Consider the following 57228-nt stretch of genomic DNA (forward strand, 5'->3'; position numbering starts at 1 on the left):
GATGTTGGATATGTTTCCGCACACGGGGCATCTTGAATCAATGGCGCTGTTTATCAACGAGCGTGCGCCAGAGGTCGCTGCAAAGTAGGGAGAAGTTATGGTTGCGGTAAGAAGTGCACATCTGAATACGGCGGGTGAGTTCGCTCTCGATGAGTGGATCGCCGGCTTGGGGCTACCTAACCCGCAGTCATGTGAGCGATTGGCCGCAACCTGGCGTTATTGTGAGCAGCAGACCCAAAACCATCCTGACGCCTCGCTGCTGCTGTGGCGCGGCCTGGAGATGGTGGAAATTCTCTCGACGCTGAGCATGGACAATGACAGCATGCGCGCCGCGCTGCTGTTCCCGCTGGTGGACGCCGGCATCGTGCAGGAAGAGACCCTGACCGAAGCGTTCGGCAAGGGCATCGTCGCGCTGGTGCACGGCGTGCGTGACATGGATGCCATTCGCCAACTGAAAGCCACCCAAAACGATTCGATGGCCTCCGAACAGGTCGACAACGTGCGCCGCATGCTGTTGGCGATGGTGGAGGATTTCCGCTGCGTGGTCATCAAGCTGGCGGAGCGCATCGCCCACCTGCGTGAGGTGAAAGACGCGCCGGAAGACGAACGCGTGCTGGCGGCGAAAGAGTGTTCCAACATCTACGCCCCGCTGGCCAACCGGCTCGGCATCGGCCAACTGAAGTGGGAGCTGGAGGATTTCTGCTTCCGCTACCTGCATCCGGAAGAATATAAGCGCATCGCCAAGCTGTTGCATGAGCGCCGCATCGATCGCGAACAGTTCATCGACGATTTTGTCGCCGGGCTGCGCGCCGAGATGGCCAACGAAGGCATTCGGGTGGAGATCTACGGCCGGCCGAAACACATCTACAGCATCTGGCGCAAGATGCAGAAAAAACACCTGGCGTTCGACGAACTGTTCGACGTGCGTGCGGTGCGCATCGTGGCGGAGCGCCTGCAGGATTGCTACGCGGCGTTGGGCATCGTGCATACCCACTTCCGCCATTTGCCGGATGAGTTCGACGACTACGTCGCTAACCCGAAACCGAACGGCTACCAGTCGATCCACACCGTGGTGCTGGGGCCGCGCGGCAAAACCGTAGAGATTCAGATCCGCACGCGCCAAATGCATGAAGACGCCGAACTGGGCGTGGCCGCGCACTGGAAGTACAAAGAGGGCGCAGGCGTGACCGTGCGCTCCGGCTACGAAGAACGCATTGCCTGGCTGCGCAAGCTGATCGCCTGGCAGGAAGAAATGGCGGACTCCGGCGAGATGCTCGACGAAGTGCGCAGCCAGGTGTTCGACGATCGGGTCTATGTATTTACCCCGAAAGGCGACGTGGTGGATCTGCCGGCCGGCTCCACGCCGCTCGATTTCGCCTACCACATTCACAGCGACGTCGGTCACCGCTGTATCGGCGCCAAGATCGGCGGCCGCATCGTGCCGTTTACCTATCAGCTGAAGATGGGCGATCAGATTGAGATCATCACCCAGAAACAGCCGAACCCGAGCCGCGACTGGCTGAACCCAAACCTGGGGTATGTCACCACCAGCCGCGGGCGCTCGAAGATCCACAACTGGTTCCGCAAGCAGGATCGCGACAAGAACATTCTCGCCGGCCGCCAGATGCTGGACAACGAACTGGAACACCTCGGCATCAGCCTGAAAGAGGCCGAAAAGCTGCTGATCCCGCGCTACAACATGAACTCGCTGGACGAGGTATTGGCGGCGATCGGCGGCGGGGACATTCGCCTGAACCAGATGGTGAATTACCTGCAGGGTAAGTTCAACAAGCCGAGCGCCGAAGAGCAGGATCGCGAGGCGCTGCGCCAGCTGGTGCAGCAGAAAGCGCCGCCGCCGGCTCGCAACAAGGATAACGGCCGAGTGGTGGTGGAGGGCGTGGGCAACCTGATGCACCACATTGCCCGCTGCTGCCAGCCGATCCCGGGCGACGACATCGTCGGTTTTATCACCCAGGGGCGCGGTATCTCGATCCACCGTGCGGACTGCGATCAGCTGGTCGATTTGCAATCGCACGCGCCGGAGCGCATCGTCGATGCGGTATGGGGTGAAAGCTACTCCAGCGGTTATTCGCTGGTGGTGCGCGTGATGGCCAACGATCGCAGCGGGTTGCTGCGCGACATTACCACCATTTTGGCCAACGAAAAGGTCAACGTGCTGGGGGTTGCCAGTCGCAGCGACACCAAGAAGCAGTTGGCCACCATCGACATGGATATCGAAATCTACAACCAGCAGGTGCTGAGCCGGGTGCTGGCGAAGCTGAACCAGCTGCCGGACGTGATAGACGCCAAGCGTCTGCACGGCAACTAAGCCCACATCGCCTTTCGGGCCGTATCGATCGCGGATGCGGCCCGAAATCCATGAATTCGGCGGGCGCTCCCCTGCGCCCCCATGCTTTCTCAGAGATTTTTTTATGACCCAATCCACTCCGCTGCAGCGCCTGCTGAACATCATGAAAACGCTGCGCGATCCGCAGGTCGGTTGCTCGTGGGACCGCAAGCAAACTTTCGCCACCATCGCGCCCTACACGCTGGAAGAGACTTACGAAGTGCTGGACGCCATCGAGCGGCAGGACTACGCCGATCTGCGCGACGAACTGGGCGATTTGCTGTTCCAGGTGGTGTTCTACGCCCAGATGGGGCAGGAACAGGGGCTGTTCGATTTCGATGAGGTGTGCACCGCCATCAGCGATAAGCTGGAGCGCCGTCACCCGCACATCTTCGGCGACGCCGAGGGCGGAGACAGCGAAGCCGTGGCGGCGCGCTGGGAGCAACTGAAGGCCGGCGAGCGCGCCGAAAAAGCGCTGCACTCGGTGCTGGACGATATTCCGCAGGCGCTGCCGGCGTTGATGAAAGCGCACAAGATCCAGAAACGCTGTGCCTCGGTCGGCTTCGACTGGAATACCCTGGGCCCGGTGCTGGACAAAGTGTACGAAGAGATCGACGAAGTGATGCACGAAGCCCGCCAGGCGGTGGTCGACGAGAACAAGCTGGAAGAGGAGATCGGCGATCTGCTGTTCGCCACGGTGAACCTGTCGCGCCATCTGGGGCACAAGGCGGAGAACGCGCTGCAGGCGGCGAACCGCAAGTTCGAGCGCCGCTTCCGCCAGGTGGAAGCGATCGTCCAGCAACGCGGGCTGCGGCTTGAAGACGCCACGCTGGAGCAGATGGAAGACGCCTGGCAGCAGGTGAAACGCCGGGAAAGTTGAATCGCTGCGACGACAATGTTGATCGACGACAAGGTTCACGAAAGCTGAAACGGTTAAGCTTTCGGTCAGATCACAGGCGCATGGCTGCCGTCGGCAGCAAAAGGCCAACAAACTGAAATCTAAGGCGTTTTATCGCTCCTGAGGGGCGGTAAAAAGAAATTTTCTCCGCTAACTCTTTGTATTTCCTGGAGGGTTTGCGGGGCGCCGGCGGAGTAAACCCTGATGAACACGGGAGGGCGGCCGAGATGATGGACAGCAAAACGATCGTTTGTAGGTCAGGAGAGGTTCGGGTATACTACTTTCCCGTCCTGGTTCTTCCATCGTCTTTAAACCTAAACTCTCAGGTTCAGCATGACAACTAATTATATTTTTGTGACCGGCGGGGTCGTATCCTCTCTGGGTAAAGGCATTGCCGCAGCCTCTCTGGCGGCTATTCTTGAAGCCCGTGGCCTCAACGTTACCATCATGAAACTGGACCCGTACATCAACGTGGATCCGGGCACCATGAGCCCGATTCAGCATGGGGAAGTTTTCGTCACCGAAGACGGCGCAGAAACCGATCTGGATTTGGGTCACTACGAGCGCTTCATCCGCACCAAAATGTCGCGTCGCAACAACTTCACCACCGGCCGCATCTACTCCGACGTGCTGCGTAAAGAACGCCGCGGCGACTATCTGGGCGCGACCGTGCAGGTCATTCCGCACATCACCAACGCGATCAAAGAGCGCATCATCGAAGGCGGCGAAGGTCACGATGTGGTGCTGGTGGAGATCGGCGGCACCGTCGGCGATATCGAATCGCTGCCGTTCCTCGAAGCCATCCGTCAGATGGCGGTGGAAGTGGGCCGCGAGCACACGCTGTACATGCACCTGACGCTGGTGCCATACATGGCAGCGGCCGGCGAAGTGAAAACCAAGCCGACCCAGCATTCCGTAAAAGAGCTGCTTTCCATCGGTATCCAGCCTGATGTGCTGATTTGCCGTTCCGATCGCGCGGTTCCTGCTAACGAACGCGCTAAAATCGCGCTTTTCTGCAACGTGCCGGAAAAAGCGGTTATCTCTCTGAAAGACGTTGATTCTATTTATAAAATCCCAGGCCTATTGAAATCTCAGGGGCTGGACGATTATATTTGTAAACGATTCAGCCTGAACGCGCCGGAAGCCAACCTGGCCGAATGGGAACAGGTGATCTACGAAGAAGCCAATCCGGGCGGCGAAGTGACCATCGGTATGGTCGGCAAATACGTTGAGCTGCCGGACGCCTACAAGTCGGTGATTGAAGCGCTGAAGCACGGCGGGCTGAAAAACCGTCTGACCGTGAACATCAAGCTGATCGACTCGCAGGATGTGGAAACCCGCGGCGTGGAAGTGCTGAAAGGGCTGGACGCGATCCTGATCCCGGGCGGCTTTGGCTATCGCGGCGTGGAAGGCAAAGTGATGACCGCACGCTATGCGCGCGAGAACAACATTCCTTACCTGGGCATTTGCCTGGGCATGCAGGTGGCGTTGATGGAGTTCGCTCGCAACGTGGCCGGCATGGAAAACGCCAACTCCACCGAGTTTATGCCAGACTGTAAGTACCCGGTGGTGGCGTTGATTACCGAATGGCGCGATGAAGACGGCAACGTCGAAGTGCGCAGCGAAGAAAGCGATTTGGGCGGCACGATGCGCGTAGGTGGCCAACAGTGCAACCTGAGCGACAACAGCCTGGTGCGTCAGCTGTACGGCGAACCGACCATTGTCGAGCGTCACCGTCACCGTTACGAAGTTAACAACATGCTGTTGAAGCAGATCGAAGCCGCAGGGCTGCGTGTCGCCGGTCGTTCCGCCGACAACAAGCTGGTTGAGATCATTGAACTGCCGAATCACCCGTGGTTTGTAGCCTGCCAGTTCCACCCGGAATTTACGTCTACGCCGCGTGATGGGCATCCGTTGTTCGCCGGCTTCGTGAAAGCCGCAGGCGAGCATCAGAAGCGCCAGGTGAAATAACATATTTGGTAGGCGGCGCGCGGTGAGAACCGCGCGCTGTTTGTCTGGAGTTTTAGTTTAACTTGTACTGAGGAAAACCTAATGTCCAAAATCGTTAAAGTCATCGGTCGTGAAATCATCGACTCCCGCGGTAACCCGACTGTTGAAGCCGAAGTTCATCTGGAAGGCGGTTTCGTCGGCCTGGCTGCTGCGCCGTCAGGTGCTTCTACCGGTTCCCGCGAAGCGCTGGAACTGCGTGACGGTGACAAGTCTCGTTTCCTGGGTAAAGGCGTACTGAAAGCCGTTGCTGCAGTAAACGGTCCGATTGCTCAGGCAGTACTGGGTAAAGATGCCAAAGACCAGGCGAACATCGACAAGATCATGATCGAGCTGGACGGCACCGAGAACAAATCCAACTTCGGCGCCAACGCCATTCTGGCGGTTTCCCTGGCAGCAGCGAAAGCAGCCGCAGCCTCTAAAGGCATGCCGCTGTACGAGCACATCGCTGAACTGAACGGCACCCCAGGCAAATTCTCCATGCCACTGCCGATGATGAACATCATCAACGGCGGCGAGCACGCTGACAACAACGTCGACATTCAGGAATTCATGATTCAGCCGGTTGGCGCGAAAACCCTGAAAGAAGCGGTGCGTATCGGTTCCGAAGTGTTCCACCACCTGGCGAAAGTTCTGAAAGCCAAAGGCATGAACACCGCCGTGGGCGACGAAGGCGGCTACGCGCCAAACCTGGGTTCCAACGCCGAAGCGCTGGCGGTTATCGCTGAAGCGGTAAAAGCGGCGGGCTACGAGCTGGGCAAAGACGTCACTCTGGCGATGGACTGCGCGGCTTCCGAATTCTACAAAGACGGTAAATACGTGCTGGCCGGTGAAGGTAACAAAGCCTTCACTTCCGAAGAGTTCACTCACTTCCTGGAAGAGCTGACCAAACAGTACCCAATCGTGTCTATCGAAGACGGCCTGGATGAATCCGACTGGGCAGGCTTCGCTTACCAGACCAAAGTGCTGGGCGACAAAATCCAGCTGGTGGGCGACGATCTGTTCGTAACCAACACCAAGATCCTGAAAGAAGGCATCGAGAAAGGCATCGCTAACTCCATCCTGATCAAGTTCAACCAGATCGGTTCTCTGACCGAAACCCTGGCGGCTATCAAGATGGCGAAAGACGCCGGTTACACCGCGGTGATCTCTCACCGTTCCGGTGAAACCGAAGACGCGACCATCGCTGACCTGGCGGTAGGGACTGCGGCTGGCCAGATCAAAACCGGTTCCATGAGCCGTTCTGACCGCGTTGCCAAGTACAACCAACTGATCCGTATCGAAGAAGCGCTGGGTGACCGTGCGCCGTTCAACGGCCTGAAAGAAGTTAAAGGCCAATAAGTTCGACCGATTCGGTTGCTAAATAAAAACCCGCTGCGGCGGGTTTTTTTATGTTTTAAATTCGTGATGATTGTCAGTTTAATAATAAGTTTTTTATTGAAAGCGTGGTTTTGTTTAACCCGATAATTTCATTAAAGATAGTAAATACGTTTATTTTATATTCCCATTTTATTTGCTTTATAACTATTCGTTACTAGACTGCCAATAAGGCAGTATATTTTTCGCCGTTCTGCCGTGGACCTTCATCATCACCATACCTTAATACTGCCGGCTTGCTGGCCGGTTGAGCGAGGGCTTGATGCGACAGCGAATCATCATTGTCGGCGGCGGAACCGGCGGCACCATTCTGGCCAACTTATTGGCCGCAAAATTGCACCGGGAAATTATTAATAATAAAGTCGAGTTATTAATGATATCGGATTCACCGCTGCATTATTACAAACCGGCGTTTATGTATGTGGCGTTCAATGCTTTTTTCAAGCAAGATCTCACGCGCTCACAGCGGAGTTTATTGCGGCCCGAAATACAGTTTATTATTGATAAAGCGGAATCTTTCGATTTAAAACAGCGAAGTATAGCGACGCAAGGCGGTAAATTTTATTCCTATGATTTTCTGGTTTTCGCCACCGGCTGCGTCCCCTGGCCAGAGCGCATCGAAGGATTGGCGCAGGCGGGCGATCATTTTTACCAGTATCAGGCCGCCAGGCGGTTAGCGCATAAATTGGCGACGATCGAGAAAGGCCGCATTTTCATCACCGTGTCCTTCCCTGAAACGCCCAACGTGCCCCACCAGTGCGGCATCGCCCCGATCGAAACCACCCTGATGCTGGATGACTACCTGCGGCGGCGCGGCGTGCGCAAGGCGGTGGAGATTGTGTACACCTATCCGACCATTTCTCAACTCTTGCGTAACTGCCTGTTTTTACAGCGCCCGACCGGCGAAGCGCTGCCCGCCATTTTTACCGCACGTGACATTCTCCACCAGCGTGGGTTTACCCTCAGCCGGGTAGACCCCCAACGTAATATCGCCTATTCCGCTGAGGGGGAAGAGCAACCGTTCGACATTCTGATGGCAACGCCGCCGATTCGCGCAGTCGAGGCGGTGCGCAATACCGGGTTGAGCGAGAGTCAAAACGGTGAAGGCTGGCTGCCGACCGATCATCAAACGCTGCAGGTCTACGGCCAGCAGGGCGTGTATGTCATAGGTGATACCGTGGATTTGCCGGTCAGCAAGGCCGGCGGCTCTTGCCATAATCAGGCGCCGGTCATTGCCGACAACATCGTGGCGGAAATGCGGCTGGGCCAAACCGTGAGCCATTATGACGGCAAGGTGCAGGCGGTCGCGCAAATGGGGCTGAATGCCGGCATGCCGCTGGTGTACGACTACCGTCACGACGTGCTGCCGACGCCCGCCACCAAGGTGGGTGGCATGCTGCGCAATGGATTTAACCGTGGCCTTTACTGGGCCACGGTAAGGGGGCTGATATGATGGAAAGCACGGTGCATGCGGCTGACCTGCAATCATTGGCGGCATTGCTCGAGAAACTGCAGCCGCTACTGGCGGGCGGCCGGTTGGATAACGTGGTCGATCTGTTGTCGCTGTTGTCGGACGTGGTGGATATTGCCGACAACGCGCTGGTGGAGAAATTAGCCGGCGTCTTTGAAGGTTTGGTGACCCTCGGCTGGGAAGGCGGAACGGCGCTGCAGATGGCGCACAGCGAGCTGCAGTTGAATCCACCACCGGCCAGTTTTCGCGCGCTGTACGCCTTGCTGAAGCAGCCGGATACCCTGCTGGGGTTAACGTTGCTGCTGCGTACTTTACAAATCATCGGCCGGCGCACGCGAGACAGCGCGTTGCCGCCAGCCCTGCCAGATGAATCGTCGAATTAAGCTTCACCCACTCAGGTAAGGAGTTGTGTTATGTCCGCTACAGCAGTTGGCCACGACTTTGCCACCCGGGCTATTCATTACGGCTATGATCCTCAGCGGTATCAGGGGGCACTGTCTCCGCCGGTGTTTATGAGCTCTACGTTTGCTTTTCCCACGGCGGAATACGGCGGCGCCTGCTTTGCCGGCACCGAGCCGGGGTACTTTTATTCGCGCATCGCCAACCCGACGTTAAACCTGCTCGAGCAACGCATCGCCAACCTGGAGGAGGGGGAAGCTGCGGTGGCGTTCGCTTCCGGTATGGGAGCGATCACCGCGTGTTGTTGGACGCTGCTCAGACCGGGTGATGAGCTGATTGTCGACGAAACCGTCTATGGTTGCACCTTCAGCTACTTTCATCATGGTCTGGCGCGCTTTGGCGTCAAGATAACCCACGTTGATCTGACCCGGCCGGAGCGGCTGGCGGCAGCCATGGGGCCGCGTACCCGCCTGGTGTATTGCGAAACGCCGGCCAATCCCAATATGCGCTTGATCGATATCGCCGCCGTGGCGGAGATCGCCCATCGGCATCAGGCGCTGTTGCTGGTGGACAACACCTACTGTACGCCCTATCTGCAGCGGCCTTTGGCGTTAGGCGCCGATATCGTGGTGCACTCGGCGACCAAGTACCTCGGCGGGCACGGCGATCTCCTGGCCGGGATAGCGGTGACGCGTCAGGCGTTGGCCGAGGCGATCCGTCTGGAAGGGCTAAAGGACATGAATGGGGCGGTACTGTCGGCGCAGGATGCCGCGCTGGTGCTGCGCGGGATGAAAACCTTGCCGCTGCGCATGGATCGTCATTGCGATAACGCGCAGCGCCTGGCGGAGATGTTGGCGGAGCATCCGGCGGTCGAGCGGGTATATTACCCCGGCCTGGCGAACTTCCCGCAGCATGCGTTGGCGCAGCGGCAAATGGCGCGCCCCGGCGGCATGCTGGCGTTTGAGCTGCGGGGCGGCCTGCGTGCGGGCATTCGCTTCCTCAACGCGCTGCAGCTCATCTTGCGCGCGGTCAGCCTGGGCGATTGCGAAAGCCTGGCGCAACACCCGGCCAGCATGACGCACTCGGCCTACACGCCGGAAGAGCGGAAACGGCACCACATCAGCGAGGGGCTGGTGCGGCTGTCCGCCGGGCTGGAGGCGTTTGACGATCTGCAGGCGGATATCCTGCAGGCGCTGGCGCAGGCGCAATAAAAAACCCGCCGCAGCGGGTTTTAGCCGAAGCGAGCGTTACATCTGTTGCGTCGCTGTGGTCACCGGCGAACCGCCGCCTTTTTTGCGCACCCACAGCCAGTAAGCTGCGGTGAGGAACGCGATCCACACCAGCCCGACATACAGGGCGATGCGGCTCTCTTCGAAGTAGCCGAGCAGGCCGATGACGAACGCCATAAAGGCGGTCGCCAATGCCGGCGCCACCGGCCACCACGGCACCGGGAAGCTCAACTGACGGGTTTCTTCCGGCGACAGCGTGCGGCGCATGACGATCTGCGAAAGCAGGATCATCAGCCACACCCAGACGGTGGCGAAGGTAGCGATTGAGGCGATGATCATGAAAACCTTCTCCGGGATCAGGTAGTTGAGCACCACCGCCAGCAGCAGGGCGACCGACATCACCAGCACCGTCATCCACGGCACGCCGCTGGCGGTCAGTTTGGTGAAGCTGCGCGGCGCCTGGCCGTCCTGCGCCATGCCGTACATCATGCGGCCGGCGCCGAAGATGTCGCTGTTGATGGCCGAAATGGCGGCGGTGATCACCACCACGTTCAGCACGTTGGCGGCGGAGCTGATGCCGAGGTTGCTGAAGATCTCAACGAACGGGCTGCCGTTCTGGCCGATGCTGTTCCACGGATAGATCGCCATCAGCACCGTCAGCGTCAGCACGTAAAACAGCAGGATGCGCACCGGTACGGCGTTGATCGCCTTCGGCAGCACTTTGGCGGGGTCTTTCGCCTCGCTGGCGGTGATGCCGATGATCTCGATGCCGCCGAAGGCGAACATCACCACCGCCAGCGAAGCGACCACGCCGCCGATGCCGTTAGGCATAAAGCCGCCGTGCTGCCACAGGTTGCTGATGCCGGTGGCGTGCTGGGCTTGCCCGAAACCGAACAGCATGACCGCCGCACCGCCGACGATCATCGCCACGATGGCGGCGACCTTGACCAGCGACAGCCAAAACTCCAGCTCGCCGAAAACCTTGACGCTGCACAGGTTGAGCGCGCCGATAAACAGGATGATGCTGAGCACCCAGACCCACTGGGCGACGTCCGGGAACCACAGCCCCATATAGATGCCGAAGGCAGTGACGTCCGCCAGGGCGACGATCACCATTTCAAAGGTGTAGGTCCAGCCGGTAAGGAACCCGGCCAGCGGGCCGAGATAGTGGCTGGCGTAGTGGCCGAACGAGCCGGAAACCGGCTGGTGCACCGCCATTTCGCCCAGCGCGCGCATCACCATGAATACCGCCGCGCCGCCCACCAGGTAGGCCAGTAGCACCGCCGGGCCGGCCAGCTGGATGGCGCCGGCGGAGCCGTAGAACAGGCCGGTGCCGATCGCCGAGCCGAGAGCCATGAAACGGATATGCCGCGCGTTTAGTCCGCGTCTGAGTTGTGTCGTTTCGTTACGCATGTTGCTTCCCGTTAAGTGTTTGCCGAACAGGCACGCGCTGCCCGCGCCGGGTGGAACGCACCCGGCGGGGCAGAACAAACTGCGTGATTCAGTATGTGATGATTATGCCTGGCTAGGCAGCAGCGCCGCAGGCAGCAGCGATGTCAGGTGACCGGCCGCCAAGAGTTGGCTGGCGGCTTCAATGTCGGGGGCGAAGAAACGATCCTTGTCGTAGAAACTGACATGCTCGCGCAGCAGACGGCGCGCCTGCTCCAGACCTTCCGAGGTCTTCAGGCCGTTGCGGAAATCCAGGCCCTGGCAGGCGGCCAGCCACTCGACCGCCAGAATGCCGCGCACGTTGTCCGCCATGTTCCACAGGCGGCGGCCGGCGGCCGGCGCCATGGAAACGTGGTCCTCCTGGTTGGCGGAGGTCGGAATGCTGTCGACGCTTGATGGATGCGCCAGCGCTTTGTTTTCGCTGGCCAGCGCCGCGGCGGTGACCTGAGCGATCATGAAGCCGGAGTTCACGCCGCCGTTCTCCACCAGGAACGGTGGCAGCTGCGACATGTGTTTGTCCATCATCAGCGAGATGCGGCGCTCGGACAGCGAACCGATTTCGGCGAATGCCAGCGCCAGGTTATCGGCGGCCATCGCCACCGGTTCGGCGTGGAAGTTGCCGCCGGACAGCACGTCGCCCTGTTCGGCGAACACCAACGGGTTATCGGAGACGGCGTTGGCTTCGATCTCCAGCACCTCGGCGGCCTGACGGATCTGCGTCAGGCAGGCGCCCATCACCTGCGGCTGGCAGCGCAGGGAGTAAGGATCCTGCACTTTTTCACAGTTGCGGTGCGAGTCGGAGACTTCGCTGCGCGCGCCGAGCAGGTGGCGGTAGGCGAGGGCGGCGTCGATCTGGCCGCGCTGGCCGCGCACCTCGTGGATACGCGCATCGAACGGGCTGCGAGAGCCCAGCGCCGCTTCCACCGTCAGGCTGCCCGCCACGGTGGCGGCCGCGAACAGATCTTCGGCATCGAACAGGCCGCGCAGCGCGAAGGCGGCGGAGACCTGGGTGCCGTTCAGCAATGCCAGGCCCTCTTTCGCCGCCAGCGTCAGCGGTTTCAGGCCGGCTTTGGCCAGCGCTTCGGCCGCCGGCAGCCATTGGCCCTGATGGCGTGCCTTACCTTCGCCCAGCAGCACCAGGCTCATGTGTGCCAGCGGCGCCAGGTCGCCGGAGGCGCCGACGGAGCCTTTCAGCGGAATATGCGGATAGACTTCGGCGTTGACCAGCGCGATCAGCGCCTGGATAACTTCCAGGCGAATGCCGGAGAAGCCGCGCGACAGGCTGTTGATCTTCAGCACCATGATCAGGCGCACCAGGTTGTCGTCGGTCGGCTCGCCCACGCCGGCGGCGTGTGACAGCACGATCGAGCGCTGCAGATTTTCCAAATCGTCGCGGGCGATGCGCGTCGAAGCCAGCAGGCCAAATCCGGTGTTGATGCCGTATGTGGTGCGGTTTTCTTCAACGATGCGCTCTACGCAGGCCACGCTCTGCTGGATAGGGCCGTAGGCGTTGTCGTCCAGCGTCAGCGTCACCGGATGTTGATAGACGTCGCGTAGCTGAGCCAGCGTCAGTTTGCCCGGGCGAATAGTCAGCGCTTTCATGCTTTTTCTCCTTGGGTGGCGGCAACCATCGGCAGGTTCAGGCCTTGCTCGCGGGCGCAGTCGATAGCGATATCGTAACCGGCGTCGGCGTGACGCATGACCCCGGTAGCCGGGTCATTGTGCAGCACGCGGGCGATGCGCTCGGCGGCCTCATCGGTGCCGTCGCAGACGATCACCATGCCGGAGTGTTGGGAGAAGCCCATGCCGACGCCGCCGCCGTGGTGCAGGGAAACCCAGGTGGCGCCGCTGGCGGTGTTCAGCAGGGCGTTCAGCAGCGGCCAGTCGGAAACCGCATCGGAGCCGTCTTTCATCGCTTCGGTTTCACGGTTCGGGCTGGAAACGGAGCCGGAATCCAGGTGGTCGCGGCCGATGACGATCGGGGCGGACAGTTCACCGCGGCGCACCATCTCGTTGAACGCCAGGCCCAACTTGGCGCGCTGGCCGAGGCCAACCCAGCAGATGCGCGCCGGCAGGCCCTGGAAGCTGATGCGCTCGCGCGCCATGTCCAGCCAGCGGTGCAGGTGTTCGTCATCCGGGATCAGCTCTTTCACCATGGCGTCGGTTTTGTAGATGTCCTGCGGATCGCCGGACAGGGCCGCCCAGCGGAACGGCCCGATGCCGCGGCAGAACAGCGGACGGATGTAGGCCGGCACGAAGCCCGGGAAGTCGAAGGCGTTGTCGACGCCGGTTTCTTTCGCCATCTGGCGAATGTTGTTGCCGTAGTCGAAGGTCGGCACGCCCATCTGCTGGAACGCCAGCATGGCTTTAACGTGATCGGCCATCGACTGCTTGGCGGCGGCGACCACCTTGGCTGGCTCGGTCTGGGCGCGCTGGCGATACTCTTCCCAGCTCCAGCCCTTCGGCAGATAGCCGTTCAGCGGATCGTGGGCGCTGGTCTGATCGGTGACCATGTCCGGGCGCACGCCGCGGCGCACCAGCTCAGGCAGGATTTCCGCCGCGTTGCCGCACAGGGCGATGGAGATGGCTTTGCCTTCGGCGGTGTATTTTTTAATGCGGGCCAGCGCGTCGTCCAGATCTTTGGCCTGCTCATCGACGTAGCGGGTTTTCAGACGGAAATCGATGCGGCTCTGCTGACATTCGATGTTCAGCGAGCAGGCGCCCGCCAGCGTGGCGGCCAGTGGCTGCGCGCCGCCCATGCCGCCCAGACCGGCGGTCAGCACCCAGCGCCCCTGCAGGCTGCTGTCGTAGTGCTGGCGGCCCGCTTCGACGAAGGTCTCATAGGTGCCCTGAACGATGCCCTGGCTGCCGATGTAGATCCAGCTGCCGGCGGTCATCTGGCCGTACATGGCCAGGCCTTTGGCGTCCAGTTCGTTGAAGTGTTCCCAGGTCGCCCAGTGCGGCACCAGGTTGGAGTTGGCGATCAGCACGCGCGGCGCGTTGCTGTGGGTTTTGAATACGCCGACCGGCTTGCCGGACTGCACCAGCAGGGTTTCGTCTTCTTCCAGCGTTTTCAGGGTTTCGACGATCTTGTCGTAACAATCCCAGTCGCGCGCGGCGCGGCCGATGCCGCCGTACACCACCAGCTCATGTGGGTTCTCCGCAACTTCAGGATCGAGGTTGTTCATCAGCATGCGTAACGGCGCTTCGGTCAGCCAGCTTTTTGCGTTTAATTGTGTGCCGCGTGGCGCGCGTACATCGACATTGCGAACTTTGTTATTTGTAGTCACAGCAGTTTCCTCAAACAGTATCGGTGCAGATTCCATGCCGCGGTGGGGATGAGTACCACGGCATAACAATGCGTAGGGCTTATTAACATATACTTGTATGTACAAGCATATGCAACACTGACCAGTTGCCGCTGAAAAGTGGCATAAGAAAAAGTTATTTTCTTTTTATATCAGGTTGATATGCGATTTTTTTTCACCGGCTTCATGTGCGAAAAGCCGGAGAAAAGTGAGCTGTTCGGCAAAAATGAATTAAAATTGACTCATTTTTGGGCGGCTAGTCACAATATTTTTACAGACTGATTACAGTTGGCGGCGGAGGATAAACAAGCCCTATCACCGCGGTAAGAAAGCCCGCCGTGGGCGGGCTTGCCAGGCTCAGGCAGCCGGTTGCAGCATCGGCTTGCGGCTCATTTTGCACACCGTGGCGATGGCGGCGATCAGCGCCGGTACGCACAGGAACATCAGGATGCTCTGCACTTCCCACTGCATCGCCAGCAGTTGGGCACCCATCATGGTGCCGGCGACGCCGCCGAAGCGGCCGATGCCCTGCATCCAGGCAATGCCGGTGGCGCGGCTGTGGGTCGGGTAGAAGGTGGCCGCCAGCGTTTGCAGCCCGGACTGCGCGCCGTTCATGGTGACGCCCATCAGGAAGATGAAGGCGCCCAGCAGCACGATCTGCTTGTCTTCGGTGGCCATCGCCACGATCAGCAGGGCGGTGACGACAAAGCCGCTCGAGACCACCTTATGCGCATTCCAGCGATCCATCAGCCAGCCGGCCACCAGGATGCCCAGCGTGCCGCCGAAGGTGAACAGCGAGGTGAGCATCGCCGACTGTTCCAGCTGATAGCCCAGCCCCTGCATCAGGATTGGCATCCAGCTCAGCAACACGTAGTAGATCACCAGCCCCATGAAGTAGGTCACCCACAGCATCAGCGTGCCGAGCAGGTAAGGGCGGCTGAACAGCAGCCCGACGCTGGTCTTGGCCTGCGTCAGCTTCTCTTCATACAGGTAAAAACGCGTCACGCCGTCGAGGCTCTGGCTGACGAAGCGTTGCGCGATGCGTTTGATCTTCGCCGCATCCTGCCCGCGGTTGACCATATATTTGACCGATTCCGGCAGCAGCAGGATCAGCAACACCGTCAACGCCAGCGGCGCAATGGCGCCGAGCAACAGCACGCTGTGCCAGCCGTAGCTCGGGATCAGCCACGATGAAATGGCGCCGCCGCCGGCCGCGCCCAGCGGAAAGCCGCAATACATGGTATTGATCGCCAGCGAACGGCAGCGCTGCGGCGCGTATTCGGAGATCAGCGTGATAGCGTTGGGCATCGCCGCTCCCAGCCCGAGGCCGGTGAGGAAACGCCACAGCGTCAGGCTATTGAGCGAGCCGGCGTAGGCGGTGGCCAGGCTCGACAGGCCGAAGAACAGGCAGGAAAACACCAGCACGCGCTTGCGGCCGATGCGGTCGGAGATTGGCCCGGCGATCAGCGCGCCGAGCGACAGCCCCAGCAGCGCGGCGCTCAGCACCGGCCCCAGATCCTGCTTCACGATGCCCCAGTCTTTGGCGACCGAGGGGGCGATATAGCCCATGGCGGCGGTATCGAAACCGTCGATGGCGAGGATCAGGAATCCGAGAATGATCAGTGTCCAGTGAAACAGCGAAAACTTGCTGTCGTCGATGGCCTGTTGAATGTTTAACTCGCTGGTGGAATGAGTCATGGCACCCTCTAAACGCAGATGTAGTCGTGATGAATAGTACGTGGCCGAAACTGATGCTCGGCTTGTGTTTGCTTGTATATACATCTGCGCGTCAGCGCTTTATGTCAAATATAATTATCTTATTTGTTAACTTCGTGTTGTTTTCTGTGGAGCAGGTTGCACCGCGGATGAAAGGCCTAAGACCGGTTAACAAATTAAATGAACGCCCTTGGCGGTGAGATATGCTGGCGGCGGCGCGGAGGAAAAAATTTAATACAATTTTGGCCGTTTGGTCACCGGGCCGGAATCTGCGATAATCGTTTTTTACTTTTCCAGATTGAGAAACCGATGCAGTACCCGATCAACGAGATGTTCCAAACCTTGCAGGGCGAAGGCTTTTTCACCGGCGTGCCGGCCATTTTCATCCGCCTGCAGGGCTGCCCGGTAGGGTGCAGCTGGTGCGACACCAAACATACCTGGGAAAAGGAAGCCCATCGGGAAGTCGACCTGCAACGGATCTTGGTCAAAACAGAAGAGAGCGACGCCTGGGGCAATGCCAGCGCCGAGCAGCTGCTGGCGGTGATGCGTCAGCAAGGCTACACCGCGCGTCATGTGGTGATCACCGGCGGTGAACCCTGCATCTACGATCTGGCGCCGCTGACCGAGCTGTTCGAACAGCATGGCTACCGTTGCCAGATTGAAACCAGCGGCACCCACGAAATTCGCTGCTCCGCCAACACCTGGGTGACGGTTTCGCCGAAGGTGAATATGCGCGGCGGTATGAAGGTGCTGGATCAGGCGCTGCGGCGCGCCGACGAAGTGAAACATCCGGTGGCGCGCGAGCGCGATATCGAGGCGCTGGATGCGCTGCTGGCGACGTTGCAGGATGACAAGGCGCGCATTATCGCACTGCAGCCGATCAGCCAGAAAGAAGAGGCGACCCGTCTGTGTATTGAAACCTGTATCGCGCGCAATTGGCGGCTGTCGATGCAGACCCACAAGTATCTGAACATCGCCTAAAATCAGGGCGCCATTGCGGCGCCCTTTCTTTTAACCTTTATATACGCATCCCGCCGTACAGGTCTCTTTCACCATCACCGCCGTCAATTCCGGCAGTTGGGGCTTGAGCTGCTGCCAAATCCAGGCGGCGAGCACTTCGCTGGTGGGATTTTCCAATCCTGGAATATCGTTCAGATAATGGTGATCCAGCCGCTCCCAGATCGGGGAAAACACAGCCTTGAGCTCGGCGAAATCCATCACCCAACCGGTGTGGGGATCCACTTCACCGGTCACTTCCAGACGCACCATAAACGAATGTCCATGCAGACGGCCGCATTTGTGGCCCTCCGGCACATGCGGCAAACGGTGTGCGGCTTCAAACTGAAAATCTTTAAACAGCGTGGTTGCCATTATTACGGCCTCATTGACTCAAAAACCGCCGCATAGTACCGGAAAGCGCGTCTGCTTGCCATTTATACCGTTATGGTCTACCGCCACGGCCAACGCGCCCGTTTAACACTTTTTTTGTTTGGTGTTTGCGGCACCTATCGGCTGGGGTTATGAGCCGAAATGTTGAACGGTGAAAAAATGATGAAAAAAAGTGCTTTATTTTCATCTGGATAAAAAACTTTGTTTAACGGTTTAAGCGTTATCCCTTACCAGAAAAACAGCTTAGTCATTTTGGTTATGATTTATTGCTATCCCTTATTTAATCGTTGCTATTCTGCTCGGTAACCTTACAAACTCTCCTGATCTTTTCCGCACACCCGACGCAGCGAAGAGACAGCGACTGGCACTGGCGCGCGCCTGGCAGGAAAGGCGCTAAGTATAGGAAATAAGTACAGCAATGACGACTCAGGCTCCTCCAACATCTTTGCTCCCGCTGACGCCCGAACAGATGGCACGCCTGCAGGCGACGATCGGCGACTATTCGCCGACGCAGCTGGCGTGGCTGTCCGGCTATTTTTGGGGCATGGTCAATCAACAGCCAGGAGCCGTGGCCATTGCGCCCGCCGCCCCTGCCGCCGCCGGCATCACCATCATTTCCGCTTCGCAGACCGGCAATGCGCGCCGCCTGGCGGAGCAGCTGCGCGACGATTTGCTGGCCGCCAATCTGAGCGCCACGCTGATCAGCGCCGGCGATTACAAGTTCAAGCAAATAGCGCAAGAGCGCCTGCTGGTGATCGTCGCCTCCACGCAAGGGGAAGGTGAGCCGGCGGAAGAAGCGGTGGCGCTGCATAAATACCTGTTCTCGAAAAAGGCGCCGAAGCTGAGTGACACCGCGTTTGCGGTGTTCGGGCTGGGCGACACCTCTTATGAGAATTTCTGTCAGTCCGGTAAAGATTTCGACGCCAAGCTGGCCGAACTGGGCGCCGAGCGCCTGGTGGAGCGCGTGGATGCCGACGTGGAGTATCAGGAACTGGCCGCCGCCTGGCGCAAACAGGTGGTGTCGGTGCTGAAGGCGCGCGCGCCGGCGGAAAACGCCGCGCCGGGCGCGTTGGCCAGCGGCGCGGTCGACCTGATCGACAGCAGCCCGTACAGCAAGGAACAACCGCTCACCGCCCAACTGGCGGTCAAGCAGAAAATTACCGGCCGCGCGTCCGATAAAGACGTGCGCCATATCGAGATCGATCTGGGCGACTCCGGCCTGCGCTACCAGCCGGGCGATGCGCTCGGCGTATGGTTCGACAACGATCCGGCGCTGGTGGACGAACTGGTGCAGCTGTTGTGGCTGAAAGGCGACGAGCCGGTCGAGGTGGAAGGGCAGACCCTGCCGCTGGCGCAGGCGCTGCGCAGCCATTTCGAGCTGACGCAGAACACCACGCCGATCGTCGATAAATACGCCGCGCTGTCGCGCGACGAAACGCTGATCGGCCTGCTGGCGGATAAAGCCGCGCTGCAGCATTACGCGCACAACACGCCGATCGTCGACATGGTGCGCCAGGCGCCGGCGGATCTGAGCGCCGAACAGCTGGTCGGCCTGCTGCGCCCGCTGACGCCGCGCCTGTACTCCATCGCCTCTTCGCAGGCGGAGAACGAAAGCGAAGTCCACATCACCGTGGGCGTGGTGCGTTACGACATCGACGGGCGCGCCCGCAGCGGCGGCGCCTCCGGCTTCCTGGCGGATCGCCTGGAGGAAGACGGCGACGTGCGGGTGTTTATCGAACACAACGATAACTTCCGCCTGCCGGCCAACCCGGAAACGCCGGTGATCATGATCGGCCCGGGCACCGGCATTGCGCCGTTCCGCGCCTTTATGCAGCAGCGCGACGCCGACGGCGCCGGCGGCAAAAACTGGCTGTTCTTCGGCAACCCGCACTTTACCGAAGATTTCCTGTATCAGGTCGAATGGCAGCGCTATGTGAAAGACGGCCTGCTGACCCGCATCGATCTGGCCTGGTCCCGTGACCAGCAACATAAAATATACGTACAAGACAAACTGCGCGAACAGGGCGCGGAAGTGTGGCGCTGGATTCAGGAAGGCGCGCACATTTACGTCTGCGGCGATGCCAATCGCATGGCGAAAGACGTGGAAAACACATTACTGGAACTGGTGGCCGAGCACGGTGGCATGGATACCGAGCAGGCGGATGAATTTTTAAGTGAGCTGCGCCTTGAGCGCCGTTATCAGCGAGATGTTTACTGATGAGTGATAAACACCCCGGGCCTTTGGTAGTCGAAGGCAAACTGGCCGATGCGGAGCGCATGAAGAAGGAGAGTAACTTCCTGCGCGGCACCATCGCCGAAGATTTGAACGACGGCCTGACCGGCGGCTTCAACGGCGACAACTTCCTGCTGATCCGTTTTCACGGCATGTACCAGCAAGATGACCGCGATATTCGCGCCGAACGCGCCGAGCAGAAGCTGGAGCCGCGTCACGCCATGATGCTGCGCTGCCGCCTGCCGGGCGGCGTCATCAGCCCGCAGCAGTGGCTGGGCATCGACAAGTTCGCGCAGGAGAGCACGCTGTACGGCAGCATTCGTATCACCAACCGCCAGACGTTCCAGTTTCACGGCATTCTGAAAGGCAACGTCAAACCGGTGCACCAACTGCTGAACCGTCTGGGGCTGGACGCGCTGGCGACGGCCAACGACGTGAACCGCAACGTGCTGTGCACCTCCAACCCGGTGGAGTCCGAGCTGCATCAGGAAGCCTACGAGTGGGCGAAGAAGATCTCCGAACACCTGCTGCCGCGCACCCGCGCCTACGCAGAGGTGTGGCTGGATCAGGAGAAGGTGGCCACCACCGACGAAGAGCCTATTTTGGGATCGACCTACCTGCCGCGCAAATTCAAAACCACGGTGGTGATCCCGCCGCAAAATGACGTCGATCTGCACGCCAACGACATGAACTTCGTGGCGATCGCCGAAAACGGCAAGTTGGTGGGCTTTAACCTGCTGGTGGGCGGCGGGCTGTCCATTGAGCACGGCAACAAGAAAACCTACGCGCGCCAGGCCAGCGAGTTCGGCTACATTCCGCTCGAGCATACGCTGGCGGTGGCGGAAGCGGTGGTCACCACGCAGCGCGACTGGGGCAACCGCACCGATCGCAAGAACGCCAAAACCAAATACACGCTGGAGCGCGTCGGCGTGGACGTTTTCCGCGCCGAAGTGGAAAAGCGCGCCGGCATCACCTTCGCGCCGATCCGGCCGTATGAATTCACCGGCCGCGGCGATCGCATCGGTTGGGTGAAGGGCATCGACGATCAGTGGCATCTGACGCTGTTTATCGAGAACGGCCGCCTGCTGGACTATCCGGGGCGCCCGCTGAAGACCGGCATGGCGGAGATCGCCAAAATCCATAAAGGCGACTTCCGTCTGACGGCGAACCAAAACGTGATCATCGCCGGCGTGCCGGAAAGCGAGAAGGCGAAGATCGAAGCCCTGGCGCGCGATCATGGCCTGATCGACGACCAGATCAGCGAGCAACGCAAAAACTCGATGGCCTGCGTGTCGTTCCCGACCTGCCCGCTGGCGATGGCGGAGGCCGAGCGTTTCCTGCCGCAGTTCGTCACCAAGGTGGAAGGGATTATGCATCGGCATGGGGTGGGCGACGAGCATATCGTGCTGCGCATCACCGGCTGCCCGAACGGCTGTGGCCGCGCGCTACTGGCGGAGCTGGGGCTGGTGGGCAAGGCGGTCGGCCGCTATAACCTGCATTTGGGCGGCAACCGCGAAGGCACGCGCATTCCGCGCATGTACCGCGAGAACATCAACGAAGATGAGATCCTGAGCGAGATCGACCTGCTGGTGGGGCGCTGGGCGAAGGAGCGCAACGCTGGCGAAGGTTTCGGCGACTTCACCGTTCGCGCGGGCGTCGTCAAACCGGTGCTGGATCCGGCGCGAGATTTCTGGGAGTGAGGCCGGGCGGCCCCTGGGCAGAGGGGCCGCACAGATAATTTCAAGTATCAGGAGAGACAACATGGCTGAATTCGATCTGGCGGCGCTGAACGCGTTGCCCAAATCCGGGCAGGCGCTGGCATTGGCGGTGGTCAACGGCCAACTGGAGACCCTCAGCGCCGAACAGCGCGTTGAATGGGCGCTGGAGCATCTGCCCGGCGAGTTCGTACTCTCGTCCAGTTTCGGCATTCAGGCGGCGGTATGCCTGCACCTGGTGACGCGCATCCGGCCGGATATCCCGGTGATCCTGACCGACACCGGTTATCTGTTCCCGGAAACCTATCGCTTTATCGATCAACTGGCCGACCAGCTGAAGCTGAATCTGCAGGTGTTCCGCGCGGAGCAGTCTCCCGCCTGGCAAGAGGCGCGCTATGGCAAGCTGTGGGAGCAGGGCGTAGAAGGGATTGAAAAATACAACCAGATCAACAAGGTCGAGCCGATGAACCGCGCGCTGGAGACGCTGGGCGCGCAGAGCTGGTTCGCCGGCCTGCGGCGCGAGCAGTCCGGCAGCCGCGCCAATCTGCCGGTCCTGGCGGTGCAGCGTGGGGTGTTCAAGATCCTGCCGATCATCGACTGGGACAACCGCAAGATTTACCAGTATCTGACTGAACACGGGCTGAGCTATCACCCGCTGTGGGAGCAGGGCTACCTGTCGGTAGGTGATACACACACCACCCAGAAGTGGGAGCCGGGCATGAGCGAGGAAGAGACGCGTTTCTTCGGCCTGAAGCGCGAGTGTGGCCTGCACGAAGGCTAAACGGCGTGATTGACATGACAGGGCTCAGCAATGCTGGGCCCTGTTTTTTTTGCGGGCTACTTTTTCTTCTGTGCTTTCGGCGGGTGCGCCTGCGCCAGCTCTTTGATCAGCGGCAGCAGGATCTGCACGCTGTCGCGGCTGCGTTTGTCGATCCGCCCCGGCAGGTAGCGATCCAGATACTGCAGATTGTCATACTGCGGACGGTGCCAGGTGATGCCCTGCGGGAAGTGCGGGCTGACGGCGCGCTGCTGGTAGCCATCTTTGTCGCCCAGCGACCAGTTGGTGGCCTCCACCGACAGCACCGGGATGCCCGCGGCGTCGAACACCTCTTGATCGGAGCAGCAGCCGGTGCCCTTCGGGTGCTGTGCGCTGCCCGGATTGGTGGCGGCGGCGATGCCGTAGCGGTGGGCGATATCCAGCGCGCGATCGCGGGAGCGCTTCGCCATCTGCGGCGGCGTGTTGCGCCCGGCGTTGAAATACAGACGATCGCCGGTGATCAGGCTGTCGAGGTTGATCACCAGCACGGTGTTGCTTTTCTCTTCCGCGCTCATGCGTTGCAGGTAGTTCTGCGCCCCCAGTGAACCGATCTCTTCGGCGCTGGTGGCGACGAAGCGCAGGCCGTAGGCGGTGGGGATGTTCTTCAGGCGTTCCGCCAGTTCCAGCATCACACCGATGCCGGAGGCGTTGTCGTCGACGCCCTGCAGCGTCAAGCCGCCGAGGTTGTTATCCAGATCCTCGTCGCTCTGCGGCGTATAGGTGTCGAAGTGGGCGACGACCACGATCTGTTTTGGGCTGTCGCCGTTGCGGGCGGCGATCACCGAGCTGGCGGTGACGTTGTTCCAGTTCTTCTTGCCGTCTTTGCTGGTGTAGAGATAGCGCGTATTGACGCTGCGAATGTCGCTTTGGTAGCCCATCTTGCTGAATTGCTGCTTCAGATAGTCGGCGGTGAGCAATTCGGCCGGGCTGCCCGCCATGCGGCCGGGGAAGTAAGTGGCGATGTGGCGGGTCTGTTCGGCGGCGAAACGGCCCATTGGCGCGTCTTTTACGGGCTGTGCGGCACAAACGCTGAAGACGCCGCCGAGTGCGAGGGCCAGCAGGCTGGTCTTCAGGTAAAAACGGGAAAACATACCGAAAAATCCTTCTTTGCTATCGGCGCTGCCGATCATTTTTCTTCGGCACCCAGTATGAGACGCCGGGCGGCATTACACAATTTCCCTGTCTCTTAATTTCGCGCGAATGCGCAAACCGCCGCCGTGAGTATTACCGTTTGCCTCCTGCGTTGCGGCCTATATTCCATAAAGGAACTAATCATTCCTTTTCGTCATTTCAGAGGCTAAATCTCAGCCCGTATAGTCACACTATCTTTCTGTTATATGAAAAGGCTGTTGTGGACTATCTACCAATATTCGCCGACCTGAAACAACGCCCGGTGCTGGTCGTTGGCGGTGGTGACGTGGCGGCGCGCAAAGTCGATCTGCTTCAGCGCGCCGGGGCTGAAATACGGATAGTTGCGCAGTCGCTCTCACCGGAACTGGAACAACAACGTCAGCAAGGGCGGGTGCTCTGGCTGGGGAAAACCTTTGATCCGCAGCAGTTGGACGACGTGTTTCTGGCGATCGCCGCCACGGACGACAACGCGCTGAACGCAGCGGTGTTCGCCGAGGCGGATAAACGCCGGGTGTTGGCCAACGTGGTGGACGATCAGCCGCGCTGCTCGTTCATTTTCCCGTCGATCATCGATCGCTCGCCGCTGGTGGTGGCGGTGTCGTCCAGCGGCCAGGCGCCGGTGCTGGCGCGACTGCTGCGCGAAAAGCTGGAGGCGTTATTGCCCACCAGTTTGGGGCAGATGGCGCAGGTAGCGGGCCGCTGGCGCGGCCAGGTCAAACAGCGGTTGGCTTCGATCGGCGAACGTCGCCGTTTCTGGGAGAAAACCTTCGGCGGCCGTTTCGCCACGCTGGTGGCCAGCGGCCAGACGGCGCAGGCGGAACGGCAGCTGGAGCAGGATTTACACCGCTTCGTCGCAGGCGATGAGGGCGCACAGGGCGAGATCGCCCTGGTGGGCGCCGGGCCGGGCGACGTGGGGTTGTTGACCCTGCGCGGGTTGCAGGTGATGCAGCAGGCGGACGTGGTGCTGTATGACCATCTGGTCAGCGGCGAGATCCTCGATCTGGTGCGGCGCGACGCCGAGCGCATCTGCGTGGGCAAGCGCGCCGGCGCGCACTCGGTGATCCAGGAAGAGACCAACCGGCTGCTGGTGGAGCTGGCGCAGCAGGGCAAACGGGTGGTGCGCCTCAAGGGGGGCGATCCGTTCATCTTCGGCCGCGGCGGCGAAGAGCTGCAGGTGGCCGCCGCCGCCGGCATTCCGTTCCAGGTGGTGCCGGGCGTCACGGCCGCCGCGGGGGCGACCGCCTACGCCGGCATTCCGCTGACGCATCGCGACCATGCGCAGAGCGTGACTTTTATCACCGGCCACTGCCGCCCGGACGGCGATGGCCTGGACTGGGCCGATCTGGCCCGGGCGCGGCAAACGCTGGCTATCTACATGGGCACCATGAAGGCGGCGGACATCAGCCAACGCCTGATCGCCCACGGCCGCGACGCTGCGACGCCGGTGGCGGTGATCAGCCGCGGCACGCGCGCCGATCAGCAGGTGCAGATCGGCACGCTGGAACAACTGGAATATCTGGCCCAACGGGCGCCGTTGCCGGCGCTGCTGGTGATCGGCGAGGTGGTGGAACTGCACCACCAAATCGCCTGGTTCGGGCATCAATCGCAGACGGAAGGGGCCGTGCGCCCGGCCGTCGTGAATTTGGCATAGGCAAGGCTTTTAAGGACCTGTTATGGACGAAAAACGACTCACTCATTTGCGGCAATTGGAGGCGGAGAGTATCCATATCATCCGTGAAGTCGCCGCTGAATTCGCCAACCCGGTGATGCTGTATTCCATTGGCAAAGACTCTTCCGTGATGCTGCACCTGGCGCGCAAGGCGTTCTTCCCCGGCACGCTGCCGTTCCCGCTGCTGCACGTCGATACCGGCTGGAAATTCCGCGAAATGTACGAATTCCGCGATCGCACCGCGAAGGAGTACGGCTTTGAGCTGCTGGTGCATAAAAACCCGGAAGGGGTGGCGATGGGCATCAACCCGTTCGTGCACGGCAGCGCCAAGCATACCGACATCATGAAGACCGAGGGCCTGAAACAGGCGTTGAACAAGTACGGTTTTGACGCCGCCTTCGGCGGTGCGCGGCGCGATGAGGAGAAATCGCGCGCCAAAGAGCGCATCTACTCGTTCCGCGATCGCTTCCACCGCTGGGATCCGAAAAATCAGCGGCCGGAGCTGTGGCACAACTACAACGGCCAGATCAACAAAGGGGAGAGCATCCGCGTCTTCCCGCTGTCGAACTGGACCGAGCTGGATATCTGGCAGTACATCTTCCTGGAAAAGATCGACATCGTGCCGCTGTACCTGGCGAAACCGCGCCCGGTGGTGGAGCGCGACGGCATGCTGATGATGGTGGACGACGATCGTATCGATCTGCAGCCGGGTGAAGTGATCAGCCAGCGCATGGTGCGTTTCCGCACTCTGGGGTGCTGGCCACTGACCGGCGCGGTGGATTCGCAGGCGCAAACCCTGCCGGAGATCATCGAAGAGATGCTGGTCTCCACCACCAGCGAACGCCAGGGGCGGATGATCGATCGCGATCAGTCCGGCTCCATGGAGCTGAAAAAGCGTCAAGGGTATTTCTAAGGAGCCGCCGGATGAACAACGCAATTGCACAACAAATCGCTGACCAGGGCGGCGTCGAGTCCTATCTGCACGCGCAGCAGCATAAGAGCCTGCTGCGCTTTCTGACCTGCGGCAGCGTCGACGACGGCAAAAGCACCCTGATTGGCCGCCTGCTGCACGACACCCGCCAGATCTACGAGGATCAGCTGTCGACGCTGCACAGCGACAGCAAACGCATCGGCACCCAGGGCGAAAAGCTCGATCTGGCGCTGCTGGTGGACGGCCTGCAGGCCGAGCGCGAGCAGGGCATCACCATCGACGTGGCCTATCGCTATTTCTCGACCGAAAAACGTAAGTTTATCATCGCCGATACCCCGGGGCATGAGCAGTATACCCGCAACATGGCCACCGGCGCCTCGACCTGCGATCTGGCGATCCTGTTGATCGACGCGCGCAAAGGGGTGTTGGATCAGACTCGCCGCCACAGCTTTATCGCTACCCTGCTGGGTATTCGCCATCTGGTGGTCGCGGTAAACAAAATGGATCTGGTGGACTATCAGGAAGCGGTGTTCGAGCAGTTCAAACAGGATTACCTGACCTTCGCCCAGCAGCTGCCTGGCGATCTGGACATCAAGTTCGTGCCGCTGTCGGCGCTGGACGGCGACAACGTGGCGAGCGAAAGCGCCCATATGCCGTGGTACAGCGGCCCGACGCTGCTGGAAGTGCTGGAGAGCGTTGACGTGATCAGCGAGCGAGAAAACCAGCCGCTGCGCTTCCCGGTGCAGTACGTCAACCGCCCGAACCTCGATTTCCGCGGCTATGCCGGCACGCTGTCCGCCGGCGTAGTGCGGGTGGGGCAACGCATCAAAGTGCTGCCTTCCGGCGTGGAGTCCAGCGTGGCGCGTATCGTGACCTTCGACGGCGATCTGCAAGAAGCGGTGCCGGGCGAGGCGATTACGCTGGTGCTGAAAGATGAAGTGGACATCAGCCGCGGCGATTTGCTGGTCGACGCCGGAGAAAGTCTGCAGGCGGCGCAGAGCGCGCGGGTGGACGTGGTATGGATGGCCGAGCAGCCGCTGGTGCCGGGCCAGAGCTACGACATCAAGATCGCCGGCAAAAAGACCCGCGCCCGCGTGGAGAGCATTCGCCATCAGGTGGAGATCAACACGCTGGCGCAACACCCGGCCGACACATTGCCGCTCAACGGCATCGGGTTGGTGGAGCTGACCTTCGACGAACCGCTGGTGCTGGACAGCTATCAGAGCAATCACGACACCGGCGGGCTGATCTTCATCGATCGCATGAGCAACGTGACGGTTGGCGCCGGTCTGGTGCGTGAAACGCTGCAGGATGCCTCGGCGGCGCGCGGCGAATTCAGCGCCTTCGAGCTGGAGCTGAATGCGCTGGTGCGCAAGCACTTCCCGCATTGGGGCGCACGCGATCTGCTCGGTGGCCGATAAGGTGGCCGCTGAACTGAGGGCGACCGGGCCGGACGATGAGAACGTGGTTTGGCATCCGCATGCGGTGACGCGTGCGGATCGCGAAGCGCGCAACGGCCACTGCGGCGCGGTGCTGTGGTTTACCGGGCTGTCCGGCTCGGGCAAATCCACCGTCGCCGGCGCGCTGGAGCAGGCGCTGCATGGGCTTGGCGTCAGCACCTATCTGCTGGACGGCGATAACGTGCGCCACGGTCTGTGCCGCGATCTCGGCTTCTCCGACGAGGATCGGCGCGAGAACATTCGCCGGGTGGGGGAAGTGGCCAAGCTGATGGTGGACGCCGGGCTGGTGGTGCTGACCGCGTTCATTTCGCCGCATCGCGCCGAGCGGCAAATGGTGCGCGAGATGCTCGGCGACGATCGCTTTATCGAGGTGTTTGTCGACACGCCGTTGGCGATCTGCGAGGCGCGCGATCCGAAAGGGTTGTATAAAAAAGCGCGCGCCGGCGAGCTGCGCAATTTCACCGGTATCGACGCGGTTTATGAGGCGCCGCAGCAGCCGGAAATCCACCTCGACGGCCAACAATTGGTAACAAATTTGATTGCGCAATTGTTAGACGTGTTGCGTGGTCAGGCTATTATCAAACCCTGAATTCAAAAAAAGCGTGTGGCGTTTTTCGCCATGCGCTTTTTACTCTAAGCCGCCGCAGAGCGAGCCGAATAACCAGGGATCACTATGCAAAATGTCACGCCTATCTTGATCGACTCCAAGCAGTCAAAACAGGAGAGAGAGGAGCCTTCTTATTCTTTCCTGGGCGGCGTCAGCGGCTTTGTTTTCTACTGGCTGGCGTTCGCGTTGCCGTTTCTGGTTTACGGTTCCAACACGCTGTTTTTCCTGCTCTATACCTGGCCGTTCTTCCTGGCGCTGATGCCGCTGTCGGTGCTGATCGGCATCACCCTCAGCATGCTGTTGCGCGGCCGTCTGATCCTGACGCTGCTGCTGACCGGCGCGATCGTGCTGTGCCTGTTCTGGCTGGTGTTCAGCTTCCTGACCGGGTGGTGATAGAGCGGGCGCCGAGGCCGGCGCCCGCAGGATTGCAAAGCCGTGCCGAAGGTTACAAAACTTTGCTCAAAAATGCCTGAGTGCGCGGATTGGACGGGTGACTGAAGATCTGCTGCGGCTGCCCCTCTTCCTGAATGATCCCCTGATCGATAAACAGTACCCGGTCGGCCACCTCGCGGGCAAAGCCCATCTCATGCGTGACGACCACCATGGTCATGCCCTCGTGGGCCAGTGATTTCATCACCGCCAACACTTCGCCCACCAGCTCAGGATCGAGTGCGGAGGTCGGCTCGTCGAACAGCATGATCTTCGGCTCCATCGCCAGCGCGCGGGCGATCGCTACCCGCTGCTGCTGGCCGCCGGACAGGCTGTTGGGATAGGCGTCGATCTTGTCGAGCAGGCCGACCTTGAGCAGCAGCTGTTCTGCTTGCGCGATGGCTTCGGCGCGCGGCTGTTTCTTCACGCTCATTGGCGCCATGATGATATTTTCCAACACCGTCATGTGCGGGAACAGATTGAAACGCTGGAACACCATGCCCACGCTTTCCCGCATCTTATTCAGGTCGGTTTTCTGATCGTGGACGGCGAAACCGTTGACTTCGATCTCGCCGCCGGAGAGTGTTTCCAGCGCATTGATGCAGCGCAGGAAGGTGCTTTTGCCCGAGCCGGAAGGGCCGATGACGCACACCACTTCGTTGGCGGCGATCTGGCAAGAAATGCCGCGCAGCACGTGGCTTTCGCCGAACTGTTTTTGCAGATTATGTACGCGAATCACTTTTACCGAACCTCTTTTCCATGTGCTGCACCAGCAGCGAGAGCAGGAAGGTGATGACCCAATAGACCAGCGAAATGGTCAGATAGGGCTCCCAGTAGGTGGCGTAGGCGCCGGAGGCGGTACGGGCGGCATAGGCCAAATCCGCCAGGCCGATGGCGGAGGCCAGCGACGAATCCTTGACGATGGCGATGGCGTTGTTGCCCAGCGGCGGCAGCATGCGGCGGAAGGCCTGCGGCAGGATCACCTGGCGCATGGTCTTGCCGTAGCTCATGCCCAGCGAGCGTGAGGCTTCCATCTGGCCGCGGTCGATCGACTGGATCCCGGCGCGGAAGATTTCCGACACATAGGCACCGGCGTTGAGCGTGATCGCCACCACGCAGGAGAGAAAGGCGCCGTAGTCGGCGCGCAGCGCGCGAGCGAAATCGACGCTCATTAGACCGCTGGTGACCAGCAGGCCGTCGCGCGGATTGATGAACAACGGCACTAGCGCGAAGTGCACCACCATGATCTGCACGAACAGTGGCGTGCCGCGAAAGGCGCTGATGTAGATGCGTACCGGCCACTGAACGCCGTAATGCAGGATGGGTTTCCAGATGCCGTGCGGCGCCTGCGCCAAACGGCCCAGCCCGAGGATCAAGCCCCAGGTGGTGCCCAGCAGCACGCAGATAATGGTGCATTTGATGGTCATCCAGGCGCCTTCCATAAACAGCGGCGCGTATTCCTGGATGATCTCCCAGCGGAAGTTCAAGGGGTATTCCTTCTTGGTAGGCTGAACGGTGGTGCGCCGGCGGCCTGGTGGGCGCCGGCGACAGGGGATTATTCCGCCGGCAGCGTCGGTACGTTGCTGTCGAACCAGGTTTGGTAGATCTTGGCGTAGGTGCCGTCGGCGACGATCTTCTTCAGGCCGGCGTTGATCTTGTTGCGTAGCTCATCGTTGCCCTTGGCGACGGCGATGCCGAAATACTGGCGCTCGAACTTGGCGTCGGGCACCAGCTTGAAGGCTTTCTCCGGATGGGTTTTGATATAGAACTTGGCCACGCCGACGTCGCCGACCGCCGCGCCGATGCCGTCTTCATACAGCTCCTGCAGCATCAGCGGGGTATTGTCGAAGCGTTTGATGGCGGTGCTGTTTTTGCCCAGCACGTCGGACACCACGATGTCGCCGGTGCTGGAGTTCACCACGCCGACCTTCAGCGCTTTCAGCGCGGCGATGGAGTCCACCGTCGAGTCTTGCGGCACCACGATGGCCTGCTCAGCCGGGAAGTAAGGCGCAGAGAAATCAACCATCTGCTTGCGCTTATCGGTGATGGTAATGCCGGAAATGATGATATCGCGATCGCCGGAGTTCAGCGTGGCGAAGATCCCTTCCCACGGCGTATTGATCAGTTTGATTTGGAAGCCTTCGGCCTTGGCCACCGCCTTGATGATGTCGATGTCGAAGCCTTCCAGCTGCTTTTGGCTGTTTTCAAATTCAAATGGCCGATAGGTGCCGCCGGAGCCGACGACGTAGGTGGGTTCAGCCGCCAACGCAGCGATGGAGAAGGTGGCGGCCAGGCAGGTGCCGATCAGAACTAAACGTTTTAACATCGCGATCCCCGATAATGAATGGTTATATATTGGAATTATTTATGCACTATGAGTGCATAAAAATAAGCTTCAATGAATGAAAGTGCAACCGCTGCATGACGATTCTTCTCTCTATGGTGTTAAATATTCACTTTTTGCTTTGCTGTGGCGTAAGCGATGTGTCAGGAAGCGGTGATGCAGTGATTCTTGCTGCATAATGGAGGTAGGGCAGTGTGTGTCTCATTGGAAAACGCGGCGCGTGCGCCGAGCCAAAGGGGCGTTTTTTGCCGCTTTCGCAGCGGAATTAGGCGATAAACACGGGAACCCTTCATCCGTATTCTGAATTTGGCGTTGAAATGCCGCTCTCAGTGTGGAGTCCAACGAGAAGTTGTGGGATGATTGGTCGGTTTTTCAGGGGGCGGAGATGGGAAAACTTACGCTGCTATTGCTGGCATTGCTCGGTTGGTTACAGTATTCACTGTGGCTGGGCAAAAATGGTATTCACGATTACGTGCGGGTCAATGAAGACGTTGCGGTCCAGCAGGGCAACAACGCCAAGTTGAAAGCGCGTAACGATCAGCTGTTTGCCGAAATCGATGATTTGAACGGCGGTCAGGAAGCGATCGAAGAGCGAGCGCGTAATGAGCTGGGCATGATCAAGCCCGGTGAGACTTTCTATCGTCTGGTTCCTGACCAATCCAGGCGCAACGCGGCGTCTTCTTCGCAAAACAACGCACAAAAATAACGCATGAATCACTCCGCAGGTACCTTTCCCTCGGTGATTGCCGTCCTGCCCGCTGCCGGTATCGGCAGCCGCATGCAGGCGGAATGCCCGAAACAATATTTAACCATCGGCCGGCACAGCATCGTCGAACACGCCATCCACGCCCTGTTGCGCCACCCGCGCATTGAACGGGTGATCGTGGCGATCGGCCCGGAAGATCGTCAGTTCGAACGGCTGCCCATCGCTCAGGATCCGCGGGTGACCGTCACCGAGGGCGGCAAACAGCGCGCCGATTCGGTGATGGCCGGGTTGAAACTGGCGGGTGATGCGGACTGGGTGCTGGTGCACGACGCTGCGCGCCCCTGCCTGCACGCCGACGATCTCGAGCGCCTGCTGGCGATCACCGCACACAGCAAGGTGGGCGGCATTCTCGCCGCGCCGGTGCGCGACACCATGAAGCGCGCCGAACCTGGCCGCGACACCATCGCCCACACCGTTGAACGGCAGGATCTGTGGCATGCGCTGACGCCGCAGCTGTTTCCGCTGCCGCTGCTCAAGCAGTGCCTGCAGCGCGCGCTGGATGAAGGCGCGAACGTCACCGACGAAGCCTCGGCGCTGGAGCATTGCGGCTATCATCCGCTGCTGATCGCCGGCCGGGCGGACAACATTAAAGTAACGCGGCCGGAGGATTTGGCGCTGGCGGCGTTCTATTTGACCCAGTTAGACAATTAAGGAGCGCATCATGCGTATCGGTCACGGTTTTGACGTACATAAATTCGGCGGCGAAGGCCCGTTGGTGATCGGCGGTGTTCGCATCCCTTACGACAAAGGTTTGTTGGCCCACTCCGACGGTGACGTCGCGCTGCATGCCGCCACCGACGCCTTGCTGGGCGCGGCGGCGCTGGGCGATATCGGCAAGCTGTTCCCCGATACCGATCCGGCCTTCAAGGGCGCGGACAGCCGCGAGCTGCTGCGCGAAGCCTGGAAACGCATCCGCGCCAAAGGTTACCGCCTCGGCAACCTCGACATCACGATTATTGCCCAGGCGCCGAAAATGGCGCCGCACATCCCGCAGATGCGCGTCTTCCTGGCGGAAGACCTGCAGTGCCATATGGATGACGTCAACGTGAAGGCCACCACCACCGAGCAGCTCGGTTTCACCGGGCGCGGCGAGGGCATCGCGTGCGAAGCGGTCGCCTTGCTGATCAAGGAATAACCGCATGGATATGGCGAATCTGACCTGGCTGCATGGCCGGCCGCAGAGTTCCGGGGTGTTGAAAGCCAATCCGGAAGATTTCGTGGTGGTCGAAGATCTGGGTTTTGCACCGGACGGCGAAGGTGAGCACGTGCTGGTAAATATCCGTAAAAACGGCTGCAATACCCAGTTCGTGGCCGACTATCTGGCGCGCTTCGCCGGTATTCACGCCCGTTCTGTCAGCTATGCCGGTTTGAAGGATCGCCACGCGGTGACCGAGCAGTGGTTCTGCCTGCATATGCCGGGTAAGGACACGCCGGATTTCTCACAGTTTGCGCTGGAAGGCTGCGAGGTGCTCTCGTTCGCCCGCCACCTGCGCAAAATGCGCATCGGCAATCTGAAGGGCAACCACTTTACGCTGGTGCTGCGCCAGATTTCCGATCGGCAGGACGTGGAACGTCGCCTGCAGGCTATCGCCGCGCAGGGCGTGCCGAACTATTTCGGCAGCCAACGCTTCGGCCGCGGCGGCAACAACCTGGTGATGGCGCGCCGCTGGGCGAACGACGAAATTCGTGTCAAAGAGCGCAGTAAGCGCAGCTTCTACCTGTCCGCCAGCCGCAGCGCGCTGTTCAATCTGATCGCGAGCCAACGCCTGGCTGACGGGCTGCAGCGTACCGTGCTGGAAGGGGATGCCCTGCAGCTGAGTGGGCGCGGCAGCTGGTTCGTCGCCAAAGCCGATGAGCTGGAGACGTTGCAGCAACGGCTGGATGCCGGCGAGCTGGCGATCACGGCTTCCTTGCCGGGCGACGGAGAACCAGGCACCGCCGGCCAAGCCTTGGCTTTTGAACAACAATGCTTGGCGGAACAACCGGAATTGCTTACGCTTTTAAAGCGCGAGCGTGTCGAACCCGCTCGCCGGGCCCTGCTGTTGCAGCCGCAAAATTTGCAGTGGAACTGGTGGGATGACGTTACCGTGGAACTGCGCTTCTGGCTGCCGGCGGGCAGCTTTGCTACCAGCGTGGTTCGCGAGATCATGCGGCAGGATAACAGTGATGCGGATATTGCTGAGTAACGATGACGGCGTCAGCGCCCCGGGCATTCAGGTGCTGGCGGCGGCGCTGCGGGAATTCGCCGAAGTGCAGGTCGTGGCGCCGGATCGTAACCGCAGCGGCTCTTCCAATGCTTTAACGCTGGAGTCGCCGTTGCGCACGCAGACGCTGGCCAACGGGGATATTGCGGTGTTGCAAGGGACGCCGACCGACTGCGTTTACCTTGGCGTCAACGCATTGATGCGCCCGGCGCCCGATATCGTGGTATCCGGCATTAACGCCGGGCCGAATTTGGGCGACGACGTTATCTATTCCGGCACCGTCGCGGCGGCGATGGAGGGCCGGCACCTGGGGTTGCCTGCCTTGGCGGTGTCGCTGAACGGCCACCGGCACTACGCGACCGCCGCCGCCATTACCTGCCGCATCCTGCGCGCGCTGCAGCGCGAACCGCTACGTACCGGAAAAATTCTGAATATTAACGTGCCGGATCTGCCGCTGGATGAGATCAAAGGCCTGCGCGTTACCCGCTGCGGCAGCCGCCATCCCGCCGACAAGGTCTTCTGCCAGCAGGATCCGCGCGGACAAAATATCTACTGGATCGGGCCGCCTGGTGATAAATTTGATGCCGGGCCGGATACCGACTTTGCGGCGGTGGAACAAGGCTATGTGGCGATAACGCCGCTGCAGGTGGATTTAACCGCCTACGCGGCGCAAGAAGTCGTGAAAACATGGTTAACCAAGGCAGAGGTTAGCGGGGAATGGTGAATAAGCGCATGCAAACATTGCTGACGCAGCTGCGGCAGCAGGGGATCCGAGACGAAAAGCTGCTGCGGGCGATCGAAGCGGTGCCGCGCGAGCGTTTTGTCGATGAAGCGCTGGATCATAAGGCCTACGAAAACACCGCATTGCCGATCGGTTCCGGTCAGACCATTTCCCAGCCTTATATGGTGGCGCGGATGACCGAGCTGCTGAATCTGAAACCTACCTCAAGGGTGCTGGAGATCGGTACCGGTTCCGGTTATCAAACCGCTATCCTGGCGCATCTGGTGCAACACGTTTGTTCCGTCGAACGCATCAAGGGGCTGCAGTGGCAGGCCAAGCGCCGCCTGAAACAGCTCGATCTTCACAATGTTTCCACCCGCCACGGCGACGGCTGGCAGGGTTGGGCGTCGCGCGGCCCGTTCGATGCGATCATCGTCACTGCCGCGCCGCCGGAGATCCCGCAGGCACTGGTGGAGCAGCTGGACGACGGCGGCATTTTGGTGTTGCCGGTGGGCGAGCAGGCCCAAACCCTCAAACGCATTCAGCGTCATGGCAACGATTTCGTTGTCGATGCGGTAGAGGCGGTGCGCTTTGTGCCGTTGGTGAAAGGCGAATTGGCCTAGCGATTGTCTGAATTTTCGACCGTCTGCAAAATCTGTTGCACTTTCATCATGGCCGGATAAGGTTTTCTCGTTCCAATCAGGCTAATTTTCACTAGAATTGGCCTTTCTACGTAGTTGTCTTATGGTGCGACAACGCCAATGTGGTTAGCATTGGCGCGCGTTTTGATGCTCCGGCGCGAGATGACCTGGCGTTCAGGGATCGGCCGGCGGCGCCTTTACATCGCAGAAACTGGGAAGTGGCAAAAGCTCGGCTACGATGTAAAGGGTATTTTGGATATATCACTGATATTGCTGTCATGGGGGAAGCATGAGCACGGGAAGCCCAATGATTACGTTACGCCGGGTAGCGGTGTGTACGATGGTAAGTTTGTGGTTGGCGGGTTGTACGAATACGGCCTCGACGTCGGCTCCTATCAGCAGCGTGGGGGGCGGCGGTGCCGCTCCATCCGGCAATAATAATGGCGGAGTGCAGCAGGCCAGCCCAGAGGGCCGCATTGTCTATAACCGCAGTTATAACGCCATTCCTAAAGGGAGTTACAGCGGCGGCGAAACTTATACGGTCAAGCGCGGCGACACGCTGTTTTATATCGCCTGGATCACCGGCAATGATTTCCGCGACCTGGCGCAGCGCAACAATATTCCCGAGCCATACAGCCTGAATGTTGGCCAAACCATTCAGCTTGGTAATGGTTCTGCCAACGGCGGCGGCGGCATGTTGGCGACGACAGATGCGACCAAAGGCGGTGTTCCGAAGCCACCTTCCAGCTCCCAGATCCAGACGGCAACGGTTGATTCTCAATCAACTAACGCGTATTCTGAAAACTCGGGTAAACAGAATGTAGGTAAGATGTTACCTGCAGCAGGTGCCGCAGCGGTTGGGACCGCGACTGCGCCTGTTACCGCGCCGGAAGCCGCTCCACCTGTGAGCAGCACCGTCAGCAACAGCGCTCCGGTCAGTACCTGGAGATGGCCGACTGACGGTAAGGTTATTGATAACTTTTCCTCATCAGAAGGTGGGAATAAGGGTGTCGATATCGCCGGTTCCCGTGGGCAGCCTATTTTCGCTACCGCCGATGGCCGCGTAGTGTATGCAGGCAACGCTTTACGGGGTTACGGTAATCTAATCATCATCAAACATAATGATGATTACCTGAGCGCCTACGCTCATAACGACACAATGCTGGTCCGGGAACAACAAGAAGTGAAGGCGGGTCAAAAAATAGCCACCATGGGTAGCACCGGTACCAGTTCAGTACGTTTGCATTTTGAAATTCGTTACAAGGGGAAATCCGTAAACCCGCTGCGTTATCTTCCGCAGCGATAGATTGGGCAGAATACGCTGAGATTCTGCTCGCGGTATCACGGGTAGGAGCAGCATATGAGCCAAAATACGCTGAAAGTTAACGAGTTACATGATGATGCGGATTTCGACGAGAATGGAGCTGAGGCCGAGTCGTTTGATGAAAAAGCGCTGGTAGAAGAAGAGACCAGCGAGAACGATTTAGCGGAAGAAGAGCTGTTGTCTCAAGGCGTTACGCAACGCGTATTGGATGCGACGCAGCTCTATCTGGGTGAGATCGGTTATTCACCTCTGCTGACCGCAGAGGAAGAAGTCTATTTTGCGCGGCGTGCTCTGCGCGGTGACGTGCCGTCCCGCCGCCGCATGATTGAAAGCAACCTGCGGCTGGTGGTGAAAATCGCCCGCCGCTACAGCAACCGCGGCCTGGCACTGCTGGATCTGATCGAAGAGGGTAACCTCGGTCTGATTCGCGCAGTGGAAAAATTCGACCCGGAACGCGGCTTCCGCTTCTCCACTTATGCAACCTGGTGGATCCGTCAGACGATTGAACGGGCGATCATGAACCAAACCCGTACCATTCGTTTGCCTATCCATATCGTCAAAGAACTGAATGTCTATCTGCGCACCGCGCGCGAGCTTTCCCACAAGCTGGATCATGAACCGAGCGCTGAAGAAATTGCCGAGCAACTCGACAAGCCGGTGGATGACGTCAGCCGCATGCTGCGCCTGAATGAGCGCATCACCTCGGTGGATACGCCGCTGGGCGGGGATTCGGAGAAAGCGCTGCTGGACATTCTGGCCGACGAGAAGGACAACGGGCCTGAAGACACCACGCAAGATGACGATATGAAGCAAAGCATCGTCAAATGGTTGTTCGAACTGAACGCCAAACAGCGTGAAGTGTTGGCGCGTCGTTTCGGCCTGCTGGGCTATGAAGCGGCGACGCTGGAAGACGTAGGCCGGGAGATTGGCCTGACGCGCGAGCGCGTCCGTCAGATTCAGGTAGAAGGTCTGCGCCGTCTGCGTGAGATTTTGCAGATGCAAGGCCTGAGCATTGAGGCGCTGTTCCGCGAATAACGCCGGTTGTTGAACCGCATCAAATAAAAACGGTGAGCATGATGCTCACCGTTTTTTTATGCCCGCGTTTGGCGCCAGATTACACCATATTTTTCAGCCGGTAGATCCATTCCAGCGCCTGTCGCGGCGACAGGGAATCCGGATCAAGCGCCTCCAGGGCTTCTACCGCCGGCGAGGTCTCTTCCTGCAGCAGCGTCATCTGGGTGGCATCGACGCTGCCCGATGCGGTGTGGCTGGAAATAGACTCCAGCTCGCGCAGTTTCTGACGGGCGCGTTTGATGACGTCGCGCGGCACGCCGGCCAGCGCGGCGACCGCCAGGCCATAGCTTTTGCTGGCGGCACCGTCTTGCACGCTGTGCATGAAGGCGATGGTATCGCCGTGTTCAAGCGCATCCAGATGCACGTTGACCACGCCTTCCATCTTCTCCGGCAGGGTCGTCAGCTCGAAGTAGTGGGTGGCGAACAGCGTCATCGCCTTGATGCGGTTGGCCAGGTTCTCGGCGCAGGCCCAGGCCAGCGACAGGCCGTCGTAGGTGGAGGTGCCGCGGCCGATTTCATCCATCAACACCAGGCTGTGCTCGGTGGCGTTGTGCAGAATATTGGCGGTTTCGGTCATCTCCACCATGAAGGTGGAGCGGCCGGAAGCCAGATCGTCCGCCGCGCCGACGCGGGTGAAGATGCGATCCACCGGGCCGATGGTGGCCTTGGTGGCCGGCACGTAGCTGCCGATGTGCGCCATCAGCACGATCAGCGCCGTTTGCCGCATATAGGTGCTTTTACCGCCCATGTTCGGACCGGTTATGATCAGCATGCGGCGCTGCGGCGACAGGGTGAGCGGGTTGGAGATAAACGGCTCGCTCAGCACCTGCTCCACCACCGGATGGCGGCCTTCGGTAATGCGGATCCCCGGCTGCTCGCTCATGGTCGGGCAAGCGTAGTTCAGGGTATCGGCGCGCTCGGCCAGGTTGGCCAGCACGTCCAGCTCGGCCAGCGCGGCGGCGCTTTGTTGCAGTTCCGCCAGGTGCGGTAGCAGCAGATCGAACAGCTCGTCGTACAGGCTTTTCTCGATCGCCAGCGCCTTACCCTTGGAGGTGAGCACTTTGTCTTCGTACTCTTTCAGTTCCGGGATGATGTAGCGCTCGGCATTTTTCAGCGTCTGACGGCGTACATAGTGGATCGGCACCAGGTGGCTTTGACCGCGGCTGACCTGAATGTAATAGCCGTGTACGCCGTTGAAGCCGACCTTAAGCGTATCCAGACCCAGCTTTTCACGCTCGCGGATCTCCAGCCGGTCGAGGTAGTCGCTGGCGCCGTCGGCCAAAGCGCGCCACTCGTCCAGTTCGCTGTTGTAACCGGGGGCGATCACGCCGCCGTCGCGCACCAGCACCGGCGGTGATTCAATGACCGCACGTTCCAGCAGCTCGCGCAGTTCGTCAAACTGGCCCACCTGCGACAGTAGCTGCTGCACGTGCGGCGTTTTCACATCCTGCAGCAGCGCGCGGATGTCCGGCAACTGTTGGAAAGCATGGCGCATGCGCGCCAGATCGCGCGGCCGGGCGGTGCGCAGCGCCAAACGCGCCAAAATACGTTCCTGATCGCCTACCTGACGCAGCGAAGGCTGCAGATCCGCGAACAGTTCCTGCAATGCGCCGATCGCCTGCTGGCGGGCGGTCAGCACCTTGATGTCGCGGGTCGGCATGTGCAGCCAGCGTTTCAGCATGCGGCTGCCCATCGGCGTGACCGTACGGTCGAGGATCGCCGCCAGCGTGTTGTCGCTGCCGCCGGACAGGCTCTGCGTCAGCTCCAGGTTGCGGCGGGTGGCGGCATCCATGATGATGCCGTCCTGCTGGCGTTCCATGGTGATGCCGCGAATATGCGGCAGCGAAGTGCGTTGGGTATCTTTGACGTACTGCAGCAGACAGCCGGCGGCGCGCAGCGCCTGGTGCGCCTGCTCGACGCCGAAGCCGGTCAAGTCGCGGGTGCCGAACTGCAGGTTGAGCTGCTGACGCGCGGTCTCAAGCTCGAATTCCCACAGCGGACGGCGGCGCAGGCCGTGGCGCTGTTCGATCAGCGCCATGTGTTCGAAGGTTTCCGGATACAGCAGCTCGGCCGGATTGGTGCGCTGCAGCTCGGCGGCCATGGTTTCCAGATCCTGCGGCTCGGCGACGCGGAAGCGGCCGGAGCTGACGTCCAGCGTGGCGTAGCCGAAGCCGCGCGCGTCCTGCCAGATCGCCGCCAGCAGGTTGTCCTGACGCTCTTGCAGCAGCGCTTCGTCGGTGATGGTGCCGGGAGTGACGATACGCACCACTTTGCGCTCGACCGGCCCTTTACTGGTGGCCGGATCGCCGATCTGCTCGCAGATGGCGACGGACTCGCCGAGCTGCACCAGCTTGGCCAGGTAGTTCTCCACCGCGTGGTGCGGCACGCCGGCCATCGGGATCGGTTCGCCCGCCGAGGCGCCGCGTTTGGTCAGCGAGATATCCAGCAGTTGGGAAGCGCGCTTGGCGTCGTCGTAAAATAGCTCGTAGAAGTCGCCCATGCGGTAGAACAGCAGGATTTCAGGATGCTGGGCCTTGAGGCGCAGGTACTGCTGCATCATCGGCGTGTGCGAATCGAGTTTATCGGTGCTATTCATGCGATTATTTTTCCAATCCATTGAATGTAAAGGGAACTGTGATTTTCATTGTCGTCATTCGCTATCACATTGTTTCAGCAGGCGTCGCCCCATTCAGCGCTTGGAGGGCGCGCAAATCAAATCATCAAAACGCCAAACGGCGCGCTCAAACCCGAGGTTTGCACAGACGCTTATACTAGCCCAGCGGGCAATCGGCTGTCACAGGTAAAAATGGGAAGCGCTGCGCAAGGCCGGTTTGCAACGAAGCGAGATTGTCGTTCGCCTGCGGGCAACAACGCAAGTGTCGCCGCCCGCAGTAGTGGTGGAGAGATTATTGCGCGGCGGTGAGAGGCAAGGGCAGTTGATAGAGGCGGAAACTGTCGGGCACTTCGGTTTCATGGCCGGGCAGCAGGCGGTGGCGGATGCGCGATTCGCTGACGAAGGCGCAGCCTTGCGGGGTAATAGTCAGGTTGACCGGCGATTCCATGCCTTCGCGCAAGACCTCAAGCTGGTGCCTGCCTGCCGCCCTGGGTGACGGGATCCGCAGGATCCGCCCTTGGCCGCTCTGGATCCCGTTTTCCAGCACGATCAGCGCGCCATCCGGCGCCAATCCCATTCCGTCCGGGTTTTCGATGAGGCGCGGCAGCTGCATTTCCGTCAGCTGCGGCTTTGGAGCGTTATAACTGAGGGTGTAGAGCTTACCGGTACCGAAATTGGCGACAGCCATCAGCCGATCGTCGAGCAGCACGATCCCGGCGGCGCCCAGCCCGCTGGGGGCCGCTAACTGCGGATCCTGAAACAGCGTACGGAATGCCGCTTCGTCTGGCCGCAGGCGCAGGATGCCGCCGCCGCGGGTTTCCGTCACATACACCGTACCGTCTGCGCCGAGCACGATATCGTTGCCCATTTCGCCCGCCGGCAGCGCCAGGCTGCGGTTAAGCGTGCCATCCGCGACGTTCAGCGCATAGATGCGGTTGGCGCGCGTTTTGCCGCCGGAGAGGAAGTCCGGCGAATTGCCCCACAGCAGCCCACGTTTTTCGTCCAGCCGCAGCGCGTTTGAGGCGAACACCGTGTCAGCGCCGGGGAAAAAGCTTTCCCACGCTTGACCCGGCCGCTTGCGCAGCACGTTGCCGCTGGTGACAAAGCCGACATACAGCGTACCGTCCGTCGCACGGGCGATGCCGTTGGGGTAAAGTGCGCCAGGCGGCAGCGTCATGCTGTTTGCGGCGCAGTCTGCGCTGACGGCAGCCTGCACCGGAGCGCTAAGGGGGAATGCGGCAGCGAGGGTGAACAACACCGCTCGTGCGGTAAGCGCATATGACATGTCTTCTCTCCTGGAATGACGGAAAAGGGGCTACCAGCGATCGGGGCGGACAGCATGCGCCATCGGCGCCTCCAGCGCGGCCACGTCTTCCGGTGATAGCCTGAGGTCGAGCGCTGCCAGCGCATCCTGCAGATGATGCGGCTTGGACATGCCCACCAGCGGCGACACCACGCCGGGTTTGGCCAACAGCCAGGCCAGCACGATTTGCGCTGGTGGAACGCCGCGCGCGGCCGCCACCTCCGCGACCGCCGCGACGGTGCGTTCTACCTCGTTTCTGCCGCCGTACCAACGGGGCGCCTGTTCGTCGGTGGCGGCGCGCAGCGTGCCGCCGCTGCCGGAGCCGGCCAGCACGCCGCGGGCCAGCGGCGACCAGGGGGTCAGACCAAGACCTTCCTCCAGGCACAGCGGGATCAGCTCCTCTTCATCTTCACGCGTCACCAGGTTGTATTGGCTTTGCAGCGAAATAAACGGCGCCAGGCGGTGCTGACGTTGAAAGGCCAGCATTTTCATCAGGCGCCAGGCGTGCAGCGAGGAGGCACCGAGATAGCGGATCTTGCCCGCCCGCACCAGGCCATCGAGGGTGTCGGCGGTTTCTTCGATCGGCGTTTCGGTGTCGAAGCGGTGCAGCACGAACAGATCGAGGTAATCCGTTCCCAGCCGCTGCAAGGAGGCGTCGACGCTGTGCAGCAGGTGCTTGCGTGATAGCCCCCGGCTGTTCGGCTGCGCGTCCATTGGAAAGTAGGCCTTGGTGGCGATCACCACGTCTTCACGGCGGGCGAACGCCCTCAGCGCGCGGCCGAGAATGCGCTCGCTTTCTCCGCCGGAGTAAATGTTGGCGGTATCGAAAAAATTGATACCCGCCTCCAGCGCCTCGCGGATAAAGGGGCGCGCTTCATCTTCCTTCAGCACCCAGGGCCGCCAGGCCGGATCGCCGTAGGTCATGCAACCCAGACAGAGGCGGGACACCTTCAGGCCGCTGTCGCCAAGCCGAACGTAGTTCATGGCCTCGTCTCCTCAACGCATGCCGGCGATGGTGTAACCGCCATCCACCAGCAGGCTTTGGCCGGTGATGAAGCGGGCTTCGTCCGTCGCCAGCCACAGCGCCACATCGCCGATGTCTTCCGATTCACCCAGGCGGCCGGCGGGCGTATGGGCGATAAAGGGCGCGAAGGCCGCGCTGTCAGCCACGCTGCCGCGTGCCATCGGCGTGTCGATGATGCCGGGGTTGATGTTGTTGACGCGGATGCCCTGGCCGCTGTACTCGAGCGCCACCGCGCGGATCATCGCATCGAGCGCGCCCTTGCTGGCGGAGTAGCTGGATGAGCCGGCCAGCGCGCCGTGGGTCAGCCAGGAGGAGGTGTTGATGATCACGCCGCCCGAGCGCTGAGCCAGGAAGGTTTCAATCTCATATTTCATCGCCAGCCAGACGCCCCTGAGGTTAATGGCGATCACTCGGTCAAAATCCTCGCTGCTCTGTTCGGTGATGGGGGCGAAGTTGCCGATGATGCCGGCGTTGTTGAAGGCGACGTCGAGCCGGCCGTAATGGGCGGTCACCGTGGCGATCAGTTGGCGGATATCGTCTTCCTGGGAGACGTCGGCCACGATGGGCAGGGCGTCGCCGCCGGCCAGCGCGATGTCGCGCGCCGTGGCTTCGATTTCCGCCGCGCGTCGGCCGGCCAGCGCGACGTTGGCGCCTTCGCGGGCATAGGCCAGCGCGGCGGCGCGGCCGATGCCGGTGCCGCCGCCGCTCACCAGTACGACTTTGCCCGCCAGACGGCGCGGCGTTTCATGAGTTGGAGCTGTAGCATTAATCATCGTATCGATACCTGGTAATGGGGTCGATCGCAATGCTATGTTGTTAGATGACGGATAACTATCCGCTAAAAATTCATCTCACTATTAGATAATTTATATCAATAGCATGAAAAAACCTGAACTGTCCGGCCTGGCGGCCTTCGTGGCTATCGCCAGTGAACGCAGCTTCCGCCGCGCCGCCGCCCGATTGGGCGTGACACCGCCGACGCTGACCCACACCCTGCGCGAATTGGAAGCGCAGGTGGGCATTCGCCTGCTAAACCGCACCACCCGCAACGTCTCGCCGACGGAGGCCGGTGAGCATCTGCTGGCACAGCTGGTGCCCGCTTTTACCGACATCGACGCCGCGCTGGAGAGCCTGAATGTGTTTCGCGAAGGGCCGCGCGGCCTGGTGCGCATCAACGCGCCGCGTTCGGCCATCGATCTTGCCATCGTGCCGCATCTGGAGCGGTTGGCCTGCGAGTACCCCGGCATTACGCTGGAAGTGGTGGCGGACGAGGGGTTTGCCAACATTGTCGAACAGGGCTTTGATGCCGGTATTAGGCTCGGCGAGGATCTGCACAACGATATGCGCGCGGTGCGTCTGACGCCGGATCTGCGTTTCGCCATCGTCGCCACGCCGGACTATTTTCAACGGCACGGCGAACCGATGCATCCGCAGGATTTGCTGCAGCACCGCTGCATCGGTTGGCGCAAGGCCTCTTCGGGCGAGCGCTACAAATGGGCATTTCAGCAGGGCGAGCAGCGGTTTTCCGTGGCGGTTAACAGCCCGTTGATACTCGATGACGGCAGGATGATGGTGCAGGCGGCGCTGGCGCACGTCGGCATCGCTTTCGCCATCGAACAAGAGGTAGAAGAACACCTGGCGAGCGGGCGGCTACGGCGGGTGTTGAACGACTGGTGCGCGCCGTTTACCGGTTTTTACCTCTATTACCCCAACCGCAGGAATCATTCCGTGGCGCTGAGCACGGTGATCGAGTTGCTGCGTCTGCCCACCTAATCCTCTTCACCGGCTATCGCGTTCGGATGGCCGTAGGTGAATCAAGCTTGAACTATTTTTATTCCCTTTTCGCTTGTTCAGGCGCAAATAAACCCTTAAATTCTCGGTGAGTTTGTAACTTGCTGTTTATAATTGTTATTTGAATATTTATTGCGAATATTCCGAGTCTATATCGGTTATTTGAGAGCCCGGTCACACTATTTTTTTGTGCGAAATGTGAAGGGGGTCAATCCGTCAGGTCAATGAGAGACTGTTATGTCTCCTCCTGGCTTACCGATCCGTTTTTCATGCTCCGTATACTGTCCGTAACCAGGGCAACGTGACGGAAATTTTCATAAGGAATGTGCGTGAAGCAATAGTGATTGCATCTGGCATACAAATAACACGGGGTTTTTTTGATTATCTGAGGTGCTTGGTATGGAAAAGAAAAAAATCTATCTGTTTTGTTCTGCCGGTATGTCCACTTCCCTGTTGGTATCAAAAATGAAGGCGCAGGCCGAGAAATATGAAGTGCCGGTGATCATCGCCGCCTATCCGGAAGCGCTGGCTGCGGAGAAAGGCGTTGAGGCGGATCTGATCCTGCTGGGGCCGCAGATCGCCTACACCTTGCCGGAAGTACAAAAACAGCTGCCCAATAAACCCGTTGAGGTTATCGATCCGCTGCTGTACGGCAAGGTCGATGGGCTGGGCGTGCTGAAGGCCGCGGTGGCCGCTATCAAGAAAGCCAATCAATAACAGGAGGCCGCCGTGAATACCCTCATTGCCTCGCTCGAGAAGGTTATCCTGCCTTTCGCCGTAAAAATCGGTAAGCAGCCCCACGTCAACGCCATCAAGAATGGCTTTATCCGCCTGATGCCGCTGACCTTGACCGGGGCGATGTTCGTGTTGATCAACAACGTGTTCCTGAGCTTTGGCGAGGGATCGTTCTTCTATTCGCTGGGCGTAAGATTGGATGCCTCTACCATCGAGACGCTGAATAGTCTGAAGAGCATCGGCGGCAGCGTTTACAACGGCACGCTGGGGATCATGTCCCTGATGACGCCGTTCTTTATCAGCATGGCGTTGGCGGAAGAGCGAAAGGTCGATCCGCTCGCTTCGGCGCTGCTGGCGGTGGCGGCCTTTATGACCGTCACACCGTTCAATGTCGGCGAGGCCTATGCGGTGGGAGCCAACTGGTTGGGCGGCGCCAACATCATTTCCGGTATGGTGATTGGGCTGGTGGTGGCCGAGATGTTTGCCTTCATCGTGCGGCGCAACTGGGTGATTAGCCTGCCGGACAGCGTGCCGGCTTCGGTGTCGCGTTCCTTCTCGGCGCTGATCCCCGGTTTCATCATCCTCTCCATCATGGGGCTGGTGGCGTTCGCGCTGGCGCACTGGGGCACCAACTTCCACCAGATCATCATGGACGGCATTTCGGCGCCGCTGGCCAAGATGGGCAGCGTGGTGGGCTGGGTGTACGTGCTGTTCTCCTCGCTGCTGTGGTTCTTTGGGGTGCACGGCTCCATGGCGCTGGCGGCCCTGGACAGCGGTATCATGACGCCGTTCGCGCTGGAAAACGTGGAGCTGTACAACAAATACGGTTCGGTTGAAGCGGCGGTGGCCGCCGGAAAAGAGTTCCACATGTGGGCGAAACCGTTCGTCGACTCCTACATCTACCTCGGCGGCACCGGCTCGACGCTGGGCTTGATCATCGCCATCTTCATCGCCTCGCGCCGCGAAGATTACCGCCAGGTCGCCAAACTGGCGACGCCATCGGGCATCTTCCAGATCAACGAACCGATACTGTTCGGCCTGCCGGTGATCATGAACCCGGTGATGTTCATTCCGTTCATCCTGGTGCAGCCGGTGCTGACCATTATCACCTCCCTGGCCTACTACTCCGGACTGATCCCGCCGATCACCAACATCGCGCCCTGGACCATGCCGGTCGGCCTGGGGGCGTTCTTCAACACCAACGGCAGCATCATGGCCATGTTGCTGAGCCTGTTCAACCTGGCGGTCGCCACCGTGATCTATCTGCCGTTCGTGGCGATCTCCAACAAGGCGCAGAGCCAGATTGACGCGGCGACGGAAAGCGAAGAAGACATCGCCAAGGCGCTGAAATTCTAACTGTGGAACGGGGCGGCGTGGCCGCCCCGCGAGGGACGCGAGTATGGAATATCAATTTGCCGACGGGTTCTGGTGGGGCAGCGCCACCTCCGCGCCGCAGTCTGAAGGGGCGGCCGCGCGGGACGGCAAGAGCCGCAACATCTTCGACTATTGGTACGAGATCGCGCCCGAGCGTTTTCACGATCGGGTGGGGCCGACCGAAGCCTCGACCTTTTACGACCATTTCCGCACCGATATCGGGCTGCTCAAAACGCTGGGCCACAATACCTTTAGAACGTCGATCTCGTGGTCGCGGCTGATCCCGGACGGCGACGGTGAAGTGAACCCGCAGGCGGTGGCGTTCTATAACGCGATGATCGACGAGCTGCTGGCGCAGGGCATCACCCCGTTTATCAATCTCTATCACTTCGATATGCCGCTGTGCATGCAACAGCGCGGCGGTTGGGAAAGCCGGGCGGTGGTCGAAGCCTATGCGCGTTACGCCGATACCTGTTTCGGCCTATTTGGCGATCGGGTCACCCACTGGTTCACCTTCAACGAGCCGATCGTGCCGGTGGAAGCCGGTTACCTGAATGACCTGCACTACCCTTGCGTAGTGGACTTCAAACGGGCGGTCACCGTGGCGTATCACAGCGTACTGGCGCACGCCATGGCGGTGCAGCGTTTCAGAGCGCGGAGGCTGCCGGGGAGCATCGGCATCATTCTGAATCTGAGCCCAACCTATCCGCGCTCCGACGCGCCGGAGGATCTGCAGGCGGCACACGACGCCGATCTGCTGCTCAACCGTAGTTTCCTCGATCCGGTCGCCAAAGGGCGTTACCCGGCCGCATTGCTGCACCTGCTGGAGCGACATGGGCTGATGCCCTACTGCGAACCGCAGGACGCGCAGCTGATCGAAGGCGGCGTGGTGGATATCCTTGGCGTCAACTATTACCAGCCGCGCAGGGTGCAGGCGAAAGAGGGACGGCGCGCCGAGGGGCCGATCGCATCACCGGAGGATTTGTTCAGTTACTATGCAATGCCGGGCCGCAAAATCAATCCGCACCGCGGCTGGGAGATCTATGAGAAGGGGCTGTACGACATCCTGATGGATCTGAAAGAGAACTACGGCAATCTGCCCTGTTATATTTCGGAAAACGGCATGGGCGTCGAGGGCGAAGAAGCGTTTATCGGCGCCGATGGGCGGGTGGAGGACGATTACCGCATCGACTTTATTCGCGAGCACCTGAAGTGGCTGCACCGCGCGCTGGCGGAAGGCTCGCAGTGCAAGGGCTATCATCTGTGGACCTTTATCGACTGCTGGTCCTGGCTGAATGCCTACAAGAATCGTTATGGGCTGGTGCGGCTGGATCGGGCGGATCAGCGGCGCACCATCAAAAAAAGCGGTTACTGGTTTGCCGAGGCGGCCAGACGCAACGGATTTGACTAACGGGAGGCCGGCGCCGTGTCCGATAACCGAATTTCGCTGAGTGCCAACGACGTGAAGCTGATTCGCGAGCAGGATTTCTTTAACTGCAAAGACTTTCACCTGTTCATCTACAACAAGGTGGAAAGCGCCACCGGGCTGCATCAGCACGACTATTACGAGTTCACTATTGTGCTGAGCGGCAAATGCTATCAGGAGATCAACGGCAAGCGGGTGCTGCTGGAACGCGGGGATTTCGTCTTTATCCCCATCGGCTCTTACCACCAGAGCTTTTACGAGTTCGGCGCGACGAAAATTTTCAACGTGGCGGTCAGCAAAGCGTTCTTTGAAGAGCACTATTTGCAGCAGTTGCCGCGTTGCTTTGTCGCCTCGCAGGCCTACAGCCTGAGAAGCGAGTTTTTGGCCTATATCGAATCGGTGGTGAGTTCGCCGCAGTTTCGTGAGGATGACTTCGCCGAGTTTCTCGAAACGCTGACCTTCTATGTGATCAGCCGCATTCGTCACCATAAAGAAGAAAACGACGGCGGCGATGATATTCCGCAGTGGCTGAAGAACACCCTGGCCGGCATGCATGACAAGGCGATGTTCGGCGAAAAGGCGTTGGCGAACATGGTGGCGCTGTCGGGGAAAACCCAGGAGTATCTGACCCGGGCGATGCGGCGCTACTACCAGAAGACGCCGATGCAGGTGATCAATGAGATCCGCATCAACTTCGCCAAGACGCAGCTGGAGGTCACCAACTATTCGGTCTCTGACATCGCCTTCGATTCCGGCTATGGCGACGTCAGCTTGTTCATTAAAAACTTCAAGCGGCTCACCGACGTGACCCCAGGCAACTACCGAAAAAAGTGTTACGGCCCTCTTTAGGGCCGCTCCCGATCAGTATCAACGCCGATATGCCGATGAGCTTCAGGGCGCCGGTCGGTTAATCATTTGATTTTTACCTTAACGAGGGGGAATGCCGCGCCGAGCGGTCGGCCTTCCCTTGCCAAAAATCCATCCCGCGGGAGCCTCTATGGAAAAACTACTGATCGTGAATGCCGATGATTTCGGCCTGAGCAAAGGGCAGAACTATGGCGTCATCGAGGCGTATCAGCATGGCGTCGTTTCCTCCACCACGGCGATGGTGAACGGCGGCGGCGCGCAGCACGCGGCGGCGCTCAGCCGGCAATATCCGGGGTTGCCGATTGGGCTGCATTTCGTTTTGACCCATGGCAAGCCGCTGGGCGCCATGCCTTCGCTGGTCAACGAACATGGCGAACTGGGCAAATGGCTGTGGCGCCGCGCCGAGGCCGGCGAGCTGCAGCTGGACGAAATTCACGAGGAGCTGCAGCGCCAGTTCGCGCGCTTCGTGACGCTGTTCGGCCGGCCGCCGACGCATATCGACAGCCACCACCATGTGCATATGCAGCCGCAAATTTATCCGCTGGTGGAGGCGTTCGCGCAGGCGCAGGGGCTGCCGCTGCGTCTCGATCGCGAAGAGGCGAAACGGCGTGGCATCACGCTGCATGCCCCCTATAGCACTGACGCTTTCGACGCGGGATTCTACGGTGAGACGATTTCCGAAACGCTGTTCCTGCAAAGGTTGGCGCGCGCCGACGAGCAGGGCGCAGAGTCATTGGAAATGATGTGCCATCCGGCGTTCCTCGACGCGACGATCCTGCAGAGCCAATACTGCCATCCGCGCCTCGTCGAGCTGGATGTGTTGACCGCGCCGACGCTGAAAGCAGCGATCGCCGAACGCGGTTTTCTGTTGGGCTCCTTCCAGGATCTGTAACGCCGCCGTTTACAGCATGGCGTGCGCCTTTTTCAGGCCGGTGTCTTCTTCCGGATCGGCGCCCTGAGGCAAGGGCTCCGCCTCTTGTGCTTCGGGCTGCGGCTCGTCGACCTCGGGCGCCGCTTCCGGCGGCGGCATGGTGTCGTGAATGATCTGTTCATCGAAGGTCGGATTGAGCGCCGGCGACAGCGGCGAGCTGGCGAGGCTGTCCGGCAGCGGAATGTGCGGCACCGGCGCGTCCTGCGCCAACTGCGGTTCCTCCGCTTTCGCCGTGCGGCTGAGGGCCGCCAGCAGCACGCCGCACAGGGCGAAAAAGGCGTACAGGATATTGCCGCCAAGCGGCTCGATCAGCGCGCCGACCGCCAATGGCCCGATGCTGGCGCCGACGCCGAACGCCATCAGCAGACAGGCGGCCAGCGAGACGCGGCGTTCCGGCTCGATCAGATCGTTGGCCAGCGCCACCGCCAACGGGTAGAGCGTAAATTGCAACATGCTGACGACGAACCCGACCGCCAGCAGCAGCGGGAAATCGATGTGCGGCAGCAGCGCCAGCGGCAGCGCCGCCACGATCAGAAAAATGGCGTTGAGGCGCATCAGCAACGGGCGATTATAGCGATCCGACAGCCAACTGAGCGGGAACTGCGCCACCAGCCCGGCGAAGATGGCCAGCGCCATGAACAGGCCGGTTTGCTGAGTGGTTAAGGATTGCAGGCTGGCGTAGACCGGCGCCAGGCCGTAAAACGAGCCCACCACCATGCCGATCACCAGCGTGGTAGCCAGCACCTTGGGAATGGCGCCGACAAAGTAACGCAGCTCCATCGGGGCCGGCGACATGTGGCGCGCATTGGTGCGGGTGGTGAGAGCGATGGGCACCAGACAAAGCGCGAAGCACAGCGCGATCACCAGCAGCGTGCTGATGCCCAGGTTGCTTTGCAGCATCAGCACTATCTGGCCCAGCGACATGCCGAGATAGGTCGCCGCCATATAGAAGCCGAACACCATGCCGCGCTGGTTGGATTCCGCCTGGTCGTTCAGCCAGCTTTCCAGCACCATATACTGGCACATCATGCACAGCCCGATCACCAGACGCAGCGCGACCCAGGCGGGAATGAACGCCGTCAGACCGTGCCCCAGCACCGCAGCGGTGATGATGCCGGCGCAGGCCACGTAGGCGCGGATATGCCCGACGCGGGCGATGAGAAAGTGGCCGACCTTGCCGCCGATCACCAACCCGATGTAGTTGGCGGCGATGATGGCGCCGATCAGCGCGCTGCTGACGTGGATGGAGGCCAGCCGCAGCGAGACATAGGTGGTGAGCAGGCCTGAGCCCAACAGCAGCAACAGGGTGGTGGTGTACAACGGCAAGAATACGCCCAACGTTTTTTTCACGCTATCATCCTAATCTCTTCTGGTGCGCCCTGAGGCCGCCGCAGCGTGCCGCCTCCGTGATGTTCCTTGTGCTGGTGCGCCGCCGCTCAATGGGGCGCTTCTTTTGATACTAGCAGCTTGGCCGGGCGCTTAAAACCGCACCTCCTGCGAGGCGCTGCGCATTTCTGCGCGCCAGCCGCCGTGTCGCCTTGATAAATGCTACTATCGGGCGCATATACCTGAATTCGCGAGGGAGGGGTTATGAGTGAAAACCAACTGCGCCGGCTCAGCGTGCTGGCGGGGGAAAAACTGAAGGCTCAGGGCCGCTGGATCACCTGCGCGGAATCCTGCACCGGCGGTGGCATCGCCAAGGCCATTACCGATATCGCCGGCAGCTCCGCCTATTTCGATCGCGGTTTCGTCACCTACAGTAATGCGGCGAAACATGATCTGCTGGGGGTGAGCGAAGCGACGTTGATGGCGCACGGCGCGGTCAGCGAAGAGGTGGTGCGCGAGATGGCGATAGGGGCGCTGCGGGCGGCGCAGGCCGATCTGGCGCTGTCGGTGAGCGGCATCGCCGGCCCGGACGGCGGCAGCGTGGAAAAGCCGGTCGGCACCGTGTGGTTCGGCTTTGCCAGCAGCGATGGCCGGGGGCTTTCGCGCAAGATGCAATTCGAGGGCGACCGCGATGCGGTGCGGCTGCAGGCGACGATTTTCGCGCTGCAAACCGCCATCGACGAATTTTTGTAAATTAGGCTTGATACTGTATGACCATACAGTATAATTAGTGACATTTCCTGCACAACATACATTCAGTGGCAGTGTGGGGTAACACCGGCATTGCGAAACGAAGGAGCAAAAATGGCTATTGATGAGAACAAGCAAAAGGCGTTAGCTGCGGCACTGGGCCAGATTGAGAAACAGTTCGGCAAAGGCTCCATCATGCGTCTGGGTGAAGACCGCTCCATGGACGTGGAAACGATCTCCACCGGCTCACTGTCACTCGATATCGCCCTGGGCGCCGGTGGCCTGCCGATGGGCCGCATCGTCGAAATTTACGGCCCGGAATCGTCCGGTAAAACCACTTTGACGCTGCAGGTGATCGCCGCCGCGCAGCGCGAAGGCAAAACCTGTGCGTTCATCGACGCCGAGCACGCGCTGGATCCTATCTATGCGAAAAAGCTGGGCGTCGATATCGACAACCTGCTGTGCTCCCAGCCGGACACCGGCGAGCAGGCGCTGGAAATCTGTGATGCGCTGACCCGCTCCGGCGCGGTTGATGTCATTATCGTCGACTCCGTGGCGGCGCTGACGCCGAAGGCGGAAATCGAAGGTGAAATCGGCGATTCGCACATGGGCCTGGCGGCGCGCATGATGAGCCAGGCGATGCGTAAGCTGGCCGGCAACCTGAAAAACGCCAATACCCTGCTGATCTTCATCAACCAGATCCGTATGAAAATTGGTGTGATGTTCGGCAACCCGGAAACCACGACCGGTGGTAACGCCCTGAAGTTCTATGCTTCGGTGCGTCTGGATATCCGTCGTATCGGCGCCATCAAAGAGGGCGACGAAGTGGTGGGCAGCGAAACCCGCGTGAAAGTGGTGAAGAACAAAATCGCTGCGCCGTTCAAACAGGCTGAGTTCCAAATCATGTACGGCGAAGGCATCAACAGCCGTGGCGAACTGGTCGATCTGGGCGTGAAGCACAAGATGATTGAAAAAGCCGGCGCCTGGTACAGCTATAACGGCGAGAAGATTGGTCAGGGTAAGGCGAACGCCTGTAACTTCCTGAAAGAAAACCCGGCTATCGCCGCCGAGCTGGATAAGAAACTGCGCGACCTGCTGCTGCACAGCGGCGGTGAACTGGTAGCCGCTTCCGGTGACGACTTCGAAGACGACGAAGCGGAAACCAGCGAGCAGTTCTAATCGCTGAAGATGTGCGCCGCCGTTTATGTGGCGCATATCCTCTGAATTCAGGCTTGAATGATGAATGACTTGCTAAGCCGCGCCATGCGCCTGCTGTCGCAACGCGATCATAGTGAAGCTGAACTGCGCCGCAAACTTGCGGCGCAGCCGTTTGTGGCGAAAGCCCGGTTTGGCGGCAAGGGGCCGCAAGCGCCGACGGTGGCCGAAGAGCCGGTGGATCCTGCGCTGATCGATCAGGTTATCGCCTACTGTTACCAGCACAACTGGCTGGACGATCAGCGTTTCGCATACAGCTACATCGGCAGCCGCAGCCGTAAAGGTTATGGCGCGCAGCGCATCCGCAGCGAACTGATGCAAAAGGGCGTGGATAAAGCGCTGGTGCAGGACGCCTTGGCGGAATGCGATATCGACTGGTGCGAACAGGCGAAACAGGTGGCGCAGCGAAAATTTGGCGATGCGTTGCCAACCGACTGGAAAGAGAAAGCCAAAGTGCAGCGTTATCTGCTCTATCGCGGCTTCTTCCAGGAAGAAATTCAGTCAATTTACCGTGATTTTGCGCAATGAGCGCACACGGGGTTTTACTTCCCTCTGAAGAAAATTTATCTTATCCCCACTTTTTGTTCGTGAGCTGGTTGTCATCGTCGGGATGACGCGCCACCGGCTCACGTGTCGTTATTCTAGCCTTTCCAGGAAAATTATGAGCAAGAGCACCGCTGAGATCCGTCAAGCGTTTCTCGATTTCTTTCATAGTAAGGGCCATCAGGTTGTAGCAAGCAGCTCCCTGGTGCCTAACAATGATCCGACATTGCTGTTTACCAATGCCGGCATGAACCAATTTAAGGATGTTTTCCTGGGGCTCGACAAACGCGCCTATTCCCGCGCCACCACCTCGCAGCGCTGCGTGCGCGCAGGCGGCAAGCATAACGACCTGGAAAACGTCGGTTATACCGCTCGTCACCACACCTTCTTTGAAATGCTGGGTAACTTCAGCTTCGGCGATTACTTCAAGCACGACGCGATCAGCTACGCGTGGGAACTGCTGACCGGTGAAAACTGGTTCAACCTGCCGAAAGAGAGACTGTGGGTCACCGTGTATGAAACCGATGACGAAGCGTTCGACATTTGGCAGAAGCAAATCGGCGTACCGGCCGAGCGCATTATCCGCATCGGCGACAACAAGGGCGCGCCTTTCGCTTCCGATAACTTCTGGCAGATGGGCGACACCGGCCCATGCGGCCCGTGCACCGAGATTTTCTACGATCACGGCGATCACATCTGGGGTGGCCCTCCGGGCAGCCCGGAAGAAGACGGCGACCGCTACATCGAGATCTGGAACATCGTTTTCATGCAGTTCAACCGTCAGTCCGACGGCACCATGCTGCCGCTGCCGAAACCTTCGGTGGATACCGGCATGGGTCTGGAGCGCATCGCGGCGGTGTTGCAGCATGTGAACTCCAACTATGAGATCGACCTGTTCCGCACCCTGATCGCCGCCGTGGCGAAAGTGACCGGTGCGACCGATCTGGATAACAAATCCCTGCGCGTTATTGCCGACCACATCCGTTCCTGTGCCTTCCTGGTGTCTGACGGCGTGATCCCGTCTAACGAAAACCGCGGCTACGTGCTGCGTCGTATCATTCGCCGCGCGATCCGTCATGGCAACATGCTGGGCGCGAAAGATACCTTCTTCTACAAGCTGGTAGCGCCACTGATCGAAGTGATGGGCCCGGCGGCCGACGAGCTGAAACGCCAGCAATCGCTGGTGGAGCAGGTGCTGAAAACCGAAGAAGAGCAGTTTGCCCGCACGCTGGAGCGTGGTCTGGCGTTGCTGGACGAAGAGCTGGCCAAGTTGCAGGGTGATACTCTGGACGGCGAAACGGCTTTCCGTCTGTACGATACCTACGGTTTCCCGGTCGATCTGACCGCTGACGTCTGCCGCGAGCGCGGTCTGAAAGTCGACGAAGCGGGCTTTGAAGAAGCGATGGAAGCGCAGCGCCGCCGCGCGCGCGAATCCAGCGGCTTCGGCGCCGACTACAACAGCCTGATCCGCGTGGATGGCAGCAGCCAGTTCAGCGGCTACGATCACGACGAGCAGCAGGCGACGGTGATCGCGCTGTTCCGTGACGGCCAGCCGGTCGAGCAGATCAACGCCGGCGAAGAGGCTGTGGTGGTGCTGGACGAGACGCCGTTCTACGGTGAATCTGGCGGCCAGGTCGGCGATAAAGGCGTGCTGAAAGCCGCCGGCGCCGAGTTTGTGGTCAATGACACCCAGAAATACGGTCAGGCTATCGGCCACCAAGGCAAACTGGCGCAGGGCTCGCTGAAGCTGAACGATCGCGTGGATGCGCAGATCGACGCCGAGCGCCGCAACAGCATCCGCCTGAACCACTCCGCGACTCACCTGCTGCACGCCGCGCTGCGCCAAACGTTGGGCGATCACGTTGCGCAGAAAGGCTCGCTGGTTAACGACAAATACCTGCGTTTCGACTTCTCGCACTTCGAAGCGATGAAGCCGGAACAAATCCGCGCGGTGGAAGATTTGGTGAACCAGCAGGTGCGTCGTAACCTGCCGGTGCAGACCGAGCTGATGGCGTTGGAAGACGCCAAAGAGAAGGGCGCAATGGCGCTGTTCGGTGAGAAGTACGACGACAACGTGCGCGTGCTGACCATGGGCGACTTCTCCACCGAGCTGTGCGGCGGCACCCACGCCAGCCGCACCGGCGATATCGGCCTGTTCCGCATTCTGAGCGAGTCGGGCACCGCGGCGGGCATCCGCCGTATTGAAGCGGTGACCGGCGCTGGCGCTATCGCCACGCTGCACCAGCAAAGCGATTTGTTGCAAGACGTTGCGCAGTTGGTGAAGGGCGACAGCAACAACCTGACCGATAAAGTGCGTTCGGTGCTCGATCGCACGCGCGTGCTGGAAAAAGAACTGCAGCAACTGAAAGATCAGCAGGCGGCGCAGGAAAGCGCGTCGCTGTCCAGCCAGGCGAAAGTGGTTAACGGCGTGAAGCTGTTGGTCAGCCAGTTGGACAATGTCGAAGCCAAAATGCTGCGCACCATGGTGGATGACCTGAAAAATCAATTGGGTTCGGCCATTATCGTGTTGGCGACGACGGCTGATGACAAAGTCAGCCTGGTCGCGGGCGTGACCAAGGATCTGACTGACCGCGTGAAAGCCGGCGAGTTGATCGGCAACGTGGCACAGCAGGTCGGCGGCAAGGGCGGTGGTCGCCCGGATATGGCGATGGCGGGGGGGACGGATATCAACGCTCTGCCAGCGGCGTTAAACAGCGTAGAAGCCTGGGTGGCCTCAAAGCTGTGAACATAAATAAATAGCACGGACAAACGCCATAATACTTTGTTGATTATGGCGTTTTCATACTGTGCTAACACAATTTAGTTACAATTGCGGGAACAAAGTTTTTCTGGTCGGCTAAACTTACCATTATCTGAGGTGGGACCAAGTCTGCTTACACTTATTGTGGATTGCGCGGCTTACGTTTTCACCACATATGATGGATAATGACGGGGAAACTGAGAGACCCGACTCTTTTAATCTTTCAAGGAGCAAAGAATGTTAATTCTGACTCGTCGAGTTGGTGAAACCCTCATGATTGGCGATGAGGTTACGGTCACTGTGCTAGGGGTAAAAGGCAACCAGGTGCGTATTGGTGTGAACGCCCCCAAAGAGGTTTCAGTTCACCGTGAAGAAATCTATCAGCGCATTCAGGCAGAGAAGTCTCAGCAGACGACTTACTGATTCCGAAGCAGCGTCTCGTTGCCAGACGAGACGCTACTGCATCGTTTTACCCACTTCTTTCGTTCTCCCCTCTCTTTTTCGTGATTATTTTCCCGGTGAGTTTCCTGCTTTATTGCTGCAGACGTTGCGGTTGCCTGTTGATTAAACGCCCTTTTTGCCGTGAAATCGCCCATGTTGGGTGCGAATTGTGCAAACGCGCATGAGTTGGGAAAAATTGTTTGACTTAAAAGTCGGAGAAAGTAATATGTGCGCCACGCAGTGCCGATGAGCTTCTCTAAAGCAAGTCAGGCACAATTCGAAAGAAGCGTATGGTGAGGTGGCCGAGAGGCTGAAGGCGCTCCCCTGCTAAGGGAGTATGCGGTCAAAAGCTGCATCCGGGGTTCGAATCCCCGCCTCACCGCCATTTGCATCCGTAGCTCAGCTGGATAGAGTACTCGGCTACGAACCGAGCGGTCGGAGGTTCGAATCCTCCCGGATGCACCATATTTT

General features: G+C 60.0%; 51 protein-coding genes and 2 tRNA genes (1 of these 53 only partly in view). 38 read left to right on the top strand and 15 right to left on the bottom strand.

The features are described from left to right. The 8 genes from rlmD to ACJ8PN_RS12960 form a co-directional block, all read left to right on the top strand. Nucleotides 1-88, top strand: partial view of a 23S rRNA (uracil(1939)-C(5))-methyltransferase RlmD gene (gene rlmD, locus ACJ8PN_RS12925; protein ID WP_351107327.1) — the final stretch only. The gene continues 1262 nt to the left of window position 1, outside the view; only the last 88 of its 1350 coding nucleotides appear in the window; the start codon falls outside the window, past its left edge; its stop codon occupies nt 86-88. 9 nt (nt 89-97) lie between these two features. After that, nucleotides 98-2329 (top strand): GTP diphosphokinase, encoded by a 2232-nt coding sequence (relA, locus tag ACJ8PN_RS12930; RefSeq protein ID WP_004932686.1) that lies wholly within the window; start codon nt 98-100, stop codon nt 2327-2329. A gap of 103 nt (nt 2330-2432) precedes the next feature. Continuing rightward, on the top strand, nt 2433-3227 hold the full coding sequence (mazG, locus tag ACJ8PN_RS12935; protein ID WP_171453335.1) for a nucleoside triphosphate pyrophosphohydrolase: 795 nt from the start codon (nt 2433-2435) through the stop codon (nt 3225-3227). A 351-nt stretch (nt 3228-3578) separates the two neighbouring features. Then, on the top strand, nt 3579-5216 hold the full coding sequence (gene pyrG, locus ACJ8PN_RS12940; protein ID WP_004932674.1) for a glutamine hydrolyzing CTP synthase: 1638 nt from the start codon (nt 3579-3581) through the stop codon (nt 5214-5216). 81 nt (nt 5217-5297) lie between these two features. After that, a complete protein-coding gene (gene eno / locus ACJ8PN_RS12945; protein WP_004932670.1) occupies nt 5298-6593 on the top strand; it encodes a phosphopyruvate hydratase in 1296 nt (431 codons plus the stop codon). A gap of 298 nt (nt 6594-6891) precedes the next feature. After that, nucleotides 6892-8082, top strand: a complete 1191-nt coding sequence (locus ACJ8PN_RS12950; RefSeq protein WP_171455021.1) for an NAD(P)/FAD-dependent oxidoreductase — start codon at nt 6892-6894, stop codon at nt 8080-8082. Further along, nucleotides 8079-8483 carry a hypothetical protein gene (locus ACJ8PN_RS12955; protein ID WP_171453336.1) on the top strand — a complete coding sequence of 135 codons (405 nt, stop codon included), beginning with the start codon at nt 8079-8081 and terminating at the stop codon, nt 8481-8483. The genes ACJ8PN_RS12950 and ACJ8PN_RS12955 overlap by 4 nt, the downstream gene beginning before the upstream one ends. A 30-nt stretch (nt 8484-8513) precedes the next feature. Beyond that, nucleotides 8514-9710 (top strand): methionine gamma-lyase, encoded by a 1197-nt coding sequence (locus ACJ8PN_RS12960; protein ID WP_171453337.1) that lies wholly within the window; start codon nt 8514-8516, stop codon nt 9708-9710. Nucleotides 9711-9746: 36 nt separating this feature from the next. Here the strand turns inward: ACJ8PN_RS12960 and ACJ8PN_RS12965 are convergent, their stop codons facing one another. The 4 genes from ACJ8PN_RS12965 to ACJ8PN_RS12980 form a co-directional block, all read right to left on the bottom strand. Next, nucleotides 9747-11141: an amino acid permease gene (locus ACJ8PN_RS12965; protein ID WP_015376675.1), complete on the bottom strand. Its 1395-nt coding sequence runs from the start codon at nt 11139-11141 to the stop codon at nt 9747-9749. Between the two features lie 102 nt (nt 11142-11243). Next, nucleotides 11244-12779: a histidine ammonia-lyase gene (gene hutH / locus ACJ8PN_RS12970; protein ID WP_351107318.1), complete on the bottom strand. Its 1536-nt coding sequence runs from the start codon at nt 12777-12779 to the stop codon at nt 11244-11246. Then, nucleotides 12776-14467, bottom strand: a complete 1692-nt coding sequence (gene hutU / locus ACJ8PN_RS12975) for a urocanate hydratase (protein ID WP_442534992.1) — start codon at nt 14465-14467, stop codon at nt 12776-12778. Before hutU ends, hutH begins: the two co-directional genes overlap by 4 nt. A gap of 375 nt (nt 14468-14842) precedes the next feature. Further along, nucleotides 14843-16183: an MFS transporter gene (locus ACJ8PN_RS12980; protein WP_015376678.1), complete on the bottom strand. Its 1341-nt coding sequence runs from the start codon at nt 16181-16183 to the stop codon at nt 14843-14845. 327 nt (nt 16184-16510) lie between these two features. Here ACJ8PN_RS12980 and queE point away from each other — a divergent pair, with 327 nt between their 5' ends. After that, nucleotides 16511-17182: a 7-carboxy-7-deazaguanine synthase QueE gene (gene queE / locus ACJ8PN_RS12985; protein ID WP_004932641.1), complete on the top strand. Its 672-nt coding sequence runs from the start codon at nt 16511-16513 to the stop codon at nt 17180-17182. Nucleotides 17183-17212: 30 nt separating this feature from the next. Here queE and queD read toward each other — a convergent pair whose 3' ends face one another. Then, nucleotides 17213-17572 carry a 6-carboxytetrahydropterin synthase QueD gene (queD, locus tag ACJ8PN_RS12990; protein WP_004932638.1) on the bottom strand — a complete coding sequence of 120 codons (360 nt, stop codon included), beginning with the start codon at nt 17570-17572 and terminating at the stop codon, nt 17213-17215. A 436-nt stretch (nt 17573-18008) separates the two neighbouring features. Here queD and cysJ point away from each other — a divergent pair, with 436 nt between their 5' ends. The 3 genes from cysJ (at nt 18009) to ACJ8PN_RS13005 (ending at nt 22319) form a co-directional block, all read left to right on the top strand. Next, on the top strand, nt 18009-19808 hold the full coding sequence (gene cysJ, locus ACJ8PN_RS12995) for an NADPH-dependent assimilatory sulfite reductase flavoprotein subunit (protein WP_351107315.1): 1800 nt from the start codon (nt 18009-18011) through the stop codon (nt 19806-19808). Next, complete coding sequence (cysI, locus tag ACJ8PN_RS13000; RefSeq protein ID WP_049188050.1) at nt 19808-21523, top strand: assimilatory sulfite reductase (NADPH) hemoprotein subunit; 1716 nt, start codon at nt 19808-19810, stop codon at nt 21521-21523. The genes cysJ and cysI overlap by 1 nt, the downstream gene beginning before the upstream one ends. A gap of 61 nt (nt 21524-21584) precedes the next feature. Further along, nucleotides 21585-22319 carry a phosphoadenylyl-sulfate reductase gene (locus ACJ8PN_RS13005; protein WP_015376681.1) on the top strand — a complete coding sequence of 245 codons (735 nt, stop codon included), beginning with the start codon at nt 21585-21587 and terminating at the stop codon, nt 22317-22319. 56 nt (nt 22320-22375) lie between these two features. Here ACJ8PN_RS13005 and ACJ8PN_RS13010 read toward each other — a convergent pair whose 3' ends face one another. Next, nucleotides 22376-23446 carry an aminopeptidase gene (locus tag ACJ8PN_RS13010; protein WP_028127845.1) on the bottom strand — a complete coding sequence of 357 codons (1071 nt, stop codon included), beginning with the start codon at nt 23444-23446 and terminating at the stop codon, nt 22376-22378. A gap of 260 nt (nt 23447-23706) precedes the next feature. Here ACJ8PN_RS13010 and cysG point away from each other — a divergent pair, with 260 nt between their 5' ends. The 5 genes from cysG to ACJ8PN_RS13035 all read left to right on the top strand — a co-directional run bounded on the left by cysG (nt 23707) and on the right by ACJ8PN_RS13035 (nt 28546). After that, the gene (gene cysG, locus ACJ8PN_RS13015; protein ID WP_351107310.1) at nt 23707-25137 is read left to right on the top strand and encodes a siroheme synthase CysG; all 1431 of its coding nucleotides are present in this window, start codon (nt 23707-23709) and stop codon (nt 25135-25137) included. Nucleotides 25138-25159: 22 nt separating this feature from the next. After that, nucleotides 25160-26068 carry a sulfate adenylyltransferase subunit CysD gene (gene cysD / locus ACJ8PN_RS13020; RefSeq protein ID WP_004932620.1) on the top strand — a complete coding sequence of 303 codons (909 nt, stop codon included), beginning with the start codon at nt 25160-25162 and terminating at the stop codon, nt 26066-26068. An 11-nt stretch (nt 26069-26079) separates the two neighbouring features. Further along, the gene (cysN, locus tag ACJ8PN_RS13025) at nt 26080-27507 is read left to right on the top strand and encodes a sulfate adenylyltransferase subunit CysN (RefSeq protein ID WP_021505317.1); all 1428 of its coding nucleotides are present in this window, start codon (nt 26080-26082) and stop codon (nt 27505-27507) included. Beyond that, nucleotides 27446-28135 carry an adenylyl-sulfate kinase gene (gene cysC / locus ACJ8PN_RS13030; protein ID WP_253718506.1) on the top strand — a complete coding sequence of 230 codons (690 nt, stop codon included), beginning with the start codon at nt 27446-27448 and terminating at the stop codon, nt 28133-28135. Before cysN ends, cysC begins: the two co-directional genes overlap by 62 nt. An 84-nt stretch (nt 28136-28219) precedes the next feature. After that, entirely contained in the window at nt 28220-28546 is a 327-nt protein-coding gene (locus ACJ8PN_RS13035; protein ID WP_004932611.1) for a DUF3561 family protein, read from the top strand. Nucleotides 28547-28598: 52 nt separating this feature from the next. Here ACJ8PN_RS13035 and ACJ8PN_RS13040 read toward each other — a convergent pair whose 3' ends face one another. From ACJ8PN_RS13040 to ACJ8PN_RS13050, 3 genes are all read right to left on the bottom strand, one after another. Further along, on the bottom strand, nt 28599-29321 hold the full coding sequence (locus ACJ8PN_RS13040; protein ID WP_351107305.1) for an amino acid ABC transporter ATP-binding protein: 723 nt from the start codon (nt 29319-29321) through the stop codon (nt 28599-28601). Then, nucleotides 29305-30024 (bottom strand): amino acid ABC transporter permease, encoded by a 720-nt coding sequence (locus ACJ8PN_RS13045; RefSeq protein WP_442535002.1) that lies wholly within the window; start codon nt 30022-30024, stop codon nt 29305-29307. The genes ACJ8PN_RS13040 and ACJ8PN_RS13045 overlap by 17 nt, the downstream gene beginning before the upstream one ends. A gap of 113 nt (nt 30025-30137) precedes the next feature. After that, entirely contained in the window at nt 30138-30908 is a 771-nt protein-coding gene (locus ACJ8PN_RS13050; protein ID WP_171453344.1) for a basic amino acid ABC transporter substrate-binding protein, read from the bottom strand. 403 nt (nt 30909-31311) lie between these two features. On the opposite strand from ACJ8PN_RS13050, the gene ftsB reads away from it, so the two are divergent. From ftsB to rpoS, 8 genes are all read left to right on the top strand, one after another. Then, nucleotides 31312-31632: a cell division protein FtsB gene (gene ftsB / locus ACJ8PN_RS13055; protein ID WP_016929043.1), complete on the top strand. Its 321-nt coding sequence runs from the start codon at nt 31312-31314 to the stop codon at nt 31630-31632. A gap of 3 nt (nt 31633-31635) precedes the next feature. Beyond that, on the top strand, nt 31636-32343 hold the full coding sequence (gene ispD, locus ACJ8PN_RS13060; RefSeq protein ID WP_004932598.1) for a 2-C-methyl-D-erythritol 4-phosphate cytidylyltransferase: 708 nt from the start codon (nt 31636-31638) through the stop codon (nt 32341-32343). 10 nt (nt 32344-32353) lie between these two features. Further along, nucleotides 32354-32827, top strand: a complete 474-nt coding sequence (gene ispF / locus ACJ8PN_RS13065) for a 2-C-methyl-D-erythritol 2,4-cyclodiphosphate synthase (RefSeq protein ID WP_004932594.1) — start codon at nt 32354-32356, stop codon at nt 32825-32827. A 4-nt stretch (nt 32828-32831) separates the two neighbouring features. Next, on the top strand, nt 32832-33878 hold the full coding sequence (gene truD, locus ACJ8PN_RS13070; protein WP_442534993.1) for a tRNA pseudouridine(13) synthase TruD: 1047 nt from the start codon (nt 32832-32834) through the stop codon (nt 33876-33878). Next, nucleotides 33859-34620 (top strand): 5'/3'-nucleotidase SurE, encoded by a 762-nt coding sequence (gene surE, locus ACJ8PN_RS13075; protein WP_171453346.1) that lies wholly within the window; start codon nt 33859-33861, stop codon nt 34618-34620. The genes truD and surE overlap by 20 nt, the downstream gene beginning before the upstream one ends. Beyond that, nucleotides 34614-35240 carry a protein-L-isoaspartate(D-aspartate) O-methyltransferase gene (locus ACJ8PN_RS13080; RefSeq protein ID WP_004932585.1) on the top strand — a complete coding sequence of 209 codons (627 nt, stop codon included), beginning with the start codon at nt 34614-34616 and terminating at the stop codon, nt 35238-35240. The genes surE and ACJ8PN_RS13080 overlap by 7 nt, the downstream gene beginning before the upstream one ends. Nucleotides 35241-35565: 325 nt before the next feature. Beyond that, nucleotides 35566-36564 carry a murein hydrolase activator NlpD gene (gene nlpD / locus ACJ8PN_RS13085; protein WP_015376692.1) on the top strand — a complete coding sequence of 333 codons (999 nt, stop codon included), beginning with the start codon at nt 35566-35568 and terminating at the stop codon, nt 36562-36564. A gap of 54 nt (nt 36565-36618) precedes the next feature. After that, nucleotides 36619-37617 (top strand): RNA polymerase sigma factor RpoS, encoded by a 999-nt coding sequence (rpoS, locus tag ACJ8PN_RS13090; RefSeq protein ID WP_004932578.1) that lies wholly within the window; start codon nt 36619-36621, stop codon nt 37615-37617. Between the two features lie 79 nt (nt 37618-37696). On the opposite strand, the gene mutS is transcribed toward rpoS, so the two are convergent. The 4 genes from mutS to ACJ8PN_RS13110 all read right to left on the bottom strand — a co-directional run bounded on the left by mutS (nt 37697) and on the right by ACJ8PN_RS13110 (nt 43370). Further along, a complete protein-coding gene (gene mutS / locus ACJ8PN_RS13095) occupies nt 37697-40252 on the bottom strand; it encodes a DNA mismatch repair protein MutS (protein WP_004932577.1) in 2556 nt (851 codons plus the stop codon). Between the two features lie 310 nt (nt 40253-40562). Continuing rightward, nucleotides 40563-41555 (bottom strand): hypothetical protein, encoded by a 993-nt coding sequence (locus tag ACJ8PN_RS13100; RefSeq protein ID WP_442534994.1) that lies wholly within the window; start codon nt 41553-41555, stop codon nt 40563-40565. A 30-nt stretch (nt 41556-41585) separates the two neighbouring features. Next, nucleotides 41586-42557, bottom strand: coding sequence for an aldo/keto reductase (locus ACJ8PN_RS13105; protein WP_442534995.1), 972 nt, complete (start codon nt 42555-42557; stop codon nt 41586-41588). Between the two features lie 12 nt (nt 42558-42569). Next, complete coding sequence (locus ACJ8PN_RS13110) at nt 42570-43370, bottom strand: SDR family NAD(P)-dependent oxidoreductase (protein ID WP_171453348.1); 801 nt, start codon at nt 43368-43370, stop codon at nt 42570-42572. Between the two features lie 106 nt (nt 43371-43476). Between ACJ8PN_RS13110 and ACJ8PN_RS13115 the strand changes: the two genes are divergently transcribed. The 6 genes from ACJ8PN_RS13115 (at nt 43477) to chbG (ending at nt 49682) form a co-directional block, all read left to right on the top strand. Continuing rightward, nucleotides 43477-44370, top strand: a complete 894-nt coding sequence (locus ACJ8PN_RS13115) for a LysR family transcriptional regulator (RefSeq protein WP_156866071.1) — start codon at nt 43477-43479, stop codon at nt 44368-44370. Nucleotides 44371-44787: 417 nt separating this feature from the next. Then, the gene (locus tag ACJ8PN_RS13120; RefSeq protein ID WP_004932561.1) at nt 44788-45105 is read left to right on the top strand and encodes a PTS sugar transporter subunit IIB; all 318 of its coding nucleotides are present in this window, start codon (nt 44788-44790) and stop codon (nt 45103-45105) included. 12 nt (nt 45106-45117) lie between these two features. Continuing rightward, nucleotides 45118-46479 (top strand): PTS N,N'-diacetylchitobiose transporter subunit IIC, encoded by a 1362-nt coding sequence (chbC, locus tag ACJ8PN_RS13125; protein WP_004932557.1) that lies wholly within the window; start codon nt 45118-45120, stop codon nt 46477-46479. Nucleotides 46480-46522: 43 nt separating this feature from the next. Next, the gene (locus tag ACJ8PN_RS13130; RefSeq protein ID WP_171453349.1) at nt 46523-47908 is read left to right on the top strand and encodes a glycoside hydrolase family 1 protein; all 1386 of its coding nucleotides are present in this window, start codon (nt 46523-46525) and stop codon (nt 47906-47908) included. A gap of 15 nt (nt 47909-47923) precedes the next feature. Beyond that, nucleotides 47924-48772, top strand: a complete 849-nt coding sequence (gene chbR, locus ACJ8PN_RS13135) for a transcriptional regulator ChbR (protein ID WP_015376697.1) — start codon at nt 47924-47926, stop codon at nt 48770-48772. Nucleotides 48773-48920: 148 nt separating this feature from the next. Beyond that, nucleotides 48921-49682, top strand: coding sequence for a chitin disaccharide deacetylase (chbG, locus tag ACJ8PN_RS13140; RefSeq protein ID WP_004932547.1), 762 nt, complete (start codon nt 48921-48923; stop codon nt 49680-49682). A 9-nt stretch (nt 49683-49691) separates the two neighbouring features. Here chbG and ACJ8PN_RS13145 read toward each other — a convergent pair whose 3' ends face one another. Continuing rightward, nucleotides 49692-51071, bottom strand: a complete 1380-nt coding sequence (locus ACJ8PN_RS13145; RefSeq protein ID WP_131165241.1) for an MFS transporter — start codon at nt 51069-51071, stop codon at nt 49692-49694. Nucleotides 51072-51311: 240 nt separating this feature from the next. Between ACJ8PN_RS13145 and pncC the strand changes: the two genes are divergently transcribed. The 3 genes from pncC (at nt 51312) to recX (ending at nt 53540) form a co-directional block, all read left to right on the top strand. Next, on the top strand, nt 51312-51800 hold the full coding sequence (gene pncC / locus ACJ8PN_RS13150; RefSeq protein WP_015376700.1) for a nicotinamide-nucleotide amidase: 489 nt from the start codon (nt 51312-51314) through the stop codon (nt 51798-51800). Nucleotides 51801-51911: 111 nt separating this feature from the next. After that, nucleotides 51912-52976: a recombinase RecA gene (gene recA / locus ACJ8PN_RS13155; protein WP_004932541.1), complete on the top strand. Its 1065-nt coding sequence runs from the start codon at nt 51912-51914 to the stop codon at nt 52974-52976. Nucleotides 52977-53036: 60 nt separating this feature from the next. Continuing rightward, a complete protein-coding gene (recX, locus tag ACJ8PN_RS13160; RefSeq protein ID WP_171455023.1) occupies nt 53037-53540 on the top strand; it encodes a recombination regulator RecX in 504 nt (167 codons plus the stop codon). A 40-nt stretch (nt 53541-53580) separates the two neighbouring features. On the opposite strand, the gene ACJ8PN_RS13165 is transcribed toward recX, so the two are convergent. Continuing rightward, on the bottom strand, nt 53581-53724 hold the full coding sequence (locus ACJ8PN_RS13165) for a hypothetical protein (RefSeq protein ID WP_162180460.1): 144 nt from the start codon (nt 53722-53724) through the stop codon (nt 53581-53583). Here ACJ8PN_RS13165 and alaS point away from each other — a divergent pair. The 4 genes from alaS (at nt 53674) to ACJ8PN_RS13185 (ending at nt 57222) form a co-directional block, all read left to right on the top strand. Beyond that, entirely contained in the window at nt 53674-56301 is a 2628-nt protein-coding gene (gene alaS / locus ACJ8PN_RS13170; RefSeq protein WP_049242670.1) for an alanine--tRNA ligase, read from the top strand. The two genes, ACJ8PN_RS13165 and alaS, sit on opposite strands and share 51 nt — an antisense overlap. Before the next feature lie 252 nt (nt 56302-56553). Continuing rightward, nucleotides 56554-56739 carry a carbon storage regulator CsrA gene (gene csrA / locus ACJ8PN_RS13175; RefSeq protein ID WP_004091602.1) on the top strand — a complete coding sequence of 62 codons (186 nt, stop codon included), beginning with the start codon at nt 56554-56556 and terminating at the stop codon, nt 56737-56739. 310 nt (nt 56740-57049) lie between these two features. After that, a tRNA-Ser gene (locus tag ACJ8PN_RS13180) sits at nt 57050-57142 on the top strand. 3 nt (nt 57143-57145) lie between these two features. Then, a tRNA-Arg gene (locus ACJ8PN_RS13185) sits at nt 57146-57222 on the top strand. Nucleotides 57223-57228: the final 6 nt, after the last annotated feature.

Origin of the sequence: Serratia sp. CY76391 (assembly GCF_052166695.1) — a bacterium.
In the GTDB taxonomy this organism is placed as follows: Bacteria; Pseudomonadota; Gammaproteobacteria; order Enterobacterales; family Enterobacteriaceae; genus Serratia; species Serratia nematodiphila.

Bases quoted from the DNA above. Each gene is read 5' to 3' on its own strand.
- relA (WP_004932686.1), top strand. From the start codon at position 98: ATGGTTGCGGTAAGAAGTGCACATCTGAATACGGCGGGTGAGTTCGCT.
- mazG (WP_171453335.1), top strand. From the start codon at position 2,433: ATGACCCAATCCACTCCGCTGCAGCGCCTGCTGAACATCATGAAAACG.
- pyrG (WP_004932674.1), top strand. From the start codon at position 3,579: ATGACAACTAATTATATTTTTGTGACCGGCGGGGTCGTATCCTCTCTG.
- eno (WP_004932670.1), top strand. From the start codon at position 5,298: ATGTCCAAAATCGTTAAAGTCATCGGTCGTGAAATCATCGACTCCCGC.
- ACJ8PN_RS12950 (WP_171455021.1), top strand. From the start codon at position 6,892: ATGCGACAGCGAATCATCATTGTCGGCGGCGGAACCGGCGGCACCATT.
- ACJ8PN_RS12955 (WP_171453336.1), top strand. From the start codon at position 8,079: ATGATGGAAAGCACGGTGCATGCGGCTGACCTGCAATCATTGGCGGCA.
- ACJ8PN_RS12960 (WP_171453337.1), top strand. From the start codon at position 8,514: ATGTCCGCTACAGCAGTTGGCCACGACTTTGCCACCCGGGCTATTCAT.
- ACJ8PN_RS12965 (WP_015376675.1), bottom strand. From the start codon at position 11,141: ATGCGTAACGAAACGACACAACTCAGACGCGGACTAAACGCGCGGCAT.
- hutH (WP_351107318.1), bottom strand. From the start codon at position 12,779: ATGAAAGCGCTGACTATTCGCCCGGGCAAACTGACGCTGGCTCAGCTA.
- ACJ8PN_RS12980 (WP_015376678.1), bottom strand. From the start codon at position 16,183: ATGACTCATTCCACCAGCGAGTTAAACATTCAACAGGCCATCGACGAC.
- queE (WP_004932641.1), top strand. From the start codon at position 16,511: ATGCAGTACCCGATCAACGAGATGTTCCAAACCTTGCAGGGCGAAGGC.
- queD (WP_004932638.1), bottom strand. From the start codon at position 17,572: ATGGCAACCACGCTGTTTAAAGATTTTCAGTTTGAAGCCGCACACCGT.
- cysJ (WP_351107315.1), top strand. From the start codon at position 18,009: ATGACGACTCAGGCTCCTCCAACATCTTTGCTCCCGCTGACGCCCGAA.
- cysI (WP_049188050.1), top strand. From the start codon at position 19,808: ATGAGTGATAAACACCCCGGGCCTTTGGTAGTCGAAGGCAAACTGGCC.
- ACJ8PN_RS13005 (WP_015376681.1), top strand. From the start codon at position 21,585: ATGGCTGAATTCGATCTGGCGGCGCTGAACGCGTTGCCCAAATCCGGG.
- ACJ8PN_RS13010 (WP_028127845.1), bottom strand. From the start codon at position 23,446: ATGTTTTCCCGTTTTTACCTGAAGACCAGCCTGCTGGCCCTCGCACTC.
- cysD (WP_004932620.1), top strand. From the start codon at position 25,160: ATGGACGAAAAACGACTCACTCATTTGCGGCAATTGGAGGCGGAGAGT.
- cysN (WP_021505317.1), top strand. From the start codon at position 26,080: ATGAACAACGCAATTGCACAACAAATCGCTGACCAGGGCGGCGTCGAG.
- cysC (WP_253718506.1), top strand. From the start codon at position 27,446: ATGCGCTGGTGCGCAAGCACTTCCCGCATTGGGGCGCACGCGATCTGC.
- ACJ8PN_RS13035 (WP_004932611.1), top strand. From the start codon at position 28,220: ATGCAAAATGTCACGCCTATCTTGATCGACTCCAAGCAGTCAAAACAG.
- ACJ8PN_RS13045 (WP_442535002.1), bottom strand. From the start codon at position 30,024: ATGGAAGGCGCCTGGATGACCATCAAATGCACCATTATCTGCGTGCTG.
- ACJ8PN_RS13050 (WP_171453344.1), bottom strand. From the start codon at position 30,908: ATGTTAAAACGTTTAGTTCTGATCGGCACCTGCCTGGCCGCCACCTTC.
- ftsB (WP_016929043.1), top strand. From the start codon at position 31,312: ATGGGAAAACTTACGCTGCTATTGCTGGCATTGCTCGGTTGGTTACAG.
- ispD (WP_004932598.1), top strand. From the start codon at position 31,636: ATGAATCACTCCGCAGGTACCTTTCCCTCGGTGATTGCCGTCCTGCCC.
- ispF (WP_004932594.1), top strand. From the start codon at position 32,354: ATGCGTATCGGTCACGGTTTTGACGTACATAAATTCGGCGGCGAAGGC.
- truD (WP_442534993.1), top strand. From the start codon at position 32,832: ATGGATATGGCGAATCTGACCTGGCTGCATGGCCGGCCGCAGAGTTCC.
- surE (WP_171453346.1), top strand. From the start codon at position 33,859: ATGCGGATATTGCTGAGTAACGATGACGGCGTCAGCGCCCCGGGCATT.
- ACJ8PN_RS13080 (WP_004932585.1), top strand. From the start codon at position 34,614: ATGGTGAATAAGCGCATGCAAACATTGCTGACGCAGCTGCGGCAGCAG.
- nlpD (WP_015376692.1), top strand. From the start codon at position 35,566: ATGATTACGTTACGCCGGGTAGCGGTGTGTACGATGGTAAGTTTGTGG.
- rpoS (WP_004932578.1), top strand. From the start codon at position 36,619: ATGAGCCAAAATACGCTGAAAGTTAACGAGTTACATGATGATGCGGAT.
- mutS (WP_004932577.1), bottom strand. From the start codon at position 40,252: ATGAATAGCACCGATAAACTCGATTCGCACACGCCGATGATGCAGCAG.
- ACJ8PN_RS13100 (WP_442534994.1), bottom strand. From the start codon at position 41,555: ATGTCATATGCGCTTACCGCACGAGCGGTGTTGTTCACCCTCGCTGCC.
- ACJ8PN_RS13105 (WP_442534995.1), bottom strand. From the start codon at position 42,557: ATGAACTACGTTCGGCTTGGCGACAGCGGCCTGAAGGTGTCCCGCCTC.
- ACJ8PN_RS13110 (WP_171453348.1), bottom strand. From the start codon at position 43,370: ATGATTAATGCTACAGCTCCAACTCATGAAACGCCGCGCCGTCTGGCG.
- ACJ8PN_RS13115 (WP_156866071.1), top strand. From the start codon at position 43,477: ATGAAAAAACCTGAACTGTCCGGCCTGGCGGCCTTCGTGGCTATCGCC.
- ACJ8PN_RS13120 (WP_004932561.1), top strand. From the start codon at position 44,788: ATGGAAAAGAAAAAAATCTATCTGTTTTGTTCTGCCGGTATGTCCACT.
- ACJ8PN_RS13130 (WP_171453349.1), top strand. From the start codon at position 46,523: ATGGAATATCAATTTGCCGACGGGTTCTGGTGGGGCAGCGCCACCTCC.
- chbG (WP_004932547.1), top strand. From the start codon at position 48,921: ATGGAAAAACTACTGATCGTGAATGCCGATGATTTCGGCCTGAGCAAA.
- pncC (WP_015376700.1), top strand. From the start codon at position 51,312: ATGAGTGAAAACCAACTGCGCCGGCTCAGCGTGCTGGCGGGGGAAAAA.
- recA (WP_004932541.1), top strand. From the start codon at position 51,912: ATGGCTATTGATGAGAACAAGCAAAAGGCGTTAGCTGCGGCACTGGGC.
- recX (WP_171455023.1), top strand. From the start codon at position 53,037: ATGAATGACTTGCTAAGCCGCGCCATGCGCCTGCTGTCGCAACGCGAT.
- alaS (WP_049242670.1), top strand. From the start codon at position 53,674: ATGAGCAAGAGCACCGCTGAGATCCGTCAAGCGTTTCTCGATTTCTTT.
- ACJ8PN_RS13165 (WP_162180460.1), bottom strand. From the start codon at position 53,724: ATGAAAGAAATCGAGAAACGCTTGACGGATCTCAGCGGTGCTCTTGCT.
- csrA (WP_004091602.1), top strand. From the start codon at position 56,554: ATGTTAATTCTGACTCGTCGAGTTGGTGAAACCCTCATGATTGGCGAT.